Origin of the sequence: Sphingopyxis sp. NFH-91 (assembly GCF_021401285.1) — a bacterium.
Classification (GTDB): Bacteria; Pseudomonadota; Alphaproteobacteria; order Sphingomonadales; family Sphingomonadaceae; genus Sphingopyxis; species Sphingopyxis terrae_A.
In genome coordinates this window covers 788,905-846,575 of sequence record NZ_JACBGA010000001.1, presented here as the reverse complement: position 1 = coordinate 846,575, position 57,671 = coordinate 788,905, and the positions used below count along the sequence as shown (strand labels likewise).

The 57,671-nt window shown below is 64.7% G+C and carries 51 protein-coding genes and 1 tRNA gene (2 of these 52 only partly in view); 33 read left to right on the top strand and 19 right to left on the bottom strand.

Features of this window, described 5'->3' with window-relative positions:
- A protein-coding gene (locus L0963_RS04175) for an alginate export family protein (protein WP_217372572.1) crosses the window boundary here: on the top strand, positions 1 to 26 show its final stretch. 1,333 nt of this gene lie to the left of the window's left edge; the window shows 26 of its 1,359 coding nt (coding positions 1,334-1,359); its start codon lies beyond the left edge, outside the window; the stop codon is at positions 24 to 26.
- Here the strand turns inward: L0963_RS04175 and L0963_RS04170 are convergent.
- Positions 23 to 952: a LysR family transcriptional regulator gene (locus tag L0963_RS04170; RefSeq protein ID WP_217372573.1), complete on the bottom strand. Its 930-nt coding sequence runs from the start codon at positions 950 to 952 to the stop codon at positions 23 to 25. The two genes, L0963_RS04175 and L0963_RS04170, sit on opposite strands and share 4 nt — an antisense overlap.
- A 111-nt stretch (positions 953 to 1,063) precedes the next feature.
- On the opposite strand from L0963_RS04170, the gene L0963_RS04165 reads away from it, so the two are divergent.
- Positions 1,064 to 1,762 carry a pirin family protein gene (locus tag L0963_RS04165; protein ID WP_186402716.1) on the top strand — a complete coding sequence of 233 codons (699 nt, stop codon included), beginning with the start codon at positions 1,064 to 1,066 and terminating at the stop codon, positions 1,760 to 1,762.
- A 54-nt stretch (positions 1,763 to 1,816) separates the two neighbouring features.
- Entirely contained in the window at positions 1,817 to 2,515 is a 699-nt protein-coding gene (locus L0963_RS04160) for a pirin family protein (protein WP_217372574.1), read from the top strand.
- 421 nt (positions 2,516 to 2,936) lie between these two features.
- Here the strand turns inward: L0963_RS04160 and L0963_RS04155 are convergent, their stop codons facing one another.
- The 5 genes from L0963_RS04155 to L0963_RS04135 all read right to left on the bottom strand — a co-directional run bounded on the left by L0963_RS04155 (position 2,937) and on the right by L0963_RS04135 (position 9,897).
- A complete protein-coding gene (locus L0963_RS04155) occupies positions 2,937 to 4,193 on the bottom strand; it encodes a cation:proton antiporter (RefSeq protein ID WP_062900512.1) in 1,257 nt (418 codons plus the stop codon).
- 46 nt (positions 4,194 to 4,239) lie between these two features.
- Positions 4,240 to 5,517, bottom strand: coding sequence for a DUF2254 domain-containing protein (locus L0963_RS04150; protein WP_217372575.1), 1,278 nt, complete (start codon positions 5,515 to 5,517; stop codon positions 4,240 to 4,242).
- Positions 5,518 to 5,601: 84 nt separating this feature from the next.
- Positions 5,602 to 6,594, bottom strand: coding sequence for a cation diffusion facilitator family transporter (locus L0963_RS04145; protein WP_217372576.1), 993 nt, complete (start codon positions 6,592 to 6,594; stop codon positions 5,602 to 5,604).
- A gap of 50 nt (positions 6,595 to 6,644) precedes the next feature.
- Positions 6,645 to 9,041 (bottom strand): membrane-bound PQQ-dependent dehydrogenase, glucose/quinate/shikimate family, encoded by a 2,397-nt coding sequence (locus L0963_RS04140; RefSeq protein WP_217372577.1) that lies wholly within the window; start codon positions 9,039 to 9,041, stop codon positions 6,645 to 6,647.
- A gap of 589 nt (positions 9,042 to 9,630) precedes the next feature.
- Positions 9,631 to 9,897, bottom strand: coding sequence for a hypothetical protein (locus L0963_RS04135; RefSeq protein ID WP_217372578.1), 267 nt, complete (start codon positions 9,895 to 9,897; stop codon positions 9,631 to 9,633).
- A gap of 114 nt (positions 9,898 to 10,011) precedes the next feature.
- Here L0963_RS04135 and L0963_RS04130 point away from each other — a divergent pair, with 114 nt between their 5' ends.
- The 11 genes from L0963_RS04130 to L0963_RS04080 all read left to right on the top strand — a co-directional run bounded on the left by L0963_RS04130 (position 10,012) and on the right by L0963_RS04080 (position 18,801).
- Positions 10,012 to 10,557, top strand: a complete 546-nt coding sequence (locus L0963_RS04130; protein WP_217372579.1) for a Csu type fimbrial protein — start codon at positions 10,012 to 10,014, stop codon at positions 10,555 to 10,557.
- On the top strand, positions 10,554 to 11,186 hold the full coding sequence (locus L0963_RS04125; RefSeq protein WP_186402710.1) for a Csu type fimbrial protein: 633 nt from the start codon (positions 10,554 to 10,556) through the stop codon (positions 11,184 to 11,186). The genes L0963_RS04130 and L0963_RS04125 overlap by 4 nt, the downstream gene beginning before the upstream one ends.
- Entirely contained in the window at positions 11,180 to 11,965 is a 786-nt protein-coding gene (locus L0963_RS04120; protein WP_217372580.1) for a fimbrial biogenesis chaperone, read from the top strand. Before L0963_RS04125 ends, L0963_RS04120 begins: the two co-directional genes overlap by 7 nt.
- 3 nt (positions 11,966 to 11,968) lie before the next feature.
- Positions 11,969 to 14,335, top strand: a complete 2,367-nt coding sequence (locus L0963_RS04115) for a fimbria/pilus outer membrane usher protein (protein ID WP_217372581.1) — start codon at positions 11,969 to 11,971, stop codon at positions 14,333 to 14,335.
- Entirely contained in the window at positions 14,323 to 15,318 is a 996-nt protein-coding gene (locus tag L0963_RS04110; RefSeq protein WP_186402707.1) for a Csu type fimbrial protein, read from the top strand. The genes L0963_RS04115 and L0963_RS04110 overlap by 13 nt, the downstream gene beginning before the upstream one ends.
- A gap of 120 nt (positions 15,319 to 15,438) precedes the next feature.
- On the top strand, positions 15,439 to 16,050 hold the full coding sequence (locus L0963_RS19790; protein ID WP_217372582.1) for a MarR family winged helix-turn-helix transcriptional regulator: 612 nt from the start codon (positions 15,439 to 15,441) through the stop codon (positions 16,048 to 16,050).
- Positions 16,051 to 16,358: 308 nt separating this feature from the next.
- Positions 16,359 to 16,901 carry a LuxR C-terminal-related transcriptional regulator gene (locus L0963_RS04100; RefSeq protein WP_186402705.1) on the top strand — a complete coding sequence of 181 codons (543 nt, stop codon included), beginning with the start codon at positions 16,359 to 16,361 and terminating at the stop codon, positions 16,899 to 16,901.
- Between the two features lie 61 nt (positions 16,902 to 16,962).
- On the top strand, positions 16,963 to 17,295 hold the full coding sequence (locus L0963_RS04095; RefSeq protein WP_186402704.1) for a hypothetical protein: 333 nt from the start codon (positions 16,963 to 16,965) through the stop codon (positions 17,293 to 17,295).
- A 38-nt stretch (positions 17,296 to 17,333) separates the two neighbouring features.
- Positions 17,334 to 17,831, top strand: a complete 498-nt coding sequence (locus tag L0963_RS04090) for a hypothetical protein (protein WP_186402703.1) — start codon at positions 17,334 to 17,336, stop codon at positions 17,829 to 17,831.
- Entirely contained in the window at positions 17,771 to 18,355 is a 585-nt protein-coding gene (locus L0963_RS04085) for a JAB domain-containing protein (protein WP_186402702.1), read from the top strand. Before L0963_RS04090 ends, L0963_RS04085 begins: the two co-directional genes overlap by 61 nt.
- Entirely contained in the window at positions 18,352 to 18,801 is a 450-nt protein-coding gene (locus tag L0963_RS04080) for a MarR family transcriptional regulator (RefSeq protein WP_186402701.1), read from the top strand. Before L0963_RS04085 ends, L0963_RS04080 begins: the two co-directional genes overlap by 4 nt.
- 59 nt (positions 18,802 to 18,860) lie before the next feature.
- Here L0963_RS04080 and L0963_RS04075 read toward each other — a convergent pair whose 3' ends face one another.
- Positions 18,861 to 21,188, bottom strand: a complete 2,328-nt coding sequence (locus L0963_RS04075; RefSeq protein WP_217372584.1) for a bifunctional diguanylate cyclase/phosphodiesterase — start codon at positions 21,186 to 21,188, stop codon at positions 18,861 to 18,863.
- Between the two features lie 282 nt (positions 21,189 to 21,470).
- On the opposite strand from L0963_RS04075, the gene L0963_RS04070 reads away from it, so the two are divergent.
- Positions 21,471 to 21,989 (top strand): carboxymuconolactone decarboxylase family protein, encoded by a 519-nt coding sequence (locus tag L0963_RS04070; RefSeq protein WP_234178579.1) that lies wholly within the window; start codon positions 21,471 to 21,473, stop codon positions 21,987 to 21,989.
- 82 nt (positions 21,990 to 22,071) lie between these two features.
- Here the strand turns inward: L0963_RS04070 and L0963_RS04065 are convergent, their stop codons facing one another.
- The 3 genes from L0963_RS04065 to L0963_RS04055 form a co-directional block, all read right to left on the bottom strand.
- Complete coding sequence (locus tag L0963_RS04065; RefSeq protein ID WP_186402699.1) at positions 22,072 to 22,245, bottom strand: hypothetical protein; 174 nt, start codon at positions 22,243 to 22,245, stop codon at positions 22,072 to 22,074.
- Positions 22,246 to 22,346: 101 nt separating this feature from the next.
- Positions 22,347 to 23,669 (bottom strand): sigma-54-dependent transcriptional regulator, encoded by a 1,323-nt coding sequence (locus tag L0963_RS04060; protein ID WP_186402698.1) that lies wholly within the window; start codon positions 23,667 to 23,669, stop codon positions 22,347 to 22,349.
- On the bottom strand, positions 23,666 to 25,348 hold the full coding sequence (locus L0963_RS04055; RefSeq protein WP_186402697.1) for a sensor histidine kinase: 1,683 nt from the start codon (positions 25,346 to 25,348) through the stop codon (positions 23,666 to 23,668). The genes L0963_RS04060 and L0963_RS04055 overlap by 4 nt, the downstream gene beginning before the upstream one ends.
- 231 nt (positions 25,349 to 25,579) lie before the next feature.
- On the opposite strand from L0963_RS04055, the gene L0963_RS04050 reads away from it, so the two are divergent.
- The 4 genes from L0963_RS04050 to L0963_RS04035 are packed head-to-tail and all read left to right on the top strand — an operon-like array spanning position 25,580 to position 32,175.
- Positions 25,580 to 26,932: a dicarboxylate/amino acid:cation symporter gene (locus tag L0963_RS04050; protein ID WP_234178578.1), complete on the top strand. Its 1,353-nt coding sequence runs from the start codon at positions 25,580 to 25,582 to the stop codon at positions 26,930 to 26,932.
- Positions 26,929 to 27,873, top strand: coding sequence for an alpha/beta hydrolase (locus L0963_RS04045; protein ID WP_217372586.1), 945 nt, complete (start codon positions 26,929 to 26,931; stop codon positions 27,871 to 27,873). Before L0963_RS04050 ends, L0963_RS04045 begins: the two co-directional genes overlap by 4 nt.
- Before the next feature lie 29 nt (positions 27,874 to 27,902).
- Positions 27,903 to 30,968 (top strand): TonB-dependent receptor domain-containing protein, encoded by a 3,066-nt coding sequence (locus L0963_RS04040; protein WP_186402695.1) that lies wholly within the window; start codon positions 27,903 to 27,905, stop codon positions 30,966 to 30,968.
- 4 nt (positions 30,969 to 30,972) lie between these two features.
- Entirely contained in the window at positions 30,973 to 32,175 is a 1,203-nt protein-coding gene (locus L0963_RS04035) for a M14 family metallopeptidase (protein ID WP_186402694.1), read from the top strand.
- Positions 32,176 to 32,251: 76 nt separating this feature from the next.
- Here L0963_RS04035 and L0963_RS04030 read toward each other — a convergent pair whose 3' ends face one another.
- Complete coding sequence (locus tag L0963_RS04030; protein WP_062900524.1) at positions 32,252 to 32,431, bottom strand: hypothetical protein; 180 nt, start codon at positions 32,429 to 32,431, stop codon at positions 32,252 to 32,254.
- A 272-nt stretch (positions 32,432 to 32,703) separates the two neighbouring features.
- Between L0963_RS04030 and L0963_RS04025 the strand changes: the two genes are divergently transcribed.
- A complete protein-coding gene (locus L0963_RS04025; protein WP_234178577.1) occupies positions 32,704 to 33,519 on the top strand; it encodes a hypothetical protein in 816 nt (271 codons plus the stop codon).
- A 16-nt stretch (positions 33,520 to 33,535) separates the two neighbouring features.
- Here the strand turns inward: L0963_RS04025 and L0963_RS04020 are convergent, their stop codons facing one another.
- A complete protein-coding gene (locus L0963_RS04020) occupies positions 33,536 to 34,369 on the bottom strand; it encodes a TauD/TfdA dioxygenase family protein (RefSeq protein WP_217372587.1) in 834 nt (277 codons plus the stop codon).
- A gap of 75 nt (positions 34,370 to 34,444) precedes the next feature.
- Between L0963_RS04020 and L0963_RS04015 the strand changes: the two genes are divergently transcribed.
- Complete coding sequence (locus L0963_RS04015) at positions 34,445 to 35,095, top strand: Crp/Fnr family transcriptional regulator (RefSeq protein WP_217372588.1); 651 nt, start codon at positions 34,445 to 34,447, stop codon at positions 35,093 to 35,095.
- A gap of 131 nt (positions 35,096 to 35,226) precedes the next feature.
- On the opposite strand, the gene L0963_RS04010 is transcribed toward L0963_RS04015, so the two are convergent.
- From L0963_RS04010 to L0963_RS04000, 3 genes are all read right to left on the bottom strand, one after another.
- Positions 35,227 to 37,380, bottom strand: coding sequence for a TonB-dependent receptor (locus L0963_RS04010; protein ID WP_234178576.1), 2,154 nt, complete (start codon positions 37,378 to 37,380; stop codon positions 35,227 to 35,229).
- Positions 37,381 to 37,585: 205 nt separating this feature from the next.
- The gene (locus L0963_RS04005) at positions 37,586 to 38,083 is read right to left on the bottom strand and encodes a hypothetical protein (RefSeq protein ID WP_186402690.1); all 498 of its coding nucleotides are present in this window, start codon (positions 38,081 to 38,083) and stop codon (positions 37,586 to 37,588) included.
- Positions 38,084 to 38,238: 155 nt separating this feature from the next.
- Entirely contained in the window at positions 38,239 to 41,484 is a 3,246-nt protein-coding gene (locus L0963_RS04000) for a TonB-dependent receptor domain-containing protein (RefSeq protein WP_217372590.1), read from the bottom strand.
- A gap of 343 nt (positions 41,485 to 41,827) precedes the next feature.
- On the opposite strand from L0963_RS04000, the gene L0963_RS03995 reads away from it, so the two are divergent.
- Together L0963_RS03995 and L0963_RS03990 are read left to right on the top strand one after the other, a co-directional pair.
- Positions 41,828 to 42,340 carry an RNA polymerase sigma factor gene (locus L0963_RS03995; protein ID WP_062900528.1) on the top strand — a complete coding sequence of 171 codons (513 nt, stop codon included), beginning with the start codon at positions 41,828 to 41,830 and terminating at the stop codon, positions 42,338 to 42,340.
- On the top strand, positions 42,337 to 43,332 hold the full coding sequence (locus tag L0963_RS03990) for a FecR family protein (RefSeq protein ID WP_062900529.1): 996 nt from the start codon (positions 42,337 to 42,339) through the stop codon (positions 43,330 to 43,332). Before L0963_RS03995 ends, L0963_RS03990 begins: the two co-directional genes overlap by 4 nt.
- Before the next feature lie 16 nt (positions 43,333 to 43,348).
- Here L0963_RS03990 and L0963_RS03985 read toward each other — a convergent pair whose 3' ends face one another.
- Entirely contained in the window at positions 43,349 to 43,984 is a 636-nt protein-coding gene (locus tag L0963_RS03985; RefSeq protein WP_234178575.1) for a TetR/AcrR family transcriptional regulator, read from the bottom strand.
- A gap of 177 nt (positions 43,985 to 44,161) precedes the next feature.
- Here L0963_RS03985 and L0963_RS03980 point away from each other — a divergent pair, with 177 nt between their 5' ends.
- Both L0963_RS03980 and L0963_RS03975 read left to right on the top strand, forming a co-directional pair.
- Positions 44,162 to 45,019: a metal-dependent hydrolase gene (locus L0963_RS03980; protein WP_062902957.1), complete on the top strand. Its 858-nt coding sequence runs from the start codon at positions 44,162 to 44,164 to the stop codon at positions 45,017 to 45,019.
- On the top strand, positions 45,016 to 45,441 hold the full coding sequence (locus L0963_RS03975; RefSeq protein WP_062900531.1) for a DUF2147 domain-containing protein: 426 nt from the start codon (positions 45,016 to 45,018) through the stop codon (positions 45,439 to 45,441). Before L0963_RS03980 ends, L0963_RS03975 begins: the two co-directional genes overlap by 4 nt.
- A gap of 32 nt (positions 45,442 to 45,473) precedes the next feature.
- Here the strand turns inward: L0963_RS03975 and L0963_RS03970 are convergent, their stop codons facing one another.
- Together L0963_RS03970 and L0963_RS03965 are read right to left on the bottom strand one after the other, a co-directional pair.
- The gene (locus tag L0963_RS03970) at positions 45,474 to 46,412 is read right to left on the bottom strand and encodes a winged helix-turn-helix transcriptional regulator (RefSeq protein ID WP_062900532.1); all 939 of its coding nucleotides are present in this window, start codon (positions 46,410 to 46,412) and stop codon (positions 45,474 to 45,476) included.
- Positions 46,413 to 46,512: 100 nt separating this feature from the next.
- The gene (locus L0963_RS03965) at positions 46,513 to 48,798 is read right to left on the bottom strand and encodes a TonB-dependent receptor (RefSeq protein ID WP_234178574.1); all 2,286 of its coding nucleotides are present in this window, start codon (positions 48,796 to 48,798) and stop codon (positions 46,513 to 46,515) included.
- Between the two features lie 124 nt (positions 48,799 to 48,922).
- Between L0963_RS03965 and L0963_RS03960 the strand changes: the two genes are divergently transcribed.
- The 7 genes from L0963_RS03960 (at position 48,923) to L0963_RS03930 (ending at position 57,262) form a co-directional block, all read left to right on the top strand.
- A complete protein-coding gene (locus L0963_RS03960) occupies positions 48,923 to 49,894 on the top strand; it encodes an NAD(P)H-dependent flavin oxidoreductase (RefSeq protein WP_217372592.1) in 972 nt (323 codons plus the stop codon).
- A complete protein-coding gene (locus L0963_RS03955; RefSeq protein WP_234178573.1) occupies positions 49,891 to 51,387 on the top strand; it encodes a carotenoid oxygenase family protein in 1,497 nt (498 codons plus the stop codon). Before L0963_RS03960 ends, L0963_RS03955 begins: the two co-directional genes overlap by 4 nt.
- Positions 51,388 to 51,389: 2 nt before the next feature.
- On the top strand, positions 51,390 to 53,081 hold the full coding sequence (locus L0963_RS03950) for a class I adenylate-forming enzyme family protein (protein ID WP_234178572.1): 1,692 nt from the start codon (positions 51,390 to 51,392) through the stop codon (positions 53,079 to 53,081).
- 1 nt (position 53,082) lies between these two features.
- Positions 53,083 to 54,312: an acetyl-CoA acetyltransferase gene (locus L0963_RS03945; protein ID WP_186402687.1), complete on the top strand. Its 1,230-nt coding sequence runs from the start codon at positions 53,083 to 53,085 to the stop codon at positions 54,310 to 54,312.
- 1 nt (position 54,313) lies between these two features.
- A complete protein-coding gene (locus tag L0963_RS03940) occupies positions 54,314 to 55,480 on the top strand; it encodes an acetyl-CoA C-acyltransferase (RefSeq protein ID WP_062900538.1) in 1,167 nt (388 codons plus the stop codon).
- Positions 55,481 to 55,565: 85 nt separating this feature from the next.
- Positions 55,566 to 56,774, top strand: coding sequence for a serine hydrolase domain-containing protein (locus tag L0963_RS03935; RefSeq protein ID WP_217372594.1), 1,209 nt, complete (start codon positions 55,566 to 55,568; stop codon positions 56,772 to 56,774).
- Positions 56,771 to 57,262 carry a MarR family winged helix-turn-helix transcriptional regulator gene (locus tag L0963_RS03930; protein WP_062900540.1) on the top strand — a complete coding sequence of 164 codons (492 nt, stop codon included), beginning with the start codon at positions 56,771 to 56,773 and terminating at the stop codon, positions 57,260 to 57,262. Before L0963_RS03935 ends, L0963_RS03930 begins: the two co-directional genes overlap by 4 nt.
- Positions 57,263 to 57,341: 79 nt before the next feature.
- On the opposite strand, the gene L0963_RS03925 is transcribed toward L0963_RS03930, so the two are convergent.
- Positions 57,342 to 57,417 (bottom strand) — tRNA-Trp (locus L0963_RS03925).
- 141 nt (positions 57,418 to 57,558) lie between these two features.
- Here L0963_RS03925 and L0963_RS03920 point away from each other — a divergent pair.
- Positions 57,559 to 57,671, top strand: partial view of a DMT family transporter gene (locus L0963_RS03920; protein ID WP_062900541.1) — the start only. The gene runs 820 nt beyond the window's last position; the window shows 113 of its 933 coding nt (coding positions 1-113); the start codon lies at positions 57,559 to 57,561; the stop codon falls past the right edge of the window.

Here is a 57,671-nt window from a genome sequence, read left to right as displayed (position 1 = left end):
GAGCCGAGGCAATGCTGAAGCTCTAAAGATCGATCATCCCGGCAAGCTCGGCGTCATTCTGTCCGAGCTCGACAAATTGTTCAAGCAGCCACAATGCCGCCGGGCCGGGCGGCGTGTCACGGCGCCAGACGCCCGCAAAGCGATAGGTCCCTCCTGGATGATCGGGCATCGCAAGCTGGATCAGCGTTCCCGTGACAAGATCGGACTCGATCATCGTCAGCGGCATATTACCCCAGCCTATGCCCTCGCGCAGCAACGCATGCTTGGCACCGAGATCGGCAAGTCGCCAGGTCTTGGGGCTCATCACCGAATAGTCGCGCCCCTCGGTGAACCGCGATCGGTCGGTCAGGACCAGCTGCGTATAGTCGCGTCCCGCGCCCGGCGGAATTCGTTCCATCCGGCTAAGCGGGTGGTCGGGCGCGGCGACCGGGACCATTGGGATCGATCCCGCCGCTATGCATTCGACCCCCTCGACCCCGGCGGCCAGCGGCCCCGATATGCCAAGGATCGCCTTGCGATCGAGAACCATTGCGGTAATCGCCCCGAGCGCTTCGACATGAAGCCGCAGCTGCACCGTCGGGAACTTGGCCGCAAAGGCACGCAGCACCTTACCAAGCCTTTCGGACGGCAGCATCACGTCGACCGCGAGATCCACCTCTGCCTCCAAGCCGTCGAGCATCCCCTTTACCTTGGCGCGCAGGCCATCGATTCCGACGGAAATCGCGCGAACTTCCGACAGCAGCGCGCGGCCCGCGACGGTGAGCTGCGGTTTGCGCGTTCCCTCGCGTTCGAAGAGCGTGAGGCCGAGCTGCGCCTCAAGATTGGAAATGCCGTAGCTGATCACCGAAACCGCGCGATTGAGCTGACGACCCGCCGCCGCGAAGCTGCCCGTGTCGACGATAGCAAGGAAGATGCGAAGCTGGTCCAGCGTCGGGGTGCCGGGATTGTTCACTTTTCCACTTCCTCGAACAGTTCGATGCAATTTATCCCACTGAACCAAATGGCGGGCAATGTCTAAAAGCTTTTCAACGGCAGCCACCCCGGCGCGCCCTGGAGACACAAAATGATCGAACTTCGCCCTTTCGACAGCCTTGGAGGCGCCAATCACGGCTGGCTCGACGCCAAACATCATTTCTCGTTCGCGGGCTATCACGATCCCGCGCGCACCAGCTGGGGCAATTTGCGCGTCTGGAATGACGACACGATCCAGCCGCAGACCGGCTTCCCGCCGCATCCGCACCGCGACATGGAAATCATCACCTATGTCCGCGAAGGCGCGATTACGCATCAGGACAATCTCGGCAACAAGGGCCGTACCGAAGCCGGCGACGTGCAGGTCATGAGCGCCGGAACGGGTATCCGCCATTCGGAATATAATCTCGAGGACGTCACCACGAAGATCTTTCAGATCTGGATCGTTCCGACCCGCAGCGGCGAAGCGCCGCAGTGGGGCGCCAAGCCTTTCCCCAAGGGCGAACGCTCGGGCAGGTTCGTCACGCTCGCCTCGGGCTACGAAAATGACAATGACGCGCTGCCGATCCGCACCGACGCGCGCGTCGTCGGCGCGACACTGCGGGCCGGCGAGACTGCCGAATATCCGCTCGGCAAGGACCGCAAGGCCTATCTCGTCCCGGCGAGTGGCGCGGTGCAGATCGACAACCTCCGCGTGAATGCACGCGACGGCGCAGCAATCAGCGATATGGACATATTGCGCGTGACAGCGATCGAGGACAGCGAGATCGTCCTCGTTGACGCAGCATGACGAAAGGCTGGAGCGTCGCCATCGCGGCGGCGCTCCAGCCACAGGAGAAAATAGATGATCCAGTTCAGGGATCGCGGCGCGCGCGGCCGTCACCAAGGCGGTCAGATCGACGCCCGTCACAGCTTCTCCTTCGCGGACTATAACGACCCCAGACACATGGGATTCCGGGCTCTTCGCGTGCTTAACGAAGACCGCGTCGTCCCCGGCGCTGGCTTCCCCGAGCACGGCCATCAAGACATGGAGATTGTGACGATCGTCCTGAAAGGCGCCGTTGTGCATCGCGACAATCTGGGCAACAATGCGATCATTCGCGCGGGCGAGGTGCAGCGGATGAGTGCCGGCACCGGCATCCGGCATAGCGAGCGCAACCCCAGTGCCGACGAACCCACCCATCTGCTCCAGATATGGATTATTCCGGCCGAGGCTGGCGGCGCGCCTTCTTATGAACAAAGGTCGTTTGCCGACGACGGTGCGCGCAACCGCTGGGTCACGATAGCAAGCGGTGATGCGCGCCGCGAATCGCTGACGCTGCGGCAGGACGCGGTGATGGACGTCGCGCGCCTTGACGACGGGAATATCCTCACGCGCTCGCTCGACCCGACACGCGGCTATTGGGTTCAAGTCGTCGCAGGAATCGTCAGCCTCAACGGAACCGAAATGCGTGAAGGCGACGGCGCCGCGGTCACTTCGGAAGACAGGCTTGCGATCGAAGCGGAAACCGACGCGGAGGTGCTGCTAATCGATCTACCCTGACCCGTACGGTGCGCCCAAGCCCCGATCACAGCAAGGAAAATGACCATGTGGTCAAGCATCGATCCCGCCGACCGAGCGGCTCCTGTCGACTTCGACTGGCTCTTCCCCGCAGATCTTCAGCGTGTATTCAACGCGCGTGACGCCGGCCTGCGGGCCGCTGCAATTAAGACATCAATGTTGCGGAGCCGATAATGTTCGAGGCTGATGCCTTGCGATCTGCTCCCGAGGCCGGCGGCGTCCACCACCACGGCAAAGGGGCAATGCTCGGGCATGCGGGACCCCTATCCACTCCGCATATGGTGACGGGAAAGGGATGTCGGCGAAATAGTCCACGGCAAAATAGCTCGCCTTTGAATAGTGCTCAATTCAACGGTCTAATTCCCCGCTCTGCCAGATGCTCTATCACCGTCGCGCCCTGGCCCTAGGACCGCGCTTCGCGCCATTTGATGGCCCGTCCGATCGTACCGCCCTGCACGATGACCGAAAAGAGAACCGCAATATAGGTTGCCGCGAGAATATAGGGGCGCTCCGGGCCGTCCGGCAGGCCGAGTGCGAGGGCGATTGATATGCCGCCGCGCAGGCCGCCCCAGATCAGCGTAATCGGCGCCAGCCTGCCCAGCGGGAGCAAGGTTCGCATCACGCCCAGAGGGGCCAGCACGGACAGGCAGCGGGCGGCAAATATGAGCGGAATCGTGAGTGTACCCAGCAGAATAATCCGCGTGTCGGAGGGAATGGTAACGACCTCAAGCCCGATCAGCAGAAACAGCAGCGCGTTCAGAATGTCGTCGATCAGACTCCAGAATTTGAGCAGATAATCGCGCGTCATGTCACTCATCGCGTGCGCGACGCCGTGGTTGCCGATGATGAGCCCCGCGACGGCCATCGCGACTGGACCGCTGACGTGCAGCTGGCTGGCAAGAGCGTAGCCGCCCATCACCACTGCGAGGCTGATCATCACCTCGGTCTTATACTCATCGATAGACTGCATGGCCCTGAAGGCTGTCCAGCCGATGACAAGGCCCAGAAGAATCCCGCCGCCCGCCTCGGCCACGAACATCCGCAGGGCGTGCGGCGGCGAAAGGGGGGCGCCGCTTGCCGCTGTAGCAAGTAGAATCGCGAATATCACGACTCCCACGCCATCGTTGAACAGGCTTTCCCCCGCCACGGTCGCCTGCAGCGTGGGTGGAACATCGGTTTCGCGCAGGACACCCATGACGGCGACCGGGTCGGTCGGGCTGATGAGCGCCCCGAAAACCAGGCACCAGATCAGGGGTATGGCGATACCCATCCAGCCCGAAAGCAGGTGAAGTCCGGCACCGACGAGCGCCGTCGAAAGAAGGACGCCGATCGTCGAAAGCGCCAATATTGCCCAGCGCCCCCTGCGCATTTCGGTCCAGTCGACATGGAGCGCGCCCGCGAACAGCAGGAAAGAGAGCATCCCGTCCATCAGCGCTGCGTGGAAATCAATGCCGGCGATAAATTTCACGATTTCGTCCGCCACCGATGGCCCTGACAGCAAACGATCGAGCGCGACGACGAGAAGCGACGCAACGGCGCCCATGATTGTCAGGCCTATACTGGTCGGCAGGCCGATGAAGCGGTGATTGATATAGGCAAGCGCCGCGGCGAGGACGATCAGGATTGCCGCCGCATCAAAGGGCGTGATGACGAAGCTCATCGGGTCGCTTCCTTTCTTGCTGTCCGCTGCGGCCGTTGCACCGCTTCTATTCGTCGGGCAGCGCGTCGACCCAGGCCGCGCGTTTCTTGAGGCGGTCGAAATCATGGTCGAACATCCCGGCCTTGCCTGCCCGTTCGAGCGCCCGCGCCGCGTGCGACCGCGCGCAATCTGCATAAAGCTCCCGATTGTTCCTCGCCAACGCCTCGAGGGCGAACTGGAGGCGCATCTGGACTTCGACCAGTGCCGCACCGTCGCGGGCGATCGGATTGAAGAAGTCGTCGAAGAGGTCGCGCGCTGCCAGATCATGGGCGTGAAGCCCCTCGAAACAGGGCTCCTGTGGCTCGGACCGGGCATCGCCATAGGCGAGCATGACGCGCAGGCCGGCACCGATGACTTCAATTGCGGTGCCTGGGTCGTTGACCGCGGGCGACAAGGCTCGCGACGCGATTTCGGAGAGCACGATCAGCCCGAAGCGTGGATCCTGATCATATTCGCGATCGGCACCAATGGTGATGCATTTGGCGATCCGGGCGGCGCAGACATCGTGCGCGGGCGGCGACACGTAGGCGACGGGACGCGCGGCATGAACGAAGGATCCCGCGATAACGTCTATGTGAATGGTGACGCTGGCATCGGCGGCGATGTCGGCGAGCGCGGCCATGTCGATGTGCCGGACATAACCGACGTCCGGGCACATAACTTCGGACGCGCCATAAGGGATCATCGTCCAGGGCCGCGCCCCAAGGCGCGGGCGGTTCCCCCATTGCCCCGCAGGCGCTGTCGCGGCCTCTTCGACACGCTTGATCGTGTCGCCTACGCGCCCGAACTTGCCCAGTTGCTCGATCCAGCGCAGCAGGGTGCCGGCAATGATCAGCAGGACGGCAAGCGTGGCGCCGAACAGGATGATCCGCCCCTTGTCGCTGTAGAAGCCGGCGGCGAGGCCGATGATCCCCACGATGCTGAAGAGGAAACTGCCGATGAAGGTCGCGAGCGTGTTTTGCGCGACAGAATCGCTCAGCAGCAATTTGGTCGACCGAGGGGTGACGTTAGCCGCCGCCGCCGAATAGGCCGACACCATGACCGAAAGCGAAAAGGTCGTCACCGCCAGCATGCTCGAAGCGAGGATATCGAGGATATTGCCGACCGAGCCTGCCGCCAGGGTGAGGTTGAAGTCATAGGGGATCAGGGGCTCGGCTATCGCGGCGAGCACCGCCGTTGCTACCGCGGCGAGGCTGAACATTGCCGCGCGGACCCATATCTGCTTCCTGAACTGGCGCAGCAGCCAGCTGGTCCGGCCGATGAACGGCCCGTCGAGCGGCATCATTATGGCCTTCCGAACGCCGTAGCAGCGTGCCGTGTGGGCGGATATTGCACCTTCATCCTCCTGTCGCTGCTGCCGTTCCCTCGGCTATCGGGTGGAGGGAGCGCCGCCGGTGTTGGTAGCACAGGCGGACGCCGACTGCATCAGCCGCGCGTCCTCGCGCCGTTCAGGCCGGATGTAGATGGAGCTGATGTCGGGGGCGGCCGCCTTGAGTTCGGCCTCAATCGCCGCGATGAGCGTCTCGGCGTCGCCCATGCGCAAGTCATCCTCGAAATCGGCGCTCACCGCGACGAATATCGCCTTTGGCGCGGTGTGAATGGTACGGACATGGTTGACAGCACTGACGCCCGCACGCGCGCCCACCGTCTGCTGGATCATGGCAATCAGCGCCGGATCGGCGGCTTCACCGATCAATAGCCCTTTCGCTTCGCGGGCCAGCAGCGCGGCAACTGCGGCGAGGATGAGGCCGATCGCGATCGATGCGACCCCATCGATCCGCGCATCGCCGGTCGCATGACTGAGCCAGACTCCTGCCGCGGCGATGAGGAGCCCGGCAAGCGCCGCGCTATCCTCGAACAGGACGATGAAGGCTGCGGGATCCTTTGACTGCCGGATCGCCTGCCACCAGCTGCGTCCGCCGCGCCCGGCATCGAAAGCCCTCACGGCCAGCGCCCAAGATGCACCTTCGAGCAGGAAGGCAATCGCGAGTACGATATAGTTTATCGCGGGATCGCGAAGCGGAGCAGGAGCGCGGATATGGATCCAACCCTCGTAGATCGACATGCCCGCGCCCGCCGCGAAGATGAGGATCGCCACCACGAACGCCCAGAAATAGAGTTCGCGGCCGTAGCCGAAGGGATGGCGGGCATCGGGCGAGCGGCTCGCCCGGCGCTGGCCATAGAGCAGCAGCATCTGATTGCCGCTGTCGACGAGCGAGTGAATGCCTTCGGAGGCCATCGATGAGGACCCGGTGATGGCGGCGGCGACCAATTTGGCCGCAGCGATCCCAAGATTGGCGAAGAGCGCGCCAAAGAGCACGATATTCGCCTTTAGATGACGAAGGGAAAGCGAGTTACTCATCGGTCCACCCCGACGAGAATCGATTGCCTGACTGTTAACATATCCCGCGATCAGGGCAGCGCATAGGCCACGACCTCATCACCGACGGGTGTCTCCATGAAATGATGGCCACCGGCATAGATCACGAGATACTGTTTGCCATTGGCTTCATAGGTCATCGGCGTCGCCTGCCCGCCGGCGGGCAGCACGTCAGACCAGAGCGTCTTTCCGGTCGCAAGATCGATTGCCCGGATCAGATTGTCGGTAGCGGCCGCGACGAAGATGAGACCGCTCGCCGTCACCACGGCGCCGCCATTGTTCGGCGTGCCGATGGTAACGGGCAGCATCGAGGGGATGCCGAACGGACCGTTGGTTCGGGCGGTGCCGATCGGGCGGTCCCAGATCGTCTTGCCGGTCGCGATGTCAATCGCGCGAATGCCCCCATAGGGAGGCTGCTTGCACAGCAGCCCCGTAAAGGGCAACCGCCACCCGGCGTTGACGTCGATCGCATAGGGAGTATGCGCCTGGGGATCGCCTGCCCCTTCGGCCCCGCCGATAGTGCCGCGTGCCTGATCGCGCGGCGCCCAACCCATTTCATTTGCTTTGCGCCGCGGTACGAGGCGCACATAGTTGGGCATGTCGTTATAATTGGCAACGATCACCCCGCGCACGGGATCGACAGCGACCCCGCCCCAGTCCGTGCCGCCATTGTAGCCGGGATATTCGATCGAGCGCCGCATGCTTTCGGGAGGTGTGTAAAAGCCCTTGTAGCTCGCCTGGCGGAACTGGATACGGCAGATCATCTGGTCGATCGGCGACATGCCCCACATATCCTTTTCGGTAAGGTCGGGCTTGCGCAGCGTGTGCCAGAGCGACACGATCTGCGTCGGCGCGCGATCCTTGGGCTCGACGCCGCCGCCGGGCGCCCTGATCGTCCCGATCGGGGTCAGCGGCTTGCCCGTTCGCCGGTCGAGCACATAGATGTCGCCCTGTTTCGACGGCAGCACGATCGCTGGCACGGTTCCGGTCGCCCCCGGATAATCGATCAGTGTCGCCTGCGCACCGAAATCATAATCCCACACGTCCTTCTTGACCGCCTGGAAATGCCAGCGCGGCTTGCCCGTCGTCACGTCGAGCGCGACCAGCGAGGTTGCAAATTCATTCTCCGCGGGGCGCCGCAGGCTCGAATAATAATCGGCCGCGGCATTGCCCATCGGCAGATAGACGAGGCCAAGCGCTTCATCGCCCGAAGCGATCGTCCACATGTTCGGTGTTCCCCGCGCCCATGTCTGGCCTGCGGGAGGATAGCCGTCCCAATCGGGATGCATCATGTCCCACGCCCATTTGAGCTTGCCGGTTGCCGCGTCGAAGCCGCGGATCACACCCGATGGTGCCCAGCGGTCCTGCCCGTCGAGCACCTGGTGCCCGGTCACCACGACCCCGCGCACGATCGTCGGTGGCGAGTTGATCGAAACATAGCCCGGGGGCGTGTTCCCCATTCCGATCTTGGTGTCGACCTGACCGTTCGCCCCGAAATCCTGGCAGGGTCTGCCGGTGACGGCGTCGAGGGCGAAGAGCCGCGCGTCAAGCGTTCCGAAGATGATCCGCCGCGCGCAGGGCTGACCGGCAGCTGCTGTCGGAACGGCATAATAGCTCACGCCGCGGCAAGCCGCTGTATAGGGGATTGCATCATCGGGGACCTTCGGGTCGAAGCGCCAGCGCTGCTTGCCGGTCGCCGGGTCGAGCGCCATGACGATATTCTTCGGAGTGCAGATGTAGAGGCTGTCGCCAATCTTGAGCGGCGTATTCTCCGCGCCATAAGTCCCTTTGGCGGCGCTGGACGGCAGATCGCCGCTATGGATCGTCCAGGCGCGCTTGAGCGTGCCGACATTGGCGGGAGTTATCTGTGCGAGCGGCGAATAGCGACGCGCGCTTTCGGTGCCGCCATAGGCAGGCCAGTCGACCCCGGTCTGCATGAGCGCCGGGTCGGTCATCGCCATCCGGCTCGCCGGCAACGGCCCGAGCGGGCGCGATGCATTCAGCCAGCCGAGGGTGGCGCCGCCCGTGGCCAGCAGGAGAAGGACAAGCGCGCTCCCTGCAAGCGCAAATCGCCAGCGCCGGGGCCGCTTCGACAGCGCGGCCATCGCGAACAGCACGGCGACAAGGAGCACGGCGGGCGCGACGACGCGCGGCACGAGCGCCCAGCCGTTGCCGCCCACTTCCCAGAACGCCCAGAGCAGCGTGAACAGCATGACGGCGCCGTAGAGCCAGCCGCCAAGCATCCGCCCGCGCATCAGGAGCAGGCCCGCAGCCAGCATCGTAGCGCCTGTGGCAAGATAATAGAGGGACCCGCCGAGCAGCGCGAGCCAGAGCCCCCCTGTCACAAGCACAAGCGCAATGAGTGTCAGGAGCGCGCCGACGAAGAGCGCGATAAGGGGAGCCGGAAAAAGCGTGCGGAAGCGGATCATCGCCAGTCCTTCTTATGGGGCGCGTATAAAGCACCGGACGCGCGGCAGGGCGGCCGCATCGCGCACCCCGACAAGGCAGTAACACGCCGCAGCGCCGAACGATGCGTCGCGCCGAAGTAAATGTTGCGCGGGCGGGCCTCCCCCGCGACCGCGCCGCCGACAGATATTCAGGGGCGGGCATTATTCTGGGAGACCTTGCGCCCCTAAAAACAGACCAGACCTCGGCAATCTGACGCTCGATTACGCCGACCAAGCGAGAAGCGCGCGCCTTCATCTATCTCGATGACAGTGCGGTCCGCGACCCTTGCGCTTTGTAAAGAGGCGGCCGGTTCAAAAGCATGCAGCTCGCGAGGCTCGGCAACCAGATCGCCCGGGCCCCGGACCCGACCTCGACGCGCAGGCTTGAGCACCGCATCGAGATTGAGCGCACGTTAGCGACCCTAATCGTTAAGACTATCGGCGACCAGATGCACTGGGATCGCGATCGGCATAGCGATTGAAGGCATCCGGACCGTGGGCCACCACCGGCGGTAATCAGCCCCCACCGCCGTTCGCTGGAGCCGCGTCGCTCACCTTGGCGAAGACATGGTTAGGATCCGGTCCGGAGTGGAGCAAAGCAGGATTCCATGAAAAACTGAACATTTACAATATTTTGCATTTCAGTCAATGACCGTTCGCGCTCTGCTTTTATCGCGCGCCGTGCCAACGCTTTCCCGATGGCTCCGATTTGGGCGCGCTTGGCCGCGACGCAGGCAATATCGCATGGCATAGCGAGCTTTGCCACCTTGGGTGGTGCCAAAGATACAATTACCGCCTCGTCAAGCGACAAGGCGAATATATTACTTGCATATTTCAAATATTAGTTTCGATAAAGTTCTATATTTCTCTCATATACCAAATATAAAAGTTTGTTCCTTAAATAGACAACTTCAGATCCGTTAATCCTGTTCGGAAATGAAGGAGTCTTGTCATGAGGAAACAATTTGCCGTTTCCATCGCCGCCGCCACTCTCGGCCTTGCTCTTGCAGCACCGGCGCGGGCCGACATCACCGGCAGCATCGATGCGACGATCACACTCGAAGCGGGCTGCATTATCAACGGCCAGACGCTGAGCGACGGCGCCGGTGGCGCCGACTTTGGTACGATCGACTTCGGCACCCAGAATACGTTGTTCAGCGAGGCCGATGGCGAACTTCTCAGCGGCGGCGGCGCGCTTCGCATCCAGTGCAGCCCCGGGATCGTCCCGACGCTGTCTTTCGAGGCCGGCGAGAATGACGGTTCGGGCGCGGGACCGGGCGCGCATGCCATGGCGCACGCCAGCAGTCCCGGCCATTATGTGTCCTACAATCTCTACAGCGATGCCGGGCGCAGCACGGTCATCCCGGTCGGCGGCAGCCTCACGCTCGCGGCTACCGGCGCCGAACAGCAGATTGACATCTATGCGCGCGCCTTCGGCGAGCCGGGGCTCGTGACGGGTGCCTATAGCGATACCGTCACGGTCGTGCTCGAGCTGTGACGCCCGGCGCGCGCCTTCTTTTTGCGGCCCGTCAGGCCGCCTCCCCGTTTGCGGCGCGCCCCACCGCGCCGCAATCGCCGGCGCATCGCCGGTCGCTTCAGCGCGCCGCGCTGGCCGCCCTCGCCATCGTGGTCCTTGGCGGGGGCGGCACCCCGGCGCGCGCCGAAACGAGCGCGACCTTCGGCGTCGCCGCGCGGATCGACGCGGGATGCCTCGTCGACGGGCTTGGATCGAGCGGCGACGCGGGCACGATGGGCACGCTCGATTTCGGAAGCGACATGAGCCTTTCGACCGCCACGCACACGGCCTCGGCAAGCGCTGCGCAGACGATCCGCTTGCGCTGCACGCCGGGAACCGCGCTGCTCATGACGATCGACGGCGGCGAGCATGAAGCGGGCGGCGTGCGCTACCTCCAGCACGGCGCCGACAGCGGAGCGCGCATCGCTTACAGTCTGTGCAGCGACGGGAGCTGCGCCGCACCGATCGCGGTCGGCGCCGCGACCCCGGTCACGGTCCTCGATGCGAATAGCGAAGATATCAGGCTGCCGCTCTATGGCCGCCTGACCCTGCCGGGCGCCCTGCCGCCGGGTCTCTACAACGATCGGTTGTTGGTGACCTTGTCATGGTGACGCGCCGCCTTCCTCCTCGCGCCGCACTGCGGCTTGCGGCGGCGCTCGGCTTCTTCGCGCTCGTGCCCGCCCTCGCCCGTGCCGAACCGCCGGCCTCGCTCCTGATCTGGCCGGTCAATCCGGTAATCGAGGCCGATCGTCAGGCGGCCGCACTGTGGCTGGAAAATCCGGGATCGACCCCGGTCACGCTGCAGGTGCGGATATTCGCCTGGGCGCAGCAGGAGGGGCAGAATGTCTATGCAGCGCAGGACAGGGTCCTGCCCTCGCCGCCGCTCGTCACCATTGCCCCCGGCGAGCGCCAGCTCGTGCGGCTGACACGAACCGCCCCTCCCCCGGCGGCGGGCGAAGACGCCTACCGCGTCATCGTCGATGAGATTCCGACCCGCGCCGCCGCCGAAGCGGCGCCGGCCGCTGCCGTGAGCTTCCGCATGCGCTATTCGCTGCCGCTCTTCGTCCCGGCCCCGTACGCCGCCCCCTCGCGGAACGGCGCCCGGAAGGACCCCGCCGACGCGCCCGCGCCATCGCTGAGCTGGCGGATCGGCGAGGATGCACGCGGCACCTTCGTCGAGATCGTCAACAGCGGCAGCCTGCATGCGAGGCTGGTCGAGGCGCGGCTCGAAGAGGGCGCGCGAAGCGTCCCGCTGGCACCGGGGCTCCTCGGCTATGTGCTCGCCGGCAGCCGCGCCCGCTGGCCGCTCCCCGAGGGCGCACCGCATGCGCGGCTCAGTGCCGGCGTCAACGGGGGCGAGCGGCAAATGCTCGCACCGGCGGACGAATGACCCGTGGCGCGGGGGCGCATCGCGATGCCGCTCGCCGGGCTGATTGCGAGCGTGCTCGGCGGCCTGCCGGCGGGCGCCCTCGCTGATGAGACGGGCGGCACCAATGCGGGTGAATATGGCGCTCTCCCGCCGCCTGGCGCCGGGCCTGCTGCCACACTCAACACCCCCGAAACGCTCATGCTCGAGCTCGTCATAAATGCAAAGCCGAGCGGCCGCATCGTCCGCGTGACGCGCGAAGGCGCGCGCCTGGCGGTTCTGCCCGCCGATCTCGCGCGCGCCGGGATCAGGGCCGCGCCGGATGGCGCGCCGCTGTGGCTCGACACGCTCCCTGGCCTCAGCGCGCGCTACGATGCGCCGCGCCAGCGGCTCGAGATCGTCGCCGCGAGCGCGCTGCTTCCAGGGCAGAGGCTGGGCGGTACGCCGCGCAAAGCGGCGGCCGCGCGCTACGACATGGGCGCACTCCTCAACTATGACATCTATGTCAGCGGCGGCAGCGGGCAGAAGTCGGCCGCCTCGCTCTACCATGAAGCGCGCTTCTTCAGCGCCGCAGGGACGGTATCGACCACGGGCGCGCTGCGCTCGGGACACGGCAAGGCCTATATTCGCTACGACAGCGTCTGGCGGCGCTCCGACGAGGCGAGCGCGGTCACGGTCGAGGTCGGCGATGTCGTCACCCGCGGCCTTGGCTGGGCGAGCGCGGTGCGGCTCGGCGGTATCCAGGTGTCGCGCGACTTCGCCGTGCGCCCCGATATCATCACTTACCCGCTCCCGCAGTTTTCGGGGAGCGCCGCCTTGCCCTCGACCGTCGATCTGATCGTCGGCGGTCAGCGCGTCGCGGGCGGCGCCGTCGATCCCGGCCCGTTCAGCGTCGAGGCCCTGCCACCGGTCAGCGGCGCGGGCGAAGCCGATCTGATCGTCACCGACATGCACGGGCGCAAGATCCAGACCGCCATGCCCTTCTATGTCGCAAGCGATCTGCTGCGGCCCGGGCTCACCGATTTTGCCGCCGCTTTCGGGGCGTTCCGCAACCATTATGGCACCAAAAGCTTCGATTATGGCGATATTGCCGCCACCGCTTCGCTGCGTCACGGCGTGACCGACGCGGTCACCCTCGAGATTCGCGCCGAGATCGCTGATGGCGCCGAGCTTGCCGGCGGCGGCGCGGTCGTCGCGCTCGGCGGCGGCGGCGTGCTGAGCGGCGGCTACAGCCGTAGCTTCGGCGACGGCAGCGCGGGCGGCGAGTTGACGCTCGGCTATGAATATCAGTCGCGCTTCGCCTCGATCGCGTTGCGTTACGCGCGCCGCACCGGCGATTTCACCGATCTCGCTGCCGCCGCGGGCGGGCGCGCGTGGCGGGCGCGGCGCGTCTTTTCGGCGGCGCTGAGCTTCGCGCTCGGCCGCGCGGGCACCCTCGGGGTCGGCTATTTCGATATTGCCGCCGAAGATGAGCGCGCGAGCCGCCTCGCCAATGCGGCGTGGACGCTGCCGCTGGGAAGCGGCAACCGTCTCGCCGCGACTGTGTCGCACGACTTCGGTGACCGCAGCTGGTCGGGCGCACTCAGCGTCAGCATTCCGCTCGGCGGGACTCGCGGCACGCTCGGCGCCGGCGTCTTCGACGCGCCGGGCCAGCGAATGGGCTGGCGCGCCGACTATAGCCGCGCCCTGCCGGCGGCAGGCGGGTGGGGATGGAATGCGAGCGCCGCGGCTGCCGATGGCGGCGGGCTTTACCTGCGTGGCGATGCCGCGTTGCGCACCGACGCGATGACGCTGCGCGGCGGCGCTTATGGCAACGGCGAGGCGACCGTCTGGGGAAGCGCAAGCGGTTCGCTCGTCTTCATGGACGGTGGGCTTTTCGCGGCCAACCGGATCGCCGATGCCTTTGTCGTGGTGAATACCGGCGCGCCCGATATTCCGGTGCGCTATGAAAATCAGCTTGTCGGGCGCACGAACGGCGACGGTCAGCTGCTGATTCCCTGGGCAAGCGCCTATTATGACGCGCTCTATGCGATCGATCCGCTCACGCTCCCGGCGAACGCGCGCGTTCCGCTCGTCGAGCAGCGCGTCGCGGTGGCGCGCGGCAGCGGGCATGTCGTGCGCTTCCCGGTCGAGATCCGCCGCGCCGCGACGGCGACGCTCCGGCTGCCCGGCGGCGCCCCGGTCCCCGCCGGCGCGATCGTCCATACAGGCGCCGTCACCAGCTATGTCGGCTGGGAGGGCTTCGTCTATCTTGAAGACTTCGACGCTGGCGAGCGTCTCGACATCGATCTCCCCGACGGCGCGCGCTGCAGCGCGCGGCTCGGCGAACCCGCCGCCGCCGATGCTACCGCCGATACGGTCATCGATCTTGGAGACCTGCCATGCGCCGCCTGACCTTGCTTCGCGGCCTGCTCGGCGCCGCCTTCGCCGTGGCGGCGCCCGAGGCCGCCTCGGCCTGCACCGTTGCGACCGCGAATACCAATCTTGGCACCACATCGACTTTTGCCGCCGCCAGCGCCGCGCAGCAGGCGAGCGGGTCGGCAGGGCTCTCGTGCGACATATTGCTGGCGGCGCTCACCACCCATTATGTGGGACTGCGCGTCGAGGCATCGAGCTTTCAGCTGACCGGTCCCGGCGGCGCCACCATCGGCTTCGCCGCCTCGCTTGCGCCCGGCGGCCCCGCGCTCGGCGTCGGAAGCTTCCAGGATCTTTCCTCGTTCAGCCTCGTCAGCCTCTTCGCCGGCGCCGGGGGATCGATCCCAATCTATGTTCGTACCACGCCGACCGCTTCGCTGCCTGCAGGGACCTATACGGGCTCGCTCGATCTGCGCTGGTATTATTCAGTTTGCTCGCTCGGGGTGGCGGTCTGCCTCGCCTATTCGGCAAGCCCCGGGTTTGTGCGTCCCGTGCCGCTCGTAACCTCGCTCAACTGGGGAAGCGGCACCGCGGTGCGGATCAACATCAGCCTGATCCTCGAAAAAGACTGTCTGATCGACGCCCCGGCGATCGACTTCGGCGCCGCGCCGCTCGTTGGCAGTTTCGCGCCGGTGACCCAGACGCTCACCATCCGCTGCAGCGCCGGCGCCGCCTATAGCGTCGGCCTCGACAATGGCGCCCACGCCGCGGGCGCGCAGCGCCGGATGACCAATGGCAGCGCCTTTCTCGCTTACGAAATTCTGAAGGGCGCGGCCTCGCCCGATCGCTGGGGGCCGCTCGGCGCCGAGCGCCGGTCGAGCGGCGATGCCGAGATCAATGCGGGCGTCTATAATGGGCTGGCGGCGCAAGGTTTCACTTACCGCGCACGCATCGACGGCGCGCAGCCTACCCCGCCCGCGGGAAGCTATAGCGATACGGTTCGCGTCGATATCGAATTCTGACCGGCTCCGCGCTGCAAGCAAGCACCGCGATGCGTCCGGATCGGAGACAAATTGGCACCCGCGCAAGGTTAAGGTGCGACATGAAGCTGTCGTAAGCCTATCCAGGAAAGGAGGACCATCATGGGTCAATCCTGGGAGAGTTTCGAACGCCAGTCGGGCATCGATCCGCGCCGCTTCGGCCGCCTCGAGGATAATCTCGAAAGTCTGATCGCGCGCCTCGAATATCTGATGTTCGAATACCCCGAGCGCACCGACGCCCCGATCACCCACTTGGCACGGCGTGGAGGGCCTGCTCAAAACCGCGAGCACGGAGCCGGCGCAGCGCAGGAAATCGAGGCAATCCAAAGGGACGCGAACGGCCTTCCCGCGGCCCCGCCCGCTCCGCCCGCAAGCTTCCCCGGGGCACGCGCCGCGCTTGTTCGCGAACGATTGCGTCAGCGCCGGGCGCGCGAGACGCTGTTCGGCGATATCTTCTGCGACCCTGCCTGGGACATGCTGCTCGACCTTTATGCTGCGCATTATGAATGCAATGAGGTGTCGGTATCGAGCCTCTGCATCGCCGCGCATGTGCCCGCCACCACCGCGCTGCGCCACATCGAGACGATGACGGAACGCGGCTGGCTCGAACGGCATGCCGACCCTGCCGACAAACGCCGCAGCTTCATCCGGCTCACCAATAAGGCGCGTACGCGCCTCGACCGCTATTTCGACGATCTGCCGCGCCAATCGTAGAGCCGCTTCGCTAGCACCCGACGGGAGATAGCAAGCGCTCCCAGGGGCCGGTGGTTACTGCCAGTTTTGCAGCAATATTTTCCTTATGCGCTCGCGCCCGGGCGGCGCGTTTCCGCGCGTCGGTCGCCGTTCTGATCGGGCTCGCAAAAGGCGCGCTTCCGGCCATATTCTGCCCTGGTTTCGCGCGGTGCGCGAGGTCGCCCGTTCACTCGGAACGCGAAGCGGCGGGGCTGGTCAGGCAGATCACCCTGCCGCGCCCGCTTGTGCGCCGAGCCCGATTCATGGTTAAAGACGCGGGGCACAAACAGATGAAAACCGGGCCACACCCTGATCAACGCGCCTTCACGGCGCTGACGCGCAAGCAGATCGCCGTCCTCGACCTTCTCGCCAACAACCGGACGAGCAAGGAGATCGGTCATGCGCTCGGGATTGCCGAAGCCACGGTCAACCGCCGCATCGAAGTGCTGCGCTCGCGCCTCGGCGGCGTGACGCGGCACGAGCTTGCGCGCCGCTACCGCGACTGGACAAGTCTCGCGGACACCTCCGAACCCGCTGCCGACCCATGTGTAGAAACACCACCCCAATTTCTACCACTCGCCGAGCCGGGGCTCGTGCGCCACGTCTCGGGTCAGGACGAAACCGCCACCGACCGGTTTGAAGACGCCCTGAGTCTATCGCTCGAAGCGCCGTGGAGCCGGGAAGCAAGACAGCGGATCGTCCCCGGGGTGCTCGACGGCAAACATGCCGTGCTGGCCCGGATCGCGACGATCATAGCGATGCTGCTGGGGATCGTCGCCAGCCTCGTGCTGGGGCTCGCCGCGGCGAGCGCGATCACGGACCTTCTCGGCTAACGACCCCGCCGCGAAATATTGTGGCGTGCGCAGCGAGCGCGCAGGCCCTGGGGGTAAACTCATGACCGACGCCGTACCCGCCTATATGGCGCGCATCCGCAACCAGATCCGTCTCGCCGAAGCGAAAGCCGACGAGAGCCTGCTCGCCAAGCTCGACGTGATGCAATCGATCCTGCGCGCGCGCCAGGTCGAAGATATTCCCGCGCCGCATGTCGGCCAGGAAGCGATCGTTCGCCTAGGCCGCGCAATCCAGTCGGACATCGGCGCCGCGAACGACATATTCCGTTCGCACAATGCGCTGGTCGGCGACAAGATCAAGATCACCGGCATGCCGGGGCACGACGACACGCTGGCGTTCGCCGAGCTCGAATCCCAAGCCGAAGCCGCCGCCTGACGATTGACGGCGCCGCCGCGCGGGGCCACCAACCGGTCATGGGTTGGATCTGGGCCTTCAACATCGCCTCGCTGCTGCTCCTGATCATCGCCGCCAGGCGTTGGGGAGCGGCTCCCGAGAGGATCTGCACGGCGGCGCTCGTCTTCATGAATGTCGGCGACCTCATCTATCATGCGGTCGTGGGGCGGTGGACGATCTACGCCTCGGTCGACGTCGGGCATCTCGTAATTGACGGGCTGATTGCGGCGGTCTTTCTTGCCGTCGCGATCCAGGCCAACAGGGTCTATCCTTTATGGCTCGCAGCAATTCAACTGGTCTCGGTGATCGCGCACTTCGCGCGCGAGGCCAACAGCCAGGTGGCGAAACTCGCCTACGCGCTGATGGACTATCTCCCCTATTATGCGCTGCTGATCATTCTCTTCATGGCGATCCGCACGCATGCGAAGCGGGTGCGGCGTATCGGACCCTATCCGGCGTGGCGTCGCTCATCGAACCCTTCGCGGGCGCCCGTGCCCCCGAAGCCGCCGCCGGCCTGATCGGGCGCTTCGGCGGGCTCGGCCGCGCGCTCGCCGCAACGCCGCAGCAATTGCTCGAGGCGCTCGGGGGTGATGTTCCGCTTCGCGACGCGATCGTCGCCGCGCGCACACTCATGATTGCAGGGCTGCGCGAACGCATCACCCGGTCGGTGGTGCGCACCGACGATCCCGACTTCCTCCATTATCTGCAGATATTGCTGGCCAAGGCGCCCGTCGAATGTCTCCACGTCACCTTCGCCGCGCATGACATGGGCTATCTGGGCGACGAGCTGATCGCACGCGGGACGATTGCTCGCCTCGGCATCGAAATCCGCCATATCTTCGAGCGCGCCTTCGAGTTCGGGGCGCACGCGATCATCCTTGCGCATAACCACCCGACCGGATCGAGCGAACCGAGCGCGCGCGACGTCGAGTTCACGCGCCGCATCGCCGCACTCACCAGCGCGGTCGACATTCCGCTCGTCGATCATCTGATCGTGGGCGCCGAGCGCGTGACGAGCATGCGCGCGCGAGGTCTGCTATGAAGGCCGAAAGCCCGGCCGCGGCGGTCTCAAGCGAGCCGCCCTCGCTTGAGACGGCGCTCCACAAGATGCGCCGCTCGCCTGATGACCAAGCTGACGACAGCAGCGACATGATATTGCTTGTTGCGGCACGCGCCGAGCAGGAATATGCGAACCGCCGCAGGCGCGAGCGGGCCCTGCCCGGCGATCTGCTCGGCGAACCGGCTTGGGACATGCTGCTCGACCTCTATGTCCAGAAGGCGCGCGCACGTCCGGTGAGCGTCCACAGCCTGTGCATTGCCGCGATGGTTCCGCCGACGACCGCGCTGCGCTGGATCGACAAGCTGCTCGCCTGCGGGCTTGTCGAGCGGCGGCGGTGCGAACGCGATCTCCGGGTCGTGCACATCGAACTGACCGGGCGCGGGATGACGGCGATCGAGGCACATTTTGCGGGCACGCAGGCGTCGTAGCAAAGCCGCTGCCGGGACGGGCACGCCTTTGAGCATCGTACCTCAGCGCCAAGGCCGGATCAGCCGCCGACCACCCGAAGCCGCGGGCCTGCGAGCGTGAATTCGGCAGGCCGCCCGAACAGGAAGCCCTGCGCCTGCGGGCAGCCTTCCTCGAGCACCATCAGCCGCTGCGCCTCAGTTTCCACGCCTTCGGCGACGACGGGCAGATCGAGACTTCGGCCAAGTCCGACGATCGCGCGGATGATCGAACGCGCCGACTCGTCGTCGGTGACATGACTGACAAAGCTCCGGTCGATCTTGATCTTGTCAAAGGGAAAGGCCTGGAGATTGCTCAGCGAAGAGTATCCGGTTCCAAAATCGTCCATCACGATCCGCACGCCGAGCGCCTTCAGCCGGTGAAGCGTGTCGAGCGCGCCCGCCCGGTCACGCAGCATCACGCTCTCGGTGACTTCGAGCTCGAGCCGGGCGGCGGCAAGACCGCTCGTCTCGAGCGCATCGGCGACGACGGCGGCGAGATTGGGGAGCTGGAACTGGATCGCCGAGACGTTCACCGCGACACTGACGTCATCGGGCCAGAGCGCGGCGGCAGCGCAGGCCTCGCGCAGCACCCATTCGCCGATCGGGATGATCGCGCCAACATCCTCGGCGATCGGCACGAATATCTCGGGCGCGATCGAGCCGCGGGTCGGGTGCGTCCATCGCAGCAGCGCCTCATAGCCCATGACCGTGCCGCCGGCGGTTGCGACGAGGGGCTGAAAGACCAGGTGCAATTGGCCGCGCGTGATCGCGTGGCGCAGGTCATGTTCCAATTCGCGCCGCTCGCGGACCTGGCGATCCATTTCGAGATCGAAGAAGCAGGCTTGGCCGCGCCCGCATTCCTTGGCCCGATAGAGCGCGACGTCGGCATTATGGCGCAGCCGCTCGATATCGGTCGCATCGCCTGGGAAGAGTGCCACCCCGATGCTTACCCCCACCGCCATGGGATCGCGCGTGATGTCCATCTCGAGAGCAAAGCCGGCGAGGATGCGCTCCGCGAGACGCTGGGTGTCGGCGACGTCGCCGACGCCGCGCTGAATGATCAGAAATTCATCGCCGCCGATCCGCGCTACCAGATCGACGTCGCGGATCGCGTCGCGCAGCAGTGCAGCGACCCGGCAGAGGATCGCATCGCCCGCGGCGTGGCCGAACAGGTCGTTGACCGCCTTGAAGCGATCGAGATCGAGCGCCAGCAGCGCGAAATGTTCGCCCGACCGCGCGAGCGCTTCGAGCGCAGAGGTGAAGCGGGCGCGGTTAGGAAGGCCCGTCAAAGTGTCGTGCGAGGCGAGATGCTCGATAAGCTGCTCGGCCCTCTTGCGCGCGGTAAGATCGCGAACCGCAAGGACCTGGCAGCGCCGACCGCGATATTCGATCGCATGCGCCGCTATTTCGACGATCAGATCCTCGCCGTTGGTGCGCCGGATCACCGCTTCGGCCGGCCCGTCGCGAGTCGCCACCAGCCCCTCGCCGTCCGCGGGCACGAGCCAGTCGGCAGCGCGCGATCCGATCAATTCGGGCACCTCGACCCCCAGCAGACCCGCAAGCTGGCTATTCGCCTCCAGAATGCGGCCGTTGCTCAGCACCGCAAGGCCCTCGAGCGTCGCGTCGGTGAGACCGCGAAGGTCGGTCAGCAGCCGATCGAGAAAGGCGCCAATAAGCACAAGGCCGATAAGCGCGATCGTCGCGACGACGGTTGCGGCGAGGAGCCAGCCATCGCCGGTTCCGGCCGCCGGAGGCCCGCGGGCCGGATCGGGCACGAGCAAGGTCGCCGACATGGCGGTAAAATGCAGCAGCAGAACCGCCGCGACCGCCAGCGACGCGGGCAGCAGGATACGCCATTTTTCCTTGAGCTTGCCGAACAGCCAGAAGGCAGCGACAAATATCATCGCGGTAAGCACGAAGGCAGCGGCGATCGCCGGCCAGTCGTATTGCACGGCGACCGGCGCATCGATCGCGGCCATCCCGGCAAAATGCATCGCTGCGACCCCGATTGCCGCCATCAGGCCCGCCATCCCGCTCGCGGCGGGCCGAAATTCCCGGCCGAGAACAAGAAAGGCCGACCAGAAGGCGAGGATCGCGATGACGACCGAAGTTGCGGTCATCCCGGGCGCGAAACGCAGCGGGACCGCGCCGCGATAGGCCAGCATGGCAATGAAATGGGTTGCCCAAACGCCGACCCCGGCGGCGAGCGCGGCGATCGCGAGCCATTGACGCCGCCGGGCATCGACGCAGTCGAGCGATCGGCCGAGCAGGAGGAAGATCGCGGCGCTCCCCAATATCCAGACAATAGCCGCGAGGAGGACGAGCCGCATGTCATGCTCGCCGGAAATGCATTCGAGAACCTTGAACATCGAGCCGCCCCTTTCACAAGGCGTCCGGCTTGCCTGCAAAGCGGTAAATCGCCTTCTAGCAGCAGCGCGCGAGACTGGTCCGAATTGAATGTTTGCCGCGCGCTCCCAATCAAAAATGCAGGTTGATTGCTTGCCCATGCCGATTTGCCGGTGGGTCGGCGCGCCGGGCTGGCGTGGAGTTGGGAACCGCGATCCTGCCATTATGGACGCAAAAGCCGGTCTCCCTGCGCGGCAAGCGGACAATGGCTTTAACGGGACTGCAGACGAAATTTTTCGGCTGCGATGTCACAGTCTGCCTCTCTCCCTCGTCAAGCAGGTGATGCCGCCACCGGCTCGACAGGAAAGGATGATGATATGAAGCGCTTGAACTGGTCCGAAGTCGCTCCCGCCGGAGCCAGGGCATTCTTCGGCGTGCATCAGTATGTGACAAACAGTAGCGCGCTTCCTGCAGAATTGATCCACCTGGTCTTCCTCAGGGTTTCCCAGATCAATGGCTGCGCGCATTGCATCGATCTGCACACGCGGGACCTTCTCCAGACCATGCCGGTCGACAAGGTCGCTCTGCTTCCCGTGTGGGAAGAAGTCCCTCACCTTTTCCCGGAACAATATCGCGCAGCGCTCGCTTGGGCGGAAGAGGTCACGCGCATCAGCGAGACGCATGCGTCCGACGCAGCCTATGCCGCCGCGTCCGCCGCATTCGAGGCGAAAGATCTTGTCGATCTGACAATCGCGATCGCTGCAATGAATGCCTTCAACCGGCTGGGCGCGCCCTTTCGCCTCCCGGTGGCGGCGAAGCCCTGAGCGCCGGAACGCAAGCCTGCGAGCCGGCTCCTGGCCCGCGCTGGCCGAACCGGTCCGACTATTTTAGCAGGATAAGCGGACGCTAGGCCGCTGCGAGCGGAACAACGCCGAACAAGAGCGCTGCGCCGATGAGCACGAAGCAGAGGCATAATGCATATTTCCACGCGAAGCGCTGCAGATCGCCCAGCTCGATCCCGAGAAGAGCACATTTCAGATAGACCGCCGCGACGAGCGGGCTGGGCCACATTAAGGTCACACATCCAGCAACCAATAATTCGATATTTTGTTTCAATATTAATGGCTTAGATGGGCTCCGGAAGCCGCGCCACCGTTCCTCCTCCGATACGACAATCCGAATTACCGTCGATAATCCTTGGCCCTGAGGCCATATCTCGTCAATCGGTCGTAAAGCGTCTTGCGCGGCAGCGACAACCGTTGCTGCACCTCGTCCACCTGTCCCTTTGCATCGCGCAGCGCGTCCTCGATCACTGCGCGTTCAAAGCGGGCGACCAATTCACGTAGGCTTTGCGGCTCCGCATTGTAGGCTGAGCCCTGTGCGATTCGCGTCAGACCAGTGGCGAAGTTGCGGGCAAAGGTACGCAGTTCGCGTATATTGCCCGGCCAGTCGTGACTCAGCAGATGGCGCCACTCGGCTTCGCCGAGTTCGCTTGTCTCCAGTTCCAGTTCGGCCTCGAACGCGGCCACAAATTCGCGGAAGAGATCGGGAATATCCTCGCGCCGGCTGGCCAGATCGGGCAGCGCGATAGCAATGCCGCCGAGCCGGTGGAGCAGTGCGGGGTCGAGCGGCCGGGCGCCTTCTCCTTCGCCCGCGCTGCGCGAGATGGCGATGATACGGACGTCCACCGAACGTGGTCGCTCGGCGCCGATCGCGAGGAAACGGCGCGTATCGATCAGGCTCAGCAACTGGGCTTTGGCGCGCTCGGGAATGCTCTCGATCTCGTCGAGAACCAGCGTGCCACCCTGCGCCCGTTCGACGAGGCCCGACCGTGACAGCGCCACCGAAGGATCGCGCCCGAACAGGATCAGATTCGCGTCGTCGTGCATCAGAACGCCTGCATCGACGGTCACGAAAGGCCGGTCACGCCGCGGGCTGAGGTCGTGGACCAGCCGCGCGACGAAATTCTTGCCCACACCCGTCGGCCCGGAGATCACCAGATCAACATCGGCACGCGCCACTTCGGCGATCAGGCGCTGCAGCCGCTCGGCGGTCTGCGAGGAGCCGCCGATCCGCCGATGCTCCCGCTCGCGCAGCGCGTCGCGCAGGCGCCGGTTTTCGAGCACCAGCGCGCGCCGGTCGTGCGCCCTGCGGATCGCATGCACTAGCCGCGAGACCGAATAGGGTTTGGTAAAAAAGTCCGCCGCACCATTTTTCATCGCCTCGACGGCCATCGCGACATCGCCATGCGCGGTCGTGAAAATCACCTGCATTTCGGGATCGAGCGCGCGCAGATGGTCGAAAAAAGCGATCCCGTCCATTCCGGGCATTCGGATATCGCTGACGATCACGCCGGCAAAGGCGGGGGTGACGCCGCGCAGCGCAGATGGGGCGTCGGCGTGGGCCGACACCTCGAAACCTTCGAGCGTCAGCGCCTGCACCGTCGCCTCGCGCAGCGTCTCGTCATCCTCGACGAAAAAGATCGTGGGCGGCGCGCCGGTCATGCGCGCGGGATCGTCATGACGAAGGTCGTCGCGGATGCGTCCGCTTCATAGGCAAGCTCGCCGCCAAGATCGCGCATGATGTCGCGCGCGATGACAAGTCCGAGGCCGAGGCCGTCGGGCTTGGTCGTCGCGAAGGGCCGGAACAGATCGTCGGCCTGCGCCAGCGAAAGCGGCGTCCCGCTGTCGATCACGCGCAGACAGACGGCATCGCCCCCTGCCTCGACGACGACGGTCACCCTGCCCCCTTCTCCGGCGGCATCGAGCGCATTTTGCAGCAGGTTGACCAGCACCTGTTCGAGCCGGACATGTTCGGCGGCGACGACGACCTGCGTTGCCTCCTCGGGCGGCAGGCCAATGGCGACGTGCATCGACCGGATGCGATCGCGCAGCAGCAGCAGCGCCCCGTCGATCGCCTCGCCGAGCGGCATTTCGCGGCGGTCGGCAGGTTGCCGCCGGCTGAAGCGCCGCAGTTCGCCGGTGATCCGCCCGATCCGGTCCGCCAGATCGACGATGCGGGCAAAATTGCCCGACGCCTGCTCGACCTCGCCGGCCGCGAGCATCTTTTGCCCATTTTCCGCAAAAACCCGCGTCGCAGCGACCGGCTGCCCGATCTCGTGCCCGACGCCGGCCGATATCTGGCCGAGCGTCGCCAGTCGGTTGGCCTGCGACAGCTGTTCGCGCAGCGTGCGGGTTCGCTCGTCGAGCAGCGCCTGCGCTCGCGCATCGCGGCGGCGGCGCATCACGACGCCCGTCGCGGCAAGGGCCGCCAGCACCAGAAAGCCGAGCGCCAGCGCCAGCCGCCCGGTCGCCACCGCCGCATCGACGCGCTGCGCCGGATCGGCGAGGAGGTGCAGCACCCATCCGTCGGGAAGGATCGGCTGCCGCGTGTCGAGGAGCGGGATACGCACCGCCTCGCCCTCGTTGGGCGAAACGATCGCGAGCGGGCGCAGCGTCCGAATGCCGAACTGCCGCAGATCGGCCTCGGCGTCGCGCGCGTAGGCGCTCGCGCCCTGGGCAAGATGAAACCGCCAACGCTCGTCGCTTGCCAACAGCACCACCCCGTCGCGATCGGTCACATAGACGCGCTGGGCCGTGTCGCGCCAACTCCTCTCGAGCCCGTCGAACTCGACCTTCACTGCCACCACACCCAGCGGCGCGGCGCGCGTCCCGATGCGCCGCGCGATGTAGAGCCCCGGCTCGCGGCTGACGGTGCCGAGCGCGAACTGGGTGGCCGAACCGTTGACGAGCGCATCGTGAAAATAGCGGCGAAAGGCATATTTCGACCCGACGAAACTGGTCGGCAGCCGCCAGTTGCTCGCCGCGAGCGTCGTGCCGTCGGCGCCCATCACATAGATCGCCGCCGCCGCCGATTGGCGCGCAAGCGCCTCGAGCCGCCCGTTGAGCGGCGCCACTGAAGCACCGTCGCCCGCGGCCAGCGCGCGCACCTGAGGATCGTCGGCGAGCGCGATCGGAAGCAGGCTGAACTTGTCGAGCTCGCTGCGCAGGCTCGACGCCAATATCGCCGCATCGTTACGCGCGAGCCCGGCCTGCTCAGACAGCGCGCGATCGTGCATTACCCGATCGGTGATCGCGACCGCGAGCGCGATGACGAGCAAGGCACATAGCCCCGCAGCCAAGGCCCAGCGCCGCGCGCGCAGATCGATTCCCAGCACCGTCATCGGCCGATTGATGTGCGAATATCCGCACTTTGTATATCCAAAATATGCGGAAATCTGCACAAAACTGATCGGAGATCATCGTAAGCTGTTGTTTTATATGGAGCAGAAGGAAGGCAGCGTGATCGTTGCACCCGTCGCGAACCATCCTAGAATTCCCGCAACAGCCGGTTCGAGCCGGCGGACAGGGGACAGGATGGCATGGGGTCGATCAGCATCGCGGCAGATAAAGGCATGACCGGGCGCAAGCGCGTACCGCTCTATCGCCAGCTCTATTTCCAGGTCGTCGTGGCGATTTTGCTCGGCGCGCTGCTGGGTCATTTCTATCCCGATGCCGGCGAGGCGCTGAAGCCGCTGGGCGACGGCTTCATCAAACTGGTGAAGATGATCATCGCGCCGGTGATCTTCCTGACGGTCGCGACCGGCATTGCCAGCATGAAGGACATGTCGTCGATCGGCAGCGTCGCGGCCAAGGCCTTCATTTATTTCCTGACCTTTTCGACGCTGGCGCTCATCGTCGGCCTGGCGGTCGCCAACATCGTGCAGCCTGGCGCCGGGCTCAACATCGATCCCGCCGCGCTGGATACCACCGCGGTCGCGACCTACGCGCACACCGCCGAGGAACAATCGCTAGCCGGCTTCCTGCTCAACATCGTTCCGACGACGCTGTTCAGCGCGATGACCGACGGCGAAATCCTGCAGGTTCTGCTCGTCGCGATCCTATCGGGCGTCGCAATCTTCACGACGCGCCCCAAAAGCGACCTCGTGCTCGATCTGCTGACGTCGTTCAGCGAAGTGATCTTCAAGCTTGTTCACATGCTGATGAAGTTCGCGCCGATCGGCGCGTTCGGCGCGATCGCCTTCACCATCGGCAAGTTCGGGATCGGGTCGCTTGCCAGCCTCGCGACGCTCGTCGCGACCTTCTACCTCACCTCGCTGCTGTTCGTGATCGTCGTGCTTGGGTTGGTCGCACGCTTCACCGGCTTTTCGATCTTCGCGCTGATCCGCTATCTTCGCGAAGAGCTGCTACTGGTCCTGGGCACCTCGTCGTCTGAAGCGGCGCTGCCCAGCCTTATGGAAAAGCTCGAAGTCGCTGGCTGTCGCAAGACGGTGGTCGGGCTCGTCGTGCCGACCGGCTATTCGTTCAACCTCGACGGCACCAACATCTACATGACGCTCGCCGCGCTGTTCATTGCGCAGGCGACGGGCATCCACCTGTCGCTCGGCGAGCAGCTCGCGCTCGTCCTTGTCGCGATGATCAGTTCAAAGGGCGCGGCCGGGGTGACCGGCGCGGGCTTCGTGATCCTTGCCGCGACGCTCTCGGTCGTCCCGTCTGTTCCCGTCGCGGGCATGGCGCTGATCCTCGGGATCGACCGCTTTATGAGCGAATGCCGGGCACTCACCAACTTCATCGGCAATGCGGTGGCGACGATCGTCGTCGCCAAATGGGAAAAGGCGCTCGATACCGATCGGCTGGCGGCGGCGATGGCCGGCACGCCGATGGCGCTGCCGAGCGAGGATAGCGAGCGCCACGAACGCTCCGGCCCGCACAGCCTTGCGATGGCCAAGTCAGGAGAAGGCGCATGATCTCGCGGCGGTCAATCCTTGCCGGCGGCGCGGCGCTCGCAGGTGCCTTCGGCGCTGCCGGATCGGCCCCGGCGCTTGCCTTTGCGGTTGAGGAAATTCCGCTCTGGCCCGGCAAACCGCCGGGGGGCAACGGACCCAGCGGTCCCGAAAAGATCGGCGGCGCGGGGTCCGGCTATGGCGCAGTCTCGAATATCGCGACCCCGCGGCTGCGCGTCTACCGGCCCAATATCGCCAACGGCCGCGCGGTGATCGTCTGCGGTGGCGGCGGCTATTTCCGTATCCAGCTGTGGAAGGAAAGCACGCCCGCGGCGAAATGGCTCCAGCTGCACGGCTATACCGTGTTCGAGTTGATCTATCGCCTTCCGCGCGACGGCTGGGACGCAAGCGCGCCCTTCGCCGACGCGCAGCGGGCGATGAAGATCGTGCGCACCCGCGCCGCCGATTTCGGCATCGCGCCCGACCGCATCGGAATCATGGGCATGTCGGCGGGCGGGCACCTCGCAGGCTTCACCGCGCTGCGGCCCGACCAGAAATTCTACGACGGCACCGATCGTTTCGAAAACGCCCCGGCACGCCCCGACTTCGCGGCGCTGCTCTTTCCGGTGGTGCAGTTGCGCAAGCCGTTCGATACCACGCGGACGCGGCGCGAGATTATCGGCGAGCATCCGACCAAAGCCGCCGAAGATGCCTGGTCGCTCGATACGCTGGCGAACGGAAACGCACCGCCGATGATCCTATTTTCGGCATCCGACGATCCGATCGCACCGCCCGGCCATAATCTGTCGCTGTTCCAGGCGATGCTCGCCAAGGGCGCGAAGGCCGAGCTGCACATTTTCGAGGAGGGCGGCCACGGATGGGGCCTCGGCACGCCCGACCAGATCCTCAGCCAATGGCCCGATCTGTTCGAAGCCTGGATGACCAGGCGGCCATTCGATCGATGAATACAGACAACAGGGGAAGGGAAATATCCATGCGTGCAATCACCATCGCAAAGCTGGCGCTACTCTGCGGACCTAGCTTGCTTGCGGCGACCGTCGCACAGGCGCAGGAACCGCTCGCCGCCGAAACCGCGGCGGACCAGAGCGCCGACCAGCCGGCACCGCCCGCAGACGCGAATGAGGCGATCGTCGTTACCGGCTCGCAGATTCAGGGTGCGAAGATCAACGACGTCCTGCCCGTCACGGTGCTCGACGAAACGGCGATCGAAAACACCGGGGCGTCGTCGGGCGACGAGCTGTTCCGGGCGATCCCGCAGGCCGGCACCGTCGCGTTCAACGAACAGAATTCGTCGACCGTCAACAATGTCCGCGGCGACGTCGGCTCGATCAACCTGCGCGACCTCGGCACCGGCAACACGCTGCTGCTGATCAACGGCCGCCGGATGACGCTTCACCCCGGTTTCCAGACCGAACTGCTCGTGCCCGTGGTGAGCTCCGACACCAACGAAATCGCGCCAGGCAGCGTCAAGCGGCTCGAAGTGCTGCGCGACGGCGCGTCGGCGATCTATGGCGCGGACGCGGTGGCGGGCGTGATCAACACCGTCCTCAAGGGCGACATGAAGGGCGGCTTCCTCGAAGGCGACTGGCGCGCCTCCGACGGCACCAGCCTCTACAGCTACCAGATTTCAGGCGGCTATGGTTTCGACTTCGGCGGCGGACGCGGCAACCTGACCGTCTATGGCGGCTATTTTTATGAAAACGGGCTATCGAATGCCGCGCGCGACTATGCCGCGGACGATAATCGCCTGCCGCTGGTCGAAGGCACCGATTTCGAAGGCGACGCGTCGTTCAACAATCGCAACACCTTCGGTCCGTTCGGGCAATTCGACATCCAGGGCTCGTCGCCGTCGAGCCGGACGCCGATCGGCGACGATGATTTCTATCTCCAGCCGTCGAGCTTTCCCGGCTGCAAGATGGACTTCGGAGACGGCCTCTGCGCCCGGAACGGCACGACGCCGACCACGGACGTCCGCTACAACACGATCTACGGTAACAGCCTGATCAGCCAGAAGCGTCGCTACAATGCGATGGCGCTGCTGAGTTACGAACTCAGCAACAATGTCGAGGCCTATTTCGAAGGCAGTTTCTACCGGTCTGAAAACAACCGTCAGCTCGACGCTTCGGCGATCCTGAGCGCGGTGCCGGTCGGCATTTCGAAAAATGCCTATTGGAACCCGTTCGGCCCGGTCGGCAGTCCCAACCGCCTGCCCGGCACCACCATCGCCGCGAGCGGTGTGGATGTCATTATGGAGCGCTATCGCTTCGTCGATGTCGGCAATCGCGACGTGTCGGTCGACAAGAATGTCTATCGCCTCGTCGGCGGGCTGCGCGGCAATATCGGCGCGTGGGACTTCGACACCGGCTTCGTCTATTCCGAGGCTAAGCTGAACGATGTGACGCACAACCGCGTCTCGCTCACGCTGATGCAGAACCAGATCAACCTGACGACGCCCGACGCCTATAATCCGTTCAACGGCGGCTGCGTCACCTCCGATCCCGGCATCGGCGACTGCACGCCCAACCCCGACTCGTCGATCGATCCCTTCCGTATCGACGTCTACCGCAAGGGCGGTACCAGCCTCGCGCTCGGCGACTTCAAGATCAGCCGCAACGACCTCCTGTCGCTGCCGGGCGGCGATCTGGGTATCGCCGCGGGCGTCGAATGGCGCCGCGAAACCTTCTACGATGACCGCGATCCGCGGCTCGACGGGACGATCACCTTCACCGACAGCGTGACCGGCGAAGTCAATGGCAGCGACGTCGCGGGCACCAGCCCCTCGCCCGACACCAGCGGCTCGCGCGAAGTCTATTCGGCCTTCGCCGAACTGCTCGTGCCGGTCGTCAGCCCGGAAATGAATATCCCGCTGATCAACCGCTTCGATATCCAGCTCGCCGGCCGCGTCGAGCATTTCAAGGATATCGACGAAACCGCCGCGGTGCCGCGCATCGCCGCATCCTGGTCGGTCTTCCCCGGCGTGACCTTCCGCGGCGCCTGGTCCCGCGGTTTCCGGGCCCCCAATCTGGTGCAGGTCAATGACGCGGGGACGACGCGGTCGAACACGCGCGACGATTTCGTCCTGTGTCAGGCGCAGCTCGAAAAGGGGCTGATTTCCAGCCTCGGTTCCTGCACCGGCGCGGGCACGATCAGCTATCGCTCGGGTACCGAGAATTTAAAGCCCGAGGATAGCACCAGCATCAACCTGGGTATCGTCCTCGAACCGCGCTTCATCCCCGGGTTGACGCTGACCGCCGATTACTGGCGCGTCAAGCAGACCGGGCTGGTCGGCACGTTCGGCGACGACAATGCCATCGCGCTCGACCTGCTGCGCCGCCTGAACGGCAGCAGCAACCCCAACGTCATCCGCGCCGATCCGACCGCGGAGGACATTGCGCTGTTCACCGGCACCAGCCTCGCCCCCGCGGGCAAGATCACCCAGGTGCTCGACCCCTATCTCAACCTCGACAGCCGCGTCTCCAAGGGCTGGGACTTCGGCCTGTTCTACAAGGTGCCCGATTTCGGCATGGGCAAGTTCCGCCTGAGCCTCAACGTCGCGCACCTGATGAGCTTCGTCCAGTCGGCGGGGCCCGACGGTCAGGAAATCCTCGACGGCATCGCCTCGGGCGTCCTGCCGCTCGACGTCACGGTCGGCGGTCTGGGCGAGCTGGTCGAGATCGAGGGCCGCCCGAAATGGCGCGCGACCGGCGCGATCAACTGGGGAAGCGGCCCGGTCGATATCGGCCTGTTCGGCCAATATACGGGCAAGGTTTACGACACGAGCGTGATCCGCGACGTGCTGATCGATTCCGACGATCCGAACGCAAACTATTACCCGGTGCACGATCAGTTTACGCTGAACCTCTCGATCGCCTACACGATCAAGAATGACACCCCGCTCGACGGCACCCGCTTGCGCTTCGCGATCAACAATCTGTTCAACGAAGATCCGCCGCTGGCTGACGAGGATTATGGCTTCTTCAGCAGCCTCTACACCGCGCGCGGCCGCGTCTTCCACGTCGAGTTGCGCAAGAAGTTCTAGCGCAATGCGACTGTCCAGCGCCCTGGCGCAGCGCGTCGCGCTTGCGCTGGTCATCGGAGGGACGGGGGCGTGCAGCAGCACACCCCCGCTTCCGCCGTCCCTCGCCGCCGCGCCGGTCGAACGCGGTTCGGGATGCACGACGAGCACGGTGCGGATCGACTTCGATTTCGACGAAGCGCCCGCATCGCGCTGCGTCATCCGGGGCGAGCGGTCGTTCACGATATTGATCGGCCCCGAACATGCGCCGCCGATCAACCCGAGCCCCTGGTACGCCTTCCGCTACCGGGCGAGCGGGTCGGCGGACATTTCGGTCGAACTCGACTATCTTGGCGCGGCGCATCGCTATGCGCCCAAATTGACCGTAGGCGGCACCGCCGCGCCCCTTTCCGCCAGCGTTGCGGCCGACGGGATGAGCGCCACGCTCTCGCTGCCCGCCGGCGAAGGGATCGTCAGTGGGCAGGAATTGTTCGGCAGCGACCGCTATGATGCGTTGCTCGACCGGCTTGCGGCGCTACCCGCAGCCGAGCGGCTGACACTTGGCGCGTCGCTCGACGGTCGGCTGCTATCGGCGGTCCACATCGGCGACACGAAGGCGCCGCGGCTCGTCATCCTGATCGGACGCGCCCATCCGCCCGAAATTACCGGCGCGCTCGCAATGGATGCCTTTTTGCGCGCGCTCGCGGACGAGATCGCCGCGGGGCGCGTCGACACCGCAGCGACGCAATTCCTTATCCTGCCCTTGCTGAACCCCGACGGTGTCGCGCGGGGTCACTGGCGCGCGAACCGCGGCGGCGTCGACCTCAATCGCGACTGGGGCATCTTTTCGCAGCCCGAAACGCGCGCGGTCAAAACCTGGCTTGATCGCCTGCCCGCAGGCGTGCGCCCGGTCGCCATGGTCGATTTCCATTCGACGCAGCACAGCCTCTTCTATGTGCAGGGCGCCGACGAAACGACGCCCGCGGAGGAGGCGTTCCTTGCAGCATGGCTTGGCGGGAAGGAGAAGGCGCTGCCCGGCTATCCCTTCACGATCGAACGCCGCAACGCCAACCCCGGCTCGGGCACGTCGAAAAACTGGTTTCACGCGACCTATGGTATCCCCGCCTTTACCTATGAAGCCGGCGACGAGGCCGACCGCCCCGGAATCGATGCCGCCGGAGGGAAACTCGCACGCGCCTTTCTGAGCGCACTTCCGCTCCTCGCTCGATAATCTTCCGGCGCCGGACGCCGAAAGGCCGGTCCGCATCGGCGGACCGGCCTCGGCAACCGGGAACTGACGCTGGCGATCAGCCCTTGGTTGCGGCCTTCTTTTCGGCCTTCTTCATCTTTTGCGCGTGGTGCGTCGCCTTTTTCGCGGGCTTCGACGTCGCCGCCTTGGTCGGCGTCGCGTCAGCGGCGAAAGCCGAGCCGCTCACCATGGCGAGCGAAAGGACGGCGGCGGCAGCGAGTTTGCTATAGTTACGCATGAGACTTCCACTCCTTGACAGTTCAACCACCCGCAATCGGGGGCTGTCAGGGCGGCCGATCCGTTCCAGGGACGGGGGAAACGGTTCGGATCGGCCTTGCCCGACGACCGATCAATAGACCCGGGGCCCTGCCCGGCCGATGGCGGCGGGATTACAAGTTGGTCATCTGTCGGCGCGCTCAGGTCGCGGCGAGCGACCGCTTAGCGAGTAGCGCCCGCTGCGGGCTTGCAGGCACCCTTGTCAAAAATCGCCCTCCCGCCTATCGCTCGCGCGTGCCTCCCCGGCCCGCGACCAGCGCGCGCCGCCACCGAAGATTGCGTCCGCTGAACCCTGTTCCAGCCACTCCCTACGTCGAACAGCTCAGCATCGGGGCGGGGCGCCGGCTGTTCGCGATCGGCCTCGCTGTCCTGATTCCGGCGCTGCTGCTCCTGCTGCTTCTCACCACGGGCCTGGGATCGCTGCCCGACAAGCAGCAGGAACGGATCACCATGGTGAGCCTGGAAGCCGCCGAAGTCGCCGAGCAAGCACCCGAGTCCGCCAGCAAGGCGCGCGAACAGCAGAAGGAGGCGCCGACGCCGCCGGTGACGAGCCCCCCCGTTCCGGCGCCACCGCCCACCCCACTGCCGCCACAAGTCCCGCAGCCCGCGACGCCCCCGCAACCACCGGCGCCGCCAGCCACCCCGCCGACGAAACGCATCGGCGTCCGCCTCAACAGCGGGCAGTCCTTTGGCCCGCCAGACAGCGGCGGGTCGGCGGCATCGCGCGACACGCCGCGCGTGGGGAGCGCTCCAAACGGCGAGCCGCTTTATGCGGCGGCATGGTATCGCGAGCCGAGCCGCGACGAACTGCGCGGCTATCTGTCCACCGCCAGTGGGCCGGGATGGGGGCTGATCGCCTGTCGCACCGCCCCCGAGTTTCGCGTCGAGGATTGCGTCGGGCTCGACGAATATCCGCAAGGATCGCAGATCAACCGCGCGGTGCTGGCGGCGGCGTGGCAATTCCGCGTGCGGCCGCCGCGGGTCGGCGGGCGCTCGATGGTCGGGGCCTGGGTCCGGATCAGGATCGATTACGGAATCGAACGACCCTAGGGGCTGGCCCCATAAATCAGGCGAGCGGTTCGCCCGAAATGGTGATGCGGTGCATCAGGCGGCGATGGCCGTGATAATCATTCATCGCATAATGCCAGGTCGACCGGTTGTCCCAGATTGCCAGCGATCCGGGCGCCCATTGGACGCGGCAATGAAACTGCTCCTGCATCGCGACCTGATAGAGATAGGTGAGCAGCGGCACGCTCTCCTCGCGCGTCCAGCCGTCGAAATGCAGCGTGAAGGCCGGATTTACGTACAGGATCTCGCGCCCGCTTTGCGGGTGCCGGATCACCACCGGATGCACCGCGCGCGTTCGTTCCTCATGCCCCTTCAGGTCGACACCCTGATCGGTCTTCGAATAGAGGCCATCGGCGCTGTAGATATGATCGGCCGAGTGGACGGCGCGAAGCGTCCGCAACATGTCCTTCAGGCCCGGTGACAACGAATCGAAAGCCGCGCCCATGCCCGCGAACAATGTATCGCCGCCGCTGGGCGGAGTTTCGCGGGCGAGCAGGATGGAGCCCATTGCGGGGATCTGGTCATAGCTGTGATCGGTGTGCCACCCGCCGCCGATATTGGTCTGCTGGCTCTCCGACTTGCGGACCTCCGCAATTTCCGGGTGCCCGCCATTGGCAGGGAAATATTTGTTGATGTCGATCTCGCCCCAGCGGCGGGCGAAAGCGATATGCTGTTCGGGGGTGAGCGTCTGATCGCGCACGAAGAGGACGCCGTGCTCGGCGACGGCCTGCCGCAGAAGCCCGATATCCTGCTCGTCGAGATGGTTCAAATCGATCCCGGTCGCTTCGACACCGACGTGCGGCGACAGGGGGTGCATCTGTATCGACGTCATGGAACTCTCCCGCATTATCCCGGCGACGATAGCGCAAACGCTGGCATTCAAATGCCACCTTCGTTACAATTCTTCATGACGATCGGCGATCAGCTCCGGCAATGCAGATGGTTTTGCCGCTGCGATCCTGCGGTGCAGCAGGCGATCGCGGCCGATGGCCGGCTGGCAACGCTCGCGCGCGGGCAATGGGTCTATGGCGAGGGGGACATGGCGACCGGCATCGTCATCGTGCTCGACGGGATGCTGCGCCTCGAAGCCGCGGCGGGGGAAAAGATCGTGCTGGTCGGCATCGCCCGCGCCGGCGACGCCTTCGGTCAGTCGCGCCAGATGGGCGGCGGTCCGCGTATCGTGACCGCGATCGCCAGCCGGCCGAGCCGCGTCCTGACGATCAGCGACACGATGCTCGACCGGATCGGGCATCGCCTCCCCGCGCTCTGGAAGGCGACGAGCGAACTGGTGTACGGGCAACTCGACGCCAGCGTGCACGGGCTGGCGCAGATGCTGTCGCTGAGGCCCCGCGGACGCATCGCCGCGCGGCTCCTGACCTTCGCGCGTGACGCCGAGGTACCGCTCAGCCAATCGGATCTGGCCGAACTCTGCGGCCTGTCGCGCAAGGTCGTGAGCGCCCATCTTGCCGCGCTCGAGCAAGCGGGCGCGATCCGGCGCGGCTATCGCACCATCCACCTGCGCGACATGGCTCAGTTAAGTCGCCTCACGGGTGCATAAGGGGCCACCCGATAGTGTCCCGCGGGATCGAGCCAACCCGTCCACCTGATGAAATGCCAAGATTCTGCAGGAGGAAGTGCCGCGTAATTGCGCGAACCTATGAAGAGGACCGTCGGCCATCAGGCATCGCCTTAGAACCGCTTGCGCAGCGAAATACGGACGCTCCGTCCCAAGGGATCGGCGTCATAGCGTCCATACCCGGCAGGCCTGCTGCCATCGCCCAAGCGTTCTTGGCGATAGCCGTCGAACAGGTTCCGGACGTCGGCCGAAATCTGCAGATCCTGCATCCATGTCGGAATATGTCCCGACAGGATGCGCGCCGGTTCGACATGGATGCGCAAATTGGTCAGGAGCAAGGCGTCGAACCGATAGTCCTCGCCACCGACGGCGTCAGCGATGGCGCGCAGCCTGTATCCGCTCTGCCAATTTCCGTCGAGCGTCAGGCCCAACCCGCTCCGCCCGAGGTTGAGCTGGACGCCCAGACTGTGTCGCGATTGGCCGATGTCGCCGTCTATCCGTTCCAGCACCGGTAATCCGGCGCCAGTCCGCACCTCGCTGTGCAACAGCCAGCCGTGTGTCACCGAGAGAGTGGCCTGCCACGGCTTTTCGCGGCCTCCGAAACTCCGTATTGCGGCAACGAGGCTGGTGTCCAGACGTTCGTCCACGTCCGCGACGATAGCGATCGGGCGGGCGTCGATCGCTACAAGCCGGCCCATCCCATCGCGCCGGATCCGATCGGGGAAGGCCGCTTCAACGACAGGCGTAAACGCAGGAAAAGGCGCCGCACCCCCATGACTGACCTGACGGCGGTATTCGCTGGCGAGCGTTATCGGTGCGGTACCGAACGGTTTGATTGTCATCCGCAACCCGTATGTGCGCTGGCATCCGCCGCCGAGGTCGGGGTTGCCGCCCGTAATCCACAAGACGTCCGAGATCCTGTCGCTTCGAAAATCATAAATCTGCCGGACGACTTCAATTGGTGCGCCGGCAATCTGATCGGGCGTCGGAGCTCGTTCGGCAAACCCAGTCATCGCGCGTATCTGCAGCGCTGGGACCGGCGACCAGTTTATTCCGACGTCATAGCGGAACTGGGCCGCAATGCCGGACGGACGATTGGCGCCGGCGGAAATATCTAATGACACATCGCCCACCGGCATTGCATGTTCACCGGCCGCGAAAAGCGGCACGGCGAGTGCCAGTGCCACATCCTGCTGATCACGCCGAAAGACGATTGCATCTGCATCGTCCGCACGCCGACTGTCCGACCAGTTGCGGTTCGCCGCCAGAGTCAGATTTGCCGTCGCGGCGCCCGCGGGGAGTGTCATAATCGTCCGATTGAAATTTAACTGCGCGGACAGATTTTCGCTCCGCGCCCGCCCGCGCCTTGGCACGATATTGCCCTTGTCGCTCCGCGCTTCGATGATGCTGTCGGTCCATGACCGGGCGTAGCGGAGGATAAGGCTGCCCTGCCAGCCCGCAACCTGTCCCGCGAGGAGGGCAGAAGCACCGATGCTTCGCCCCCTCTGCCGGCCCTCAAGCGTTCGGGCCGTCTCCGCTAGGCCGTCGCCAGCGCGGCCGGTCAGCTGACGCTGCTCTTGCCACCCCGCGTCAAGAGTGAGGGTGCCGGTGAAACGCCCCAGAGGGCGCGCCAAGGCGACATTTGCCGACGCGCCCTTAATCGCGGGCAGCAGCGTGTAAAATCGCCCATCGCCACCTCTGTTCGAATCGGCAGGCGGCCTTTCGTCGCGCCGCAGCGCGGCGTCGCCGGAAAGCTCGACGCGACCGTTCCACCGCGCAGGCCCGTCGATCAAAAAGCGGCCAAGCGCGGCCTGCCCGCTCTCTCGTCCGCCGGCGGTGGCTACCCCGAACGCAGTCTCACCCTGCCAGGACGCAAAATGCGGTTTAAGAACGAGATTGACCACGCGCTGGCCGGGCGGATAGCCATAGCGGGCCGCCGCCTCCGGCTTGAGAAGCGCAAGGCGGGCCAATGCTTCGGGCGGAAACCCGTTTATCCCGGCCGCCCCGTCGACCCGCTTTCCATCGATCAGAATGATCGGCAGTTCGTCCGGCCGACCGGTCAGCGGAGCGATCCGGGCGACGAGGTCGCCGATCGTCGCAGCGCCGTAAGTGTCTATCTCTGCCGGGCTCAATTCCAGTTCGGCAGCGACGAGCGCTTCGCCGCCGCGAGCGGTCACGACGATATGATCGGACTCTGCACCCGGCAATCCAGCCTGCGCCGCCGCCGGAACGGCGTGGAGGCAAAGCGCGGCCGCCAAGCCGAACAAGCCATGGGCTACACGCCATAAGCTGGGCCGTTTCATCGAGGCCTTTCACGACATTCCGCAGCAACGGATGAAGACCGGAAGGCAATGCGCCTTCCGGTCTTCATCTTTCCGGGCCGACATCGGGCGGTTTGGGGGGGAGGGAGGGGCCGCCCCGTCATACCTGCGGAAGCGACAGGCTGGCGCCGGTTGGTTTCGCTGACCGCAATCAGGGGTAGGAGTAGGAAGCCGTTGGGCTGGTCGAGACATTGCCCTGCATGCTGCACGGCGAACCGCCTGCGGGATCCGACGGAATCGTATTGGCGTGATTGAATTGCAGCACGCCGCCGACGAGCTTGGCCTTCAGATCGCCGCGGCAGTTGCCGGTGATGCCCGTGACGCGCACGTCGTGAATGATGACATCGGTCGAGCTGGTAGCGCTGACGTCATAGGGCATGCCGGTAAAGGATACCGCGCCGCAAAGTCCGCCGCTCAGCGCAATGCTGGTGATCTTCGTGCCGCTCGGCGTGCCGGTGCTCGAAATCGTACCGTTGGAGGTCGTACTCGCGGTGAGCGTGCATGTGAGGGTGATACCTTTCTTCACCTGAACGGTGCTCGGTCCTGCGCCACCCGATCCCGATGGCGAATAGGTTCCGGCCAAGGCGGCCGCGGGCAACAGGCTCAGCGAAGCCAGGGTGCAGATCGAAACTTTCAAAAGGCGTTTCATGATAATCCTCTCCTCTGCTTTGGTTCGGGAAGATTTTGCCTTCCCAAATGATTAGACGCCCGCAAAGGTCGCGAGGGGGGATGGGAAGCAGGTTCTGAACCCAAAAAAGAAGGGCGCGCCCGAAGACGCGTCCGAGGCGGAGCGGCCGTGCCGGATCAGAACCGCTTGGTGACGTTGAATCCGATGATCCGGGGGTCGAGCGTGAAGATATTCGCGCTCAGCCCGGTGTCGTCGCTGTTGGTAAAGGTGTTTGTGATCGGCGTGTCGTTGAACAGATTCTTGACATAGAGTTGCACTGCGAACTGCGATTTCGGTCGCTCGATCGTGATCGCCAAATTGGCGTTGTCCCAGGCGCGAAGCCGATCATATTCGGTGTTGTATATGCGCGCATAGCTTTTCGCCTGGCGATAATAGTCGCCGCGCAGCGTGACATTCCATTCGCCGGCAAAGACCGTGTATTGCGCGCCGATATTGAAGGTATAGCGCGGTGAATTGGGAAGTTCTTTTCCACTGAGGTCCGCATAAAAGCCGCGCCCGCCATTCGGCGCGTCGGTCAGCGGGTCATAGGTAAAGCCAAGGAACTGGTCCCAGCGCAAATTTGTCTCGACGTTCGGGTTGAAGCTGCCGTAGCGCGCCGACCCCGCACAAAGCGCCGAGAGCATGAAGTCCCCGAGCCCGCCCGGCCCCGCAAAGAAGGATGAGAGGATCGCCTCGACCTTGTCCTTGGGCGCGATGCAGTTCGACGGCACACCGAGCTGTGGACGCACGACGACCCAGTCGGGATTGCCCTGCGTTCGGTTCATCACGTCGATCGACTGCTCCCCCTTGCCGATCCGCGTGCGCAGATAGCCGAAGTTGGAATCGACACGGAAGTTGCGCGAAGGCTGCCACGCCGCTTCAAGCTCGAGTCCCCAGGTCGTCGCGTCGAAATTTTCGTTGAGCGAGATGCGATCGACGATCTGAGAGACCTGATAGTCCTTGTATAGATTGAGGAATGCGGTCGCGTTGAGCATGACCTTGCCGCCGGCGAGACTGTTCTTCATCCCGATCTCGAACGCATTGACATATTCGGGCTCGAAGGTTTCGGCGAGCGGCTGGTACTGGATTACCTTCGGGTCGATGTCGACGCGTGGCGGATTGGAGCCCCCACCCTTGTAACCACGCGAATAGGACGCATAGACCAGCGTGTCGTCGGTGAACGACGTCTGCGGCGACCAATCGACGACAAGACGACCGGTGAAGGCATTCCATTCCTGGTTGATCGGCGGAAGGGCCGGATAGCCGCGACTTACGCGGCCGCCGCTCGAGGGGCCGCTTTCGGTTCCGAAATTGAACGCACCGAGCAAAAGCTGGCTCGGAATCGGGGTCGAACGCTTGCGGTCGTTGGTATAGCGCGCGCCGGCAGTGATCTTCACATCATCGGCGATCTGCCAATAGGTTTCCCCGAACAGCGCCCATGAGCGCGTCTGCACGACATTCTTGCTGCGGAAATAATTATGACCCTCGCCGTTGATCTGGTCGATCGGATTGGGATCGACATAGACGCATTCGCGAAATTCGTTGCCTGCATCGCAATTGCGGGTGCCCGTCCCGATCTCGCCGGGCGCATCCTCGCGATTGTAGAAATATTCGGCCAGCAGGCTGAACAGGTTGCTGAACACATAATAGTCGTCCTGCGATTTGAAGTTCAGCGCATTCGCTCCCACGCTAAAGTTGAAGGGGCCGCTGAAATCGGACTGAAGCCGGAGTTCCTGCGTCCACTGACTGTTCCGCGACTGGCTGACGTCGACGGCGAGCATCCGGTCGGATGGACCAAGCTGCGGATCGGTGTAGACGCCGCCGGGCGTCGGCCCCGGTATGTTGTTCGGTCTACCGAGCACGTCGACGAGCCGCGGGTCCAGTGAATCAGCGAAGACCGGAGCAGAGACGAAGCGGTTGTAATCCTGCGACGAATAATAGCGATCGCGCGCATAGGCGGTTTGCGACACCAGCTTGAGATCGCCGAGACCGGCCTCCAGATTGAGCTGGAAGACGTCGTTTTTGGCGCGAAATACAGGATCGTAGCTTGTCGAAATTTCGCGCAGATTGCGCGATTGATTGATCCCTGCGTAGGGATCGGACAAATTGTTGACGATCGGCACCGGCGCCAGGCCCAAGACGGGATCGGGCAGCAGCCCGACGTCGATCAATCCCGCTGTGTAATAAAAGGCAAAGCTGGTCGCGTTCGGTGCGCCAAAGGCAGCCTCGCTGTAGAGCGATCCCGGAAGGCATCCCTGGCTCAGCTTGCCGCGAAGATGATCGGGAACCGGGGTATCGCCGACCATATCGGGGCCGGGATCGCGGGTGCAAAGCTGCTTGCCAGTCCGCGATCGCCGATCCTTCTCCTGGAAATGCTGCCAGACGAAATTCGCCTTCAGGTTATCGCTCGGCTCCCACTGCGCCGACAGGCGCGTCGACCACAGATCGCGGTCGTTGACGTGACGATTGGTAAAGCTGTTGTAGTCGAAGCCTTCGCGCTTCGTCATGGCCGCGGCGCCGCGGATCGCGAACCGGTCGCCCAGCGGGATGTTCAGCATCCCGTTGAGGCGCATCGTCCCAAAGCTGCCCACCTCGGCCTTCGCCAGACCCTCGAAGCTGTATTTCGGCATTGCGGTGATAATGTTGACGACGCCTCCCGTTGCGTTGCGGCCATAGAGGGTACCCTGTGGGCCGCGCAGCACCTCGACGCGTTCAAGGTCGAAAAACTCCTGTTCGAACAATCGATTGCGGATCAGCGGCGTATTGTTGAAGCTTACCGCGACGGCCGGGTCGCTCGACGCGGATATCGCTTTGGTCCCGATCCCGCGGATCGTGAAATCATAGCCCGAAAAATTGCTCTTCGAAAAATTGACGTTGGGCACCGCGCGAACGAGTTCGGCCCCTCCTTCGACCTTCTTGTCGTCGAGTGCCCGCGGCGTGAAGGCACTGATCGCAATCGGAACGTCGATGATCTTTTCCGCACGCTTCTGGGCGGTGACGATGATTTCATTGTCGCCGTCGGTCACCGCCGCGGCGGTCGGGGTCTCGTTTCCCACAGGCTGCACGACGAAAATATTGCCCTCACGGCGATAGCCCAGCCCGGTTCCGCGGAGCAGCACGCGCAACGCGGTTTCGGGATCGGACCGGTCGCTATATCCGCCGCTGCGCTTGCCGTTGACGATCATAGCGTCGGCCATGATTGTCATGCCGCTCTGTAACCCGAAATCCCGCAGCGCGCGGCCCAGCGGCTGGGCGGGAATCTTGTAGCTGGTCGCTTTGTCCTGTCCCTCGCGCGCCTGCGCCGTGCCGACCGATAGCGCGAGGCATCCGATGGCGACCCCGCTCAGAAAAATCTTGCGCAACCCACATGCCCGAAATTGCATGCTTCCTCTCCCTAGCCCATGTTCCGCGGGTCTTCCCGCTAGATGCGACGGAGTTCCCTCCCGTCATATGCTAGACGCCCATCCCCTTGTTTCGGGGGGATGAGTGCGTGATAATTTTCAACGATGTTAATGTTAACAACGCACCAACGCATGATAAAATTGTACAATTATGGTTATTTGCTCCCCCCTCTCTTCGCGCGCGGGCGTCTATCTTAACGAGCCTTGCTCCGGTTTGCCGGGTGAGGAGGAAAAATGGATTGGACCGATAGCTCAATGACGGCGATGAAGGCGATCAACGCGCAATGCCTTTGCGGGCGCCCCTGCCGAGCGGGCACGGTCTGACATGGGCGTGCCGCGCCCTGACCAGGACCTGGAGGCGTGGATGCACGCCTATGGTCCGGGATTGCGGCGCTATTTCCGGCGGCGGGTCAACGACGGGGACGTAGATGACCTGGTGCAGGACGTATTTCTGCGCCTGCAGGCGGCTCAGTTCGGAACGCCAGTGGAAAATGTCGAAGGCTATCTGTTCGCGACCGCGCGGAATGTGCTGATCAGCCGCTACCGCAAACAGGCGCGCAGCAGCGCGGTCCTCCAGGCGGCATGGGCGGACGGCGTCGAAGAGGCCGACCAGCTTTCGCCCGAACGCATTGCGATCGGCCAGGAGGAATATCGCCGCGTGGTGGCGGCGATCGTCAATTTGCCTCCACGGGCGCGACAGGCGTTCGAATTGCACCGGTTCGAACATCTGACCTATCAGGCGATTGCGCAGCGCATGGGGATCACCAAGGATTCGGTGAAGGAATTGATGCACCGCGCGCTGGTCAGGATTGCCGAAGAAATGGAGGCCGAACTGTGAGCGCCACCGACCATGGCAATCGCGCGGCCGCGCGTTCGGAAGCCGCGCATTGGCTGAACCTGCATCTTGCCGGCGACATGACGGTCGACGACGAACGCCGCTTTCACGAATGGCTCGATCATTCCGACTTGCATCGCGACGTCTATCGCCGGGTCGAACGGGCGTGGGCGCTTGCGGGCGCCGCTGCCGACGATCCCGCGTTCGCAGCGTCGCGCGCGGAGCCGGACATCGACGACAGACCGTCTTCACGCCCTATGGGCTGGTGGATGGCGATCGCGGCGTCGATCTTGCTTATGGTCGCCGCAGCTTTTTTGGCGCCGCCGCTGATGCGCGGCGAACCGGCGCAGCTTGCTCAGACATTCCGTACAGAAACCGGACAGCGCAGCACCGTCACCCTACCCGACGGGACGGTGGTAACGCTCGATTCCGAAACCGACATGCGGTTTCAGGAGCGCGGTGGCCGGCGCTTGGTCGAACTGATCGGCGGCCGGGCCTTTTTCCGGGTCGCGCACGACAAATCGCGTCCCTTCATCGTTCATGCGAACGGCAAGAGCGTTCGCGCCGTCGGCACAGCCTTCGAAGTCAGCCTCGATGGCGGCAATGTCGTCGTGGTTCTGGCCGAGGGTAAGGTGCGCGTCGAGGAGAGCGCCTCAGGGACCGGTGATGGCGCCGATATGGTCCCCGGTCGCAAGCTGACGATCGGGACCGATCGCAATTGGACCCTGCGGCGTGTCGATGTCAGCAAGGAAACGAGCTGGACCGAAGGCCGCCTCGTCTTCATGCAGGACCCGCTGGCCGAGGCGGTTGACCAGATGAACCGCTATTCAATCCGCAAGCTGACGTTCGCAAACGGCGTGGTGCCCGATCGCCGCATTGTCGGCGTGTTCGAGGCGGGCGACGTCGACGGGTTCGTCAAGGCCATGGAACTCAACGGCATTGCGCATCGCGTGTCGACATCCGACGATAGCATCCTGCTCGCGGCTGGCCCCTGACCCCAAGATACTGACCCTAGTCCTCGGCCAGCCCCAGAAAGCCGGGAGACAGGAACAGCGGCAGAAAGCGGGTGACGAGATCGCGCATCGCATCATCCTTCTGGCCCAGCATATCGCGTAGATAGGGGCCGATCACCGCATCGCCGAACGCGCTGACAGCTACCATCAGCACTGCGGCGCGGACGCGCTCGCGCGCGGCGGCATCCTTCGACTGACCGACGATCGCGGTGACGAGCGCACCGACCGCTTCGCGGATCGGCTCGAGGCGGCCGACATCGCCCGACAGAACGATCCACGCCGCGAGCGGCCCGGCGCCGCCCTTGTCAAAGGCATCGAAAACATGATCGGTAATCGTGCGCGGCGCCGCATCGTCGGTTTCCAGCAGGTCGACGACATTATCCAGCGCGCCCGTCAGATCCTGGATCATCGATCCCATCAGCGCCGATTGCAGACCCGCCGCTGAACCGAAATGATGCAGCACATTGGCGTGCGACATGCCGATTGCTTCGCCGACGTTGGCAAGCGTCACGGCACCCGGACCGCCGTCGAGCAGCAGACGACGCGCCGCGGCCAGCCCTTCTTCGCGCACCTCCGCGCCCGATCGCTTGCGGCGTTTCGGGGCGGGCCGCGCCATCTTGTACATTCGCGCCATCGCTCTTTCCTCCACCTGCGGTCCACATGGCCTTAGACCAATGTACGCAAGCGAAACAGCCTTCCGATCGGCTTCCGAAAAAGCCGTTCTGAAACAGGATAGTAGCATCTCTTGCGAATGGCGAATATTTGCATTATAAACATTGATGTTAATGTTGATGATTCGCAGGAGCTGTTCATGACCCTCGATACGCCCACGCCTCCTGATCTCAGGATCGAGAAGCGCGACATGAAGTTCGGCCGCGAGCAGGCCCCGCCGCGCTGGTGGCACAGCGGCGACCCCGGTCGCACCGCCTTTTTCAACGCGCTGTCGTCCACCTTCCCTGTCGGCGAGAAATTCTTCATGACATCGGTCCGGCAGTATCGCGAAGGCACGCCGCAGCCGCTGCGCGGCCAGATCGACGATTTCATCTATCAGGAATCGATGCATTCGCGCGAACATGTCGTCTTCAATCGCCAGGCCGAAGATGTCGGTTACGACATCGCCCCGCTCGAAGAACGCGCGCGCCGGACGATCGCATGGGCGAAACAGCGCCCGCCGCTCCAGCAATTGGCGGCAACCTGCGCACTCGAACATTTTACCGCGACGCTGGCGCATGACGCGCTCGCGAATCCCGGGCATCTGGGCGGCGCGAGCGAGGAAGCGCGGCGTTTGTGGCGGTGGCACGCGATCGAGGAAATCGAGCATAAGGCGGTCGCCTACGACACCTATCTTCATGCAACGCGTGACATGATGCCGCTGCGGCGCTGGTTGAAGCGCTGCGCCGTCATGGGCGTTACGACTTTGCGCTTTCACTATGTGATTTTCCGCAATACCGCAGATCTGTTGCGGCAGGACGGGCGCAACGACTGGACGACGTGGCGGCACTTGCTCGCCTATCTCTATGGAAGGCACGGCCTGATGCGGCATCTGCTCAAAGGTGTGGTCGGCTATATGCGGCCGGGCTTTCATCCCTGGCAGCACGACGACCGCCCCCTCCTGGCCGAAGCGCTCGCTTTGCTGAACGCGCCCGCGAGCCGGGAGCAGGCGGCATGAGCCGCCGCGCGATTGCGATGGGCCTCGCTGCCGCCGCCGCTCTTGCCCCCGCAAGCGCCATGGCTGCCGATCCCGTTGGGCTGTGGGCGACGGGCAGCGAAGGCGGACGGGTCGAAATCTATCGCTGCGGCGCGGCGCTATGCGGCAAGGTGGTCGATGCAAAGCGGCTGCGCGCCAATCCCGATCTGCGCGACGTGCGGAACGGCGATCCCAAGCTGCGCCAGCGTCGGTTGATGGGGCTGGTCGTGCTCCAGAATTTCAAGGGCGGCCCGTCCCAGTGGAAGGGCGGCCCCGTGTACGACCCCGAAACCGGCGACGGAGCGTCGCGCGGCGAACTGCGACTGCTCGGCAACGGCAAGCTGGAAGTGAAGGGCTGCCTCGCCTTTTTCTGTCGAACCAAGACGTGGACGCGGCTTAACTAGCGCGGCTGCGCATTACTATCGGCTCCGGACGCTCATTCGATCTCGAACGTCAGATTGTGGATGCCGATTTCGCCGTCGCAATGGTTGCAGGCAACGATCATCCGAAGGTCGTGGCCGCATGGCTTGTGCGTCAGGATCAGCGGCGGGCCGCGTTCGTCGGAAAACCAGCGGTCGCCCCACTGGAGCAGCGCCAGCAATACGGGATAAAGGTCGCGGCCCTTTTCGGTCAGCCGATATTCGACGCGGTCGGCGTGCGCCGAATAGGGAATGGTGCGCAATATGCCCTGCCGGATCAGCCGTTCGAGGCGGCCGGTCAGGATATTGGTCGCCATCAACGTGTCGCGCTGAATGTCATCGAAGCGGTTGATGCGCGTGAACATCGCGCGCACCACAAGCGTCGCCCATCGATCGCCGAACAATTCGATCATCGTGTCGACCAGCGGGCGCCCGCCCGGGCGGCGCGCCGTCACCGCGCCGTTGAAGCGCCGGCGTTCATAGTGCGGAACGACCTGGGCCAGCCCCGGCCCTTCGCGCCAGTCGACGTCGCGCGGGTCGATTTCCTTCCGGCAATGGGCGCATATCGGCGTCGGCTCGGTTTCCGCGCCGCACGCGCTGTGCCGCAGACGAACGCGAAAGTCGCGGCTTGCGGCTTCCCAGCGATGCTGCCAGCGCAGCATCATCAAGGCGTTGGGAAACTGGTCGCGCCCCTTCTCGGTCAGCGCATAATAGGAACCGCGCCCTTCCTTCTTCGGCCGTTTGGCAAGGCAGTCCTCGTCGACCAGCTTGCGCAGCCGTCCGCTGACGACCGATCGCGCGAGCCCGGTCCGCGCCACGAATTCGTCGAAGCCATGGGTGCCGAGAAAGGCCTGCTCCATGATGAGCAGCACCGGAACGTCGCCGACGACATCGAGCGCGCGCCAGATCGAACAGGCGCGGATGGTGCGATCTTCTTTCACGGCTGATGCGTCCATTGCTGGGCCCGCCCTACTCCGCGGAACAGCACGCGACAAGGCCGGTCCGACGGAAGATGGGCGGTGCCCGCGCCCATGCTTCCGTCGGGGGAGAGCTGGTTCAAAAGCGCCCCGTAACCTGCACCGCAATCGTTCGCGGCCGATCGACGATCCCGTTATAGGCATTGCCCGCCCCGCCCGTAATCGTCGTCGCAAGCGGCATCGCGCTGCCGGTCTGAAGGATCCGCTGGTCGGTCAGATTGCGGCCGATCAGCGCCACTTCCCAGCGATTGTCGATCTGTCCCAAGCCGATGCGGGCGCCAAGCTTCGCATAGCTGCCCTGATAGGTCCGCGGGTCGAGGTTCGCCGCCGCGATATAGGAGGAGGAAAAGTCGGCGTTGACGTTGAATGACAGCTTGAGGTCGCTGCCGACCGGCGTCCAGTAATCGACATTGAGATTACCCGACCATTTCGGACTCAGCGCGTTACGCTTGCCGCTATAGTCGCAGAAGCCACCCGGTCCCGGCGTCTGCAGATAATAGCATTGGCCGTCGGTGAAGTTGGTGAATTTGAAATCGAGATAGGCGATCGCGCCGCTGATGGTCAGGCCTTCGGCGAGCGCCGCGCGAAAATCCGCTTCGATCCCCTGCGTCCGCGCCGCCGCCGCATTGCGGACGTTGAAGTTGAGCGTCCCGTCGAAGATGTTGACCTGCAGATCCTTGTATTTGGTGCGATAGAAGGACAGGTTGAAGGCGACGTCGCGGCCCTTGTATTTCAGCCCCGCTTCGAAATTGTCGGCGCTTTCGTCCTGGAATTCGAACGCGCCGGGCTTGGCGACCGTGGTCGACGTCGGCAGCGAGTTCGACCGGATGTCGAAGCCGCCAGCCTTGGTTCCGCGCGCGTAGGACGCGTAGAGCATCAGGTCGTCGGTCGCGTCGAACTGGACGTTGACCATCGGATTGAAGCTGTCCTCGCTCAGCTTGCCGGCGATGCTGTGCGCCTCGATGTTGAGCGCGCGGAACACCGCAGCGACGACGGCAGCGGGCGCGGTGCTGAGCGGGCCTTGCACGATGGCGAGCGATCGGCGGCCGCTCTTCTTCTCATGGTTGAAGCGCGCGCCGGCGGTAACGCGAAGCTGGTCGGTCAGCGACAATTCGCCTTGCGCAAAGGCCGATATCAAGTCCGACGTCTGGCTGTAGTCGCGGTCGTTGCGCGTGTCACCGAGCGCGTTGAACGGTGCGCCCAGCCCCAGGAAGGTCGGATTGAAGAGGGTGAAATCCTGAACGTCCAGCTTGGCGTGCTGATAATAGACCCCGCCGATAAAGTTGAACGCCTCGCCGCCGGGCGAGGTCAGGCGGAGCTCTTGCGAAAACTGCCGATAATCCTCGCGCAAATTCGTACCGTCGAGAAAGCTGATCCCCGAAAAGTCGACATCGACGATCTCGCGCGTCTTATAGTCGAGCAGCGACGTGACCGAGGTCAGCGTGTGCTCGCCGATTTCCAGATCGGCGTTCAGCGTCGCCCCGAACACCTTGTTGCGGCTTTCATAGCCATTATCCTCGCGCACATAGTCGGGGACGGTGCTGACGAAGAAGGGGCCCTGGAAGACCGCATTGTAATTCCCGACCGCACCGAACACGTCGCGTGGCTGGCCCTTCATCGCGAAGTCTGCATATTCGAGCTTCAGTTCGGCCGCGAGCGGCCCGCCCTTGTCGAACTCCACCTTGCCGCGGACATAATATTCATCGACGTTGGGCTCGTTGCGCTTCAATTTCTGGTTGTAGAAATATCCGTCCATCGAGCGATGATAGCCAACCACGCGCGCTTCGATGCCGTCGCTCAGCGGCCCCGACAGGACGCCGGTCAGCTGCAGTTCCTTGTGATTGAATTCATAGAGGCCGCTCACCGTCCCCTCGAATTCGTCGGTCGGGCTGCGTGTCGTGATATTGACCGCCCCTGCGATTGCATTCTTGCCGAACAGCGTCGGTTGGGGGCCTCGCAAAACCTCGACCCGCTCCATATCGACGAGCGGCAGGCGCGAAAGCTGGTCGCGTCCATAATAGACGCCATCGACGAACATCGCGACCGACTGTTCGAACCCCTTGTTGTCGCCCGAGGCGATGCCGCGGATCGCGATGCGATTGGCGATCGCGGTCTGGGTGATCTTAAGATTCGGCACCGACGAACTGATCTGCTCAAGGTTGGTCTGCCCATAGCTTTCGACCTGCTTGCCGCTGACCGCGGAAATCGAGATCGGCACATCGGACAAGCCCTCGGCGCGCTTCTGGGCAGTAACGATGATGTCGTCGAGGCCGCCCTGGCTTTCGGCGGGGGCCTCCTGCGCGAACGCAGCCGCGGGACCGGCAAGCGCCGACGCAGCCAACAGCATGGCAAGTGAATGCTTCATGATTCTCCCTCTCCCCACTGCCGGCGACGGGCCGGCATGTTTTGCTTGCAAATGCCTCTTGAACGGGCATAAGTTCTGTTACGCAAGTTAGTATCACTATGCAAGTAAGTTTTGGGGGACAGGAATGAAGCCGAAGCACGGCCTTCCCGCAGCTTTGACGCGCAATTTGCGCCTGCCCGCAATCGCGGCGCCGATGTTCCTCGTCTCGGGCCCTGATATGGTCATCGCCGCCTCGCGCGCCGGAATGATCGGCAGCTTTCCCGCTCCCAACGCGCGGACGACCGCCGATCTGGAAGCCTGGGTGAGCCGCATCGATGCGGCACTCTCGAACGATCCCGACGCCGCCGCCTGGGCGGTCAATCTGGTGGTGCATCCGTCGAACAGCCGGCTTGCCGACGACCTCGCCTGCGTCGTGCGGCACAAGGTTCCGCTCGTCATCACTGCGCTCGGCAGTCCCGCCCGCGTCGTCGAGCAAATCCACGCCTATGGCGGCATCGTTTTCGCCGACGTCAATTCGGTGGGCTTCGCCCGCAAGGCCGTGGCTGCGGGCGTCGATGGACTGGTGCTCGTCGCGGCGGGAGCCGGCGGCCATACCGGCGCCACCGCCGGTTTCGCCTTTGTCGAGGAAGTGCGACAGTTCTGGGACGGGCCCTTGGTGCTGGGCGGCGCAATCTCGACCGGCCACGCGATACGGGCCGCCGAAATATTGGGAGCCGACTTCGCCTATCTTGGCACGTCGCTGATCGCCTGCACCGAGAGCATGGCGGCGCAGCCTTACAAGGACATGGTGGTCGCGGCAGGCGCCGAGGACATCGTGCCGTCGAACGGCATCACCGGCGTGACCGCCAACTGGCTGAAATCGAGCCTGATCGCTGCGGGCTACGACCCAGCGAACATGCCCGAGGACAAGCGCCCCAATTTCTCCGATGCGCAGGACGACGCCAAGGCATGGAAGAATGTCTGGTCTGCGGGTCAGGGCGTCGGCGCGGTGCGCGCGACCGAACCCGTCGCGGACATCGTCGACCGTCTCGTGAAAGAATATGATGCGGCCGCCGCCAGGCCGCGCTTTGCAGCCGCCGAAGGAGTCATCGCATGACCGCTCAGCTTGTCGACACGATCCGGACCACCGTTCAACCGAACGACCATCCCTATATGAAGGGCGCGTGGCGGCCGACCTACAATGAGTGGAATGCGGTCTTCGCCAATGGCGATGTCGAGGTGATCGGCACGATCCCGACCGACATCGACGGCGTTTACGTCCGCACTGGCGAGAACCAGATTCACGAACCGATCGGCCGCTATCATCCCTTTGACGGTGACGGCTTCATCCATGCGATCTCGTTCAAGTACGGCCGCGCGAGCTATCGCAGCCGCTTCGTGCGCACCAAGGGGTTCGAGGCCGAGAAGGAAGCCGGCCGCTCGCTCTGGGCCGGGCTGATGGAACCGCCGCACAAATCGACCCGCCACGGCTGGGGTGCGCAGGAATGGCTCAAGGATTCATCGTCGACCGACGTCGCGATCCACGCGGGCAAGATCATCTCGACCTTCTACCAGTGCGGCGAGGCCTATCGGCTCGACCCGTTCACGCTCGAACAGTTCGGCACCGAAAGCTGGGTGCCGCTCGACGGCATTTCGGCGCATTGCAAGGTCGATCTCGCGACCGGCGAACTGATGTTCTTCAACTATTCGAAGCACGCGCCCTATATGCATTATGGCGTCGTCGGCGCGGACAATAAGCTGAAACATTATATTCCCGTGCCGCTCGCCGGACCGCGGTTGCCGCACGACATGGCATTCACCGAAAATTACACCATCCTCAACGACATGCCGCTCTACTGGAACGCGGAACTGCTCGAAAAGAACCTGCACGTCGTCCAGTTTCACCCCGACGAAAAGACGCGCTTCGCGATCATCCCGCGGCACGGAACCCCTGAGGATATCCGCTGGTTCGAGGCCGAACCGACCTACACGCTCCACTGGCTCAACGCGTGGGAGGAAGGCGACGAGATCATCCTCGACGGCTATTATCAGGAAGAGCCGATGCCCAAATCCTATCCCGATGCTCCCGAGGGGCTGGAGCGGATGATGGCCTATCTTGACCAGGGCTTGCTCAAGCCGCGCCTTCATCGCTGGCGCTTCAATCTCAAGACCGGAAAGACGACCGAACAAAGGCTCGACGAGCGCGACCTCGAATTCGGCATGTTCAACCAGCGCTATGCGGGCAAACCCTATCGCTATGCCTATAGCGCCATCCCCGAGCCGGGCTGGTTCCTCTTCCGCGGCCTCGTCAAGCATGACCTCGATGCCGGCACGAGCGAGGAGTATCTTTTCGGCCCCGGCCGCTTCGGCAGCGAAGCGCCGTTCGCGCCGCGCATCGATGCCAAGGACGAGGACGACGGCTATCTCGTGTCCTTCATCGCCGACCTTGAAACCGACACGTCCGAATGCGTGCTGGTCGACGCGAAGAATATCGCGGCGGGGCCGGTGTGCCGGATCATCCTGCCAGAGCGCATCTGTTCGGGCACACACACCGTCTGGGCGAGCGGCGATGACATAGGCATGGGTCCGAACAGCGTGCTGGCCGGCTGACGATGATCGTCGCGGGAGAGGATAAAAGGCGGCGCTACCGCGAAAGTGGCTGGTGGGGCGATCGCACCTTCGCCGATCTGTTCGCAGCCAATGCGGCCGCCCATCCGGACCGGCTCGCACTGGTCGATGCCCCCAATCGCGGCGGCTTCGCTTTCGGCGATCCGCAGCGGTTGACCTATGCCGAGCTGACGGCGGAGATCAATCGGCTCGCGGGCGCGCTCGTCGCGGCGGGGATCGGCAAGGATGATGTACTGCTCGTCCAGCTTCCGAACATCAGCGAGTTCGTCGCGCTCTATTTTGCGGCGGCGAAGATCGGCGCGATCGTCAGCCCGGCGGCGGTGCAATATCGCAGCCATGAGCTGAAAGGCATGATCGGCGTGGTCGAACCCAAAGCCTTCGTCTGCGCGACGCAAATGAAGGGTTGCGATCATGTCGGCGTAGCAGCGCCGCTGCTGGATGGTATCCGGCTGATGACCTTCGGCCCCAAGGCGCCCGTCGGCGCGATCGACCTGTCGACCGCCAGCGGCGACGCCGAGGCTCTTGCAGCCCATGTCGCCGCCAACCCGGTCGATGCCGACGACATCTTCACCATCTGCTGGACCTCGGGAACCACCGGCGTGCCCAAGGGCGTCCCGCGCAGCCATAACCACTGGATCGCGGTCGCAGGGGCAGGATACGAGGCGATGAAGGTCGGGCCGGGCGATGTCCTGCTCAACCCCTTCCCGCTCATCAATATGGCGAGCATCGGCGGCATCACCATGTGCTGGCTGACCAGCGCGGGCACGATGGTGCTGCATCATCCCTTCGATCCCGGCGTCTATTTGCAGCAGATCGCGACCGAACGGCCGAGCCTGACGATCGCCCCGCCCGCCGTGCTCAATATGCTGCTGCAGAATGAGGCTTTGCTGGCGAGCGTCGATCTCTCCAGCCTGCGCGTCATCGCCTCGGGTTCGGCACCGCTAGCGCCCGCGATGGTGCGCGGCTTTCAGGAAAAGCTCGGCATCGTCATCGTCAACGTCTTCGGGTCGAACGAGGGGATGAGCTTCATCACCGGCGAGGGCGACATGCCCGATCCCGACAAGCGCGCGAGCCTGTTCCCGCGCCGCGGCACTTATCGGCGCCCCTATGGCGAGGGCCGCGCGCCCAATATCGAAAGCCGCCTCGTCCCGCCCGGCGGCGGCGATCCGATCGAGGCGGACGGCATCTCGGGCGAACTTCAAATCCGCGGACCGACCTTGTTCGAAGGCTACCACAACGTGCCCGAGCGCACCGCCGAAGCCTTCACAGCCGACGGCTGGTTCCGCACCGGCGACCTGTTCGAAATTGCCGAAGGCGGCGATTTCTACCGCTTCGTCGGGCGCTGCAAGGATCTGATCATCCGCGGCGGCGTGAACATCTCGCCCGAGGAGATCGACCAACTCTTGGGCGGCCATCCCTTGCTGGCCGAGGCCTGCTCCTTCTCGCTGCCTTGCGCGAAGATGGGCGAGCGGATCGGGCTCGCCTATGTCCCGCGCGGCGGCGTGGATGTGGGGCTGTCCCACGTAACCGACTATCTCCGCGAAAAGGATCTCGCGGTGTTCAAACTGCCCGAACGGCTGTTCCGCTTCGACGCCTTGCCGCGCAACGTCACGAACAAGGTGATGCGTAGCGAAGTGCGCGAAATGGCGCTCGCCACTCTCGAAAAGGAAGCCTGACATGGCGAAAGATGTCTTCATCCTCGGCGGCGCGCAAACCGACTTTGCACGCAATTTCGAACGCGAAGGCGGCGGGTTGTTCGAGCTGTTCCGCGACGTTGCAGAGGCCGCATTCGCCGCGACCGGTATCGAACCCCGCGAGGTCGAAACCGCGCACGTCGGCAATTTCGTCGGCGAACTGTTCGCGGGCCAAGGCCAGCTCGGCGGCTTCTTCGGCCATGTCCACCCCGACCTTGCGGGCATCCCCGCCTCGCGCCACGAGGCCGCCTGCGCCTCGGGCAGCATTGCGATCCTCGCCGCAGCGGCCGAGATCGAGGCCGAGCGCTATGGCCTCGCGCTCGTGCTCGGCATCGAACTGATGCGCAATGTGCCCGGCCAGCGCGCCGCCGAATATCTCGGCGTCGCCGCCTGGGCCGGGCGCGAGGCGCAGGAGGCGCGTTACCTGTGGCCGTACATGTTCGCGCGCGTCGCCGAGGAATATGACGAGCGTTTCGGGCTCGATCGCGCGCATCTGCGCGCCATTTCGGCGAATAACTTCGCCAATGCCAAGAAGAACCCCAACTCGCAGACGCGCGGCTGGGCGGTGACCGACGATCATCTCGGCGAGAATGACGAGGTCAATCCGCTGATCGAAGGAAGCCTGCGCAAATCCGACTGCGGACAGGTGACCGACGGCGCTGCCGCCATCTTCCTCGCCTCGCGCGAGGTTGCCGAGGCTTATGCGAAGCGCCGCGGCATCCCGCTCGAAAGCATCCCGCGCATCAAGGGCTGGGGCCACGCCACCGCCCCCCTGCTCTATTCGACCAAGGTCGCCGACAGTCGCGGCGGCGACTATGTCTTCCCCAGCGTGCGCAAGGCGATGATGGACGCGCTGCGCCGCGCCGAGATGCCCGATATCTATGCCTGCGACGGGGTCGAGGTGCATGATTGCTTCTCGATAACCGAATATATGGCGATCGATCATTTCGGCATCACCAAGCCAGGCGAAAGCTGGCGCGCGGTCGAGGACGGGACGATTGCGCTCGGCGGCAAGCTGCCGGTCAATCCGTCGGGCGGGCTGATCGGGCTCGGCCATCCGGTCGGCGCGACGGGCGTGCGGATGCTGCTCGACGGCTGGCGGCAGGTAACGGGCAATGCCGGCGACTATCAGGTCGAAGGCGCGCGCAATTTCGCGACCTTCAACGTCGGCGGCAGTGCCACGACCGCAGTCAGCTTCGTCGTCGGCACCTGATTTGACCGACGTCTATATCTACGACGCGGTGCGGACACCGCGCGGCAAAGCGCGGCCGGACGGCGGCCTTGCAAAGCTCAGCCCGCAGGAACTGGTTCGCCAGCAGATCATCGCGCTGCGCGCGCGATGCGGCGATGCGGCGGCCGCGCCCGACGCGCTGCTGCTCGGCTGCGTAACGCAGAGCGGCACGCAGGGCGGCCACATCGCGCTGGTCGCCAAACTCCACGCCGGTCTGCCGCACGAAACCATCGCACACAGCATCAACAATTACTGCGCATCGGGCCTTTCGGCCATCGGCCAGGCGATTGCGAAGGTGGCGAGCGGCGAGATGAATTCGATCCTCGCCGGCGGCGTCGAATCGATGAGCAGCGCGCCCTTTCTGGGCGACCGGGCGAGCTTCTACACCAACGCCGAGTTGCCGCCGCATGCTCGCTTCGTTCCGCCGGTTCTCGGCGCCGACCGGCTCGCCCATGCCGAAGACATTGCGCGTGCCGACCTAGACGCTGTCGCCCTCCTGTCACAGCAGCGCGCGGTGGCGGCGGAGGACAGCCTGGCGCTGCAACGCTCGCGCATCGACACCGGGGCGCTGTCGCGCGAGGAATGCCTGCGCCCGCAAACCAGCGCGGAGACCCTCGCCGACACACCGCCAGCTTTTGGCGACCTGCAGGATCAATATGCTGGGGCGCTCGGCGGCGTGCGCTTTGCGCCGCTGCACAGCGTCGCCCACACGCCGCCGATCTGCGACGGCACCGCCCTCGCGCTTCTCGGAACCGACGGGCTCGGCGACGCCCCGCGCGCGCGCGTCGTCGCCTTTGCCGAATGCGGCGGCGATCCGGCCGCGTCGCTGACCGCCGGCTTCGCCGCGATGGACAAGGTATTGGCACGCACCGGACTGACGATCGACGCCATGGATCGCATCGAATTCATGGAAGCCTTCGCGGTCACCATCGCCAAATTCCTGCGCGATTATGATGTCGATCCGATGCGGGTGAACGTCGGCGGGGGGCATCTGGCAAAGGGACATCCAATGGGCGCCAGCGGCGCGATCCTGACGTCGGCACTGCTCGACGCGCTCGATGCGTGCGACGGGCGTTTGGGGCTCGTGGTCGTAACGGGCGCGATGGGGGTTGGCGCCGCCCTGATCGTGGAACGGATCGATCGCTCCTGACGCAGCGGCAATGCGACGGCGAGTGCATAGGGACGCGCGAATTACCTGTCTTGACAATATATGTAGGTGCCTACATTGATAGCCAATGATCGATGATCCTTCGGCCGCATCGACGGCGTCCATGCATGCGGCGGTTGGCCGCCGATCCTTTCTTGCCGGAGCGCTTTCGGCCGTTGCGCTCGCGCCACCCGCGCTCGCGCGCTCCCCCGCCGCCGAGAACCTCGACCGCTTCCTTGCGGACCAGAGGCGCAGCGGCGGGATGACAGGCCTTGCCGTCGGCCTTGCGCGATCGGGCAAAGTGCTGCTGTCGCGAACCTGCGGCCATGCCGACATTGCCATGCGGCGGCCTGTCACCGTCGATTCGATGTTTCACCTCGCGTCGGTGACGAAAACGATTACCGCCACCGGGATCATGATGCTGGCGGAGGAGGGACGGCTGGATATCGACGCGCCGATCAACCGCTACCTCGACTTCGCGGTCGTTTCTCCGGCAGCGCCCGAGCAAAATATTACCGCGCGCCACCTTCTCATGCACATGTCGGGCATCTCGGATGCGACCTATTATGCGGTCGATTTCCGGACGCACGGCGGCGATTCGCCGCTCGCACTCGGCGATTTCCTGCACAGTTACCTGGTTCCCGGCGGAACGCATTATTCTGCGACCGGAAGCTTTTCCGGCGCGCCACCGGGACGGGCCTATGACTATTGCAACGTCGGCTATGGCCTGCTCGGCTATATCGGCACGCGCGTCGCCGGCGTCGATTTCAGGACCTATCTGCAGCGCCGGCTGTTCAGCCCGCTCGGCATGGATCATCTGTCGTGGACCCTCGCCGATGTTCCGGTCGCGCTTCGCGTCACGCCCTATGAAAGCGACGCGCAGCGTCTTGTCCCTGTTGCGCCCGTCGGATTTCCCGATTGGCCTGCGGGCATGCTCCGCGCCTCGATCTCGGGCCTCATGCCCTTCGTCGCGGCGTCGGCAAATCGCGGCCGCACCGGGTCTCACCGGATGCTCGCCGAACCCTCGATGGACGAGATGCTCCACATGCAAAAGCCGCCAGGTCTGCCGGTTTGGCTGACCGGTCAAGGGCTCGGCTGGATGGAATCCGAGGGCGAAGGCGCGCCGCGCATCAATCATTGGGGCGGCGATCCCGGCGTTTTCACGGCGGTCTACCTCGATCCCGCGACGACGACCGGGATCGCAATCCTCACCAACGGCTCGGCGACCGCATCCAGCAAAGCCGCGATCAAGGCCATCGCACGCAAGTTGTTCACGCTCGGGAACGCGCTCTCATGAGCGAACAACCCGATTACAGCCGACTCGCCGGCGGCGCGGCACTGGGCGCCAGGCTGCGCCGGCTGTCCGAACGGATCGATCGCGAGAGCGCTCAACTATACGCCGCATACGGCATCGAATTCGAGCAGCGATGGTTCGGGATTCTCAATCAGATCATGCGCAACGGGCCGATGACCGTAGGCGACATCGCGTCGGCGCTACGTCTAACCCATGTCTCGATAAGCCAGGCGCGGCGTTCGCTGGAGGCCAAGGGCTTCGTCCACAGTCTCACCGACGGCAAGGATGCGCGAAGACGTCCGATAGCGCTGACGCCGAAAGGCGAGGCGCTGACCAGAGAACTCGCCGGACTCTGGCAGGCGCTCGGCGCCAGCGCGGCCGAACTCAATGCCGAAGCCGGCGATCTGATACCGCTCCTCGACCGCCTGGACGATGCGCTGGCGGAGCGCTCGCTTCTCGACCGCGCTTTGGCACATGCGGCGCGGCCTTGAGCGCGACGGCACGAAAGCCCCTATCAATTACAATATTCGCTGGAACGGCGCACACTTCGAGAGCCGCCGTGGTCCGGCCTGGCAGGGGCAGCAGGATTCGAACCCGCGACCCTCGGTTTTGGAGACCGATGCTCTACCAGCTGAGCTATACCCCTAGGCCGGAGTGCGCCCTTAGCCGTAACGGGGGGCCGCGCGCAAGGGGATTGCACGATCGATCCCAACATTGTTGTCGCCGCTTGGCTCGGGCCGGAACCCTAGCTTGCAAAGCATCGGCAGGCTGATATGCGAAACGGCGCATGAGCACCGCCCCGTCCCCCGAGGTTCCGCAGCATTATCTGGGCGGCATCGCGCTGCGGCTGCTCGCCATGCTCAGCCTCTCCTTGATGTTCGTGCTCGTGAAGCGGATCGA

Coding starts and splice junctions, on each gene's coding strand:
- L0963_RS04165 (WP_186402716.1), top strand. CDS start 1,064: ATGATCGAACTTCGCCCTTTCGACAGCCTTGGAGGCGCCAATCACGGC.
- L0963_RS04160 (WP_217372574.1), top strand. CDS start 1,817: ATGATCCAGTTCAGGGATCGCGGCGCGCGCGGCCGTCACCAAGGCGGT.
- L0963_RS04155 (WP_062900512.1), bottom strand. CDS start 4,193: ATGAGCTTCGTCATCACGCCCTTTGATGCGGCGGCAATCCTGATCGTC.
- L0963_RS04150 (WP_217372575.1), bottom strand. CDS start 5,517: ATGATGCCGCTCGACGGGCCGTTCATCGGCCGGACCAGCTGGCTGCTG.
- L0963_RS04145 (WP_217372576.1), bottom strand. CDS start 6,594: ATGAGTAACTCGCTTTCCCTTCGTCATCTAAAGGCGAATATCGTGCTC.
- L0963_RS04140 (WP_217372577.1), bottom strand. CDS start 9,041: ATGATCCGCTTCCGCACGCTTTTTCCGGCTCCCCTTATCGCGCTCTTC.
- L0963_RS04130 (WP_217372579.1), top strand. CDS start 10,012: ATGAGGAAACAATTTGCCGTTTCCATCGCCGCCGCCACTCTCGGCCTT.
- L0963_RS04120 (WP_217372580.1), top strand. CDS start 11,180: ATGGTGACGCGCCGCCTTCCTCCTCGCGCCGCACTGCGGCTTGCGGCG.
- L0963_RS04110 (WP_186402707.1), top strand. CDS start 14,323: ATGCGCCGCCTGACCTTGCTTCGCGGCCTGCTCGGCGCCGCCTTCGCC.
- L0963_RS19790 (WP_217372582.1), top strand. CDS start 15,439: ATGGGTCAATCCTGGGAGAGTTTCGAACGCCAGTCGGGCATCGATCCG.
- L0963_RS04100 (WP_186402705.1), top strand. CDS start 16,359: ATGAAAACCGGGCCACACCCTGATCAACGCGCCTTCACGGCGCTGACG.
- L0963_RS04095 (WP_186402704.1), top strand. CDS start 16,963: ATGACCGACGCCGTACCCGCCTATATGGCGCGCATCCGCAACCAGATC.
- L0963_RS04090 (WP_186402703.1), top strand. CDS start 17,334: ATGGGTTGGATCTGGGCCTTCAACATCGCCTCGCTGCTGCTCCTGATC.
- L0963_RS04080 (WP_186402701.1), top strand. CDS start 18,352: ATGAAGGCCGAAAGCCCGGCCGCGGCGGTCTCAAGCGAGCCGCCCTCG.
- L0963_RS04075 (WP_217372584.1), bottom strand. CDS start 21,188: ATGTTCAAGGTTCTCGAATGCATTTCCGGCGAGCATGACATGCGGCTC.
- L0963_RS04070 (WP_234178579.1), top strand. CDS start 21,471: ATGTCACAGTCTGCCTCTCTCCCTCGTCAAGCAGGTGATGCCGCCACC.
- L0963_RS04060 (WP_186402698.1), bottom strand. CDS start 23,669: ATGACCGGCGCGCCGCCCACGATCTTTTTCGTCGAGGATGACGAGACG.
- L0963_RS04055 (WP_186402697.1), bottom strand. CDS start 25,348: ATGACGGTGCTGGGAATCGATCTGCGCGCGCGGCGCTGGGCCTTGGCT.
- L0963_RS04050 (WP_234178578.1), top strand. CDS start 25,580: ATGACCGGGCGCAAGCGCGTACCGCTCTATCGCCAGCTCTATTTCCAG.
- L0963_RS04045 (WP_217372586.1), top strand. CDS start 26,929: ATGATCTCGCGGCGGTCAATCCTTGCCGGCGGCGCGGCGCTCGCAGGT.
- L0963_RS04040 (WP_186402695.1), top strand. CDS start 27,903: ATGCGTGCAATCACCATCGCAAAGCTGGCGCTACTCTGCGGACCTAGC.
- L0963_RS04035 (WP_186402694.1), top strand. CDS start 30,973: ATGCGACTGTCCAGCGCCCTGGCGCAGCGCGTCGCGCTTGCGCTGGTC.
- L0963_RS04030 (WP_062900524.1), bottom strand. CDS start 32,431: ATGCGTAACTATAGCAAACTCGCTGCCGCCGCCGTCCTTTCGCTCGCC.
- L0963_RS04020 (WP_217372587.1), bottom strand. CDS start 34,369: ATGACGTCGATACAGATGCACCCCCTGTCGCCGCACGTCGGTGTCGAA.
- L0963_RS04015 (WP_217372588.1), top strand. CDS start 34,445: ATGACGATCGGCGATCAGCTCCGGCAATGCAGATGGTTTTGCCGCTGC.
- L0963_RS04005 (WP_186402690.1), bottom strand. CDS start 38,083: ATGAAACGCCTTTTGAAAGTTTCGATCTGCACCCTGGCTTCGCTGAGC.
- L0963_RS04000 (WP_217372590.1), bottom strand. CDS start 41,484: ATGCAATTTCGGGCATGTGGGTTGCGCAAGATTTTTCTGAGCGGGGTC.
- L0963_RS03995 (WP_062900528.1), top strand. CDS start 41,828: ATGGGCGTGCCGCGCCCTGACCAGGACCTGGAGGCGTGGATGCACGCC.
- L0963_RS03985 (WP_234178575.1), bottom strand. CDS start 43,984: ATGGCGCGAATGTACAAGATGGCGCGGCCCGCCCCGAAACGCCGCAAG.
- L0963_RS03980 (WP_062902957.1), top strand. CDS start 44,162: ATGACCCTCGATACGCCCACGCCTCCTGATCTCAGGATCGAGAAGCGC.
- L0963_RS03975 (WP_062900531.1), top strand. CDS start 45,016: ATGAGCCGCCGCGCGATTGCGATGGGCCTCGCTGCCGCCGCCGCTCTT.
- L0963_RS03970 (WP_062900532.1), bottom strand. CDS start 46,412: ATGGACGCATCAGCCGTGAAAGAAGATCGCACCATCCGCGCCTGTTCG.
- L0963_RS03965 (WP_234178574.1), bottom strand. CDS start 48,798: ATGAAGCATTCACTTGCCATGCTGTTGGCTGCGTCGGCGCTTGCCGGT.
- L0963_RS03960 (WP_217372592.1), top strand. CDS start 48,923: ATGAAGCCGAAGCACGGCCTTCCCGCAGCTTTGACGCGCAATTTGCGC.
- L0963_RS03955 (WP_234178573.1), top strand. CDS start 49,891: ATGACCGCTCAGCTTGTCGACACGATCCGGACCACCGTTCAACCGAAC.
- L0963_RS03950 (WP_234178572.1), top strand. CDS start 51,390: ATGATCGTCGCGGGAGAGGATAAAAGGCGGCGCTACCGCGAAAGTGGC.
- L0963_RS03945 (WP_186402687.1), top strand. CDS start 53,083: ATGGCGAAAGATGTCTTCATCCTCGGCGGCGCGCAAACCGACTTTGCA.
- L0963_RS03935 (WP_217372594.1), top strand. CDS start 55,566: ATGATCGATGATCCTTCGGCCGCATCGACGGCGTCCATGCATGCGGCG.
- L0963_RS03930 (WP_062900540.1), top strand. CDS start 56,771: ATGAGCGAACAACCCGATTACAGCCGACTCGCCGGCGGCGCGGCACTG.